The organism is Paenibacillus sp. FSL R7-0216, assembly GCF_037969915.1.
Lineage (GTDB): Bacteria > Bacillota > Bacilli > Paenibacillales > Paenibacillaceae > Fontibacillus > Fontibacillus rhizolycopersici.
The window spans coordinates 987,438-1,045,108 of record NZ_CP150222.1 but is presented as its reverse complement, the minus strand read 5'-3'; the positions used below and the strand labels follow the sequence as shown (position 1 = coordinate 1,045,108).

At 51.3% G+C, this 57,671-nt stretch carries 51 protein-coding genes (1 of these 51 only partly in view); 7 read left to right on the top strand and 44 right to left on the bottom strand.

Annotated elements, in window-relative coordinates:
• Positions 1 to 422 carry the 5' portion of an MDR family MFS transporter gene (locus MKZ15_RS04435; RefSeq protein WP_339820124.1) on the bottom strand. Its footprint begins 1,003 nt before the window's first position, so 422 of the gene's 1,425 nt are visible here — the first part of the coding sequence; the start codon lies at positions 420 to 422; its stop codon lies off the left edge, out of view.
• 108 nt (positions 423 to 530) lie between these two features.
• Between MKZ15_RS04435 and MKZ15_RS04430 the strand changes: the two genes are divergently transcribed.
• Positions 531 to 1,109 (top strand): TetR/AcrR family transcriptional regulator, encoded by a 579-nt coding sequence (locus MKZ15_RS04430; RefSeq protein ID WP_339820122.1) that lies wholly within the window; start codon positions 531 to 533, stop codon positions 1,107 to 1,109.
• An 82-nt stretch (positions 1,110 to 1,191) separates the two neighbouring features.
• On the opposite strand, the gene MKZ15_RS04425 is transcribed toward MKZ15_RS04430, so the two are convergent.
• The gene (locus MKZ15_RS04425) at positions 1,192 to 2,187 is read right to left on the bottom strand and encodes a tRNA-dihydrouridine synthase (protein WP_193415711.1); all 996 of its coding nucleotides are present in this window, start codon (positions 2,185 to 2,187) and stop codon (positions 1,192 to 1,194) included.
• A 163-nt stretch (positions 2,188 to 2,350) separates the two neighbouring features.
• Between MKZ15_RS04425 and MKZ15_RS04420 the strand changes: the two genes are divergently transcribed.
• Entirely contained in the window at positions 2,351 to 2,998 is a 648-nt protein-coding gene (locus MKZ15_RS04420) for a glycosyltransferase (protein WP_193415712.1), read from the top strand.
• 53 nt (positions 2,999 to 3,051) lie between these two features.
• Here MKZ15_RS04420 and MKZ15_RS04415 read toward each other — a convergent pair whose 3' ends face one another.
• The 3 genes from MKZ15_RS04415 to MKZ15_RS04405 all read right to left on the bottom strand — a co-directional run bounded on the left by MKZ15_RS04415 (position 3,052) and on the right by MKZ15_RS04405 (position 7,379).
• Entirely contained in the window at positions 3,052 to 5,664 is a 2,613-nt protein-coding gene (locus MKZ15_RS04415; protein WP_339820118.1) for an S-layer homology domain-containing protein, read from the bottom strand.
• A gap of 250 nt (positions 5,665 to 5,914) precedes the next feature.
• Positions 5,915 to 6,433 carry an effector binding domain-containing protein gene (locus tag MKZ15_RS04410; protein ID WP_213623844.1) on the bottom strand — a complete coding sequence of 173 codons (519 nt, stop codon included), beginning with the start codon at positions 6,431 to 6,433 and terminating at the stop codon, positions 5,915 to 5,917.
• Positions 6,434 to 6,632: 199 nt separating this feature from the next.
• A complete protein-coding gene (locus MKZ15_RS04405; RefSeq protein ID WP_339820115.1) occupies positions 6,633 to 7,379 on the bottom strand; it encodes a carbohydrate-binding protein in 747 nt (248 codons plus the stop codon).
• Between the two features lie 297 nt (positions 7,380 to 7,676).
• Between MKZ15_RS04405 and MKZ15_RS04400 the strand changes: the two genes are divergently transcribed.
• Positions 7,677 to 9,476, top strand: coding sequence for a chitobiase/beta-hexosaminidase C-terminal domain-containing protein (locus MKZ15_RS04400; RefSeq protein WP_339820113.1), 1,800 nt, complete (start codon positions 7,677 to 7,679; stop codon positions 9,474 to 9,476).
• Positions 9,477 to 9,591: 115 nt separating this feature from the next.
• On the opposite strand, the gene MKZ15_RS04395 is transcribed toward MKZ15_RS04400, so the two are convergent.
• The 7 genes from MKZ15_RS04395 to MKZ15_RS04365 form a co-directional block, all read right to left on the bottom strand.
• Positions 9,592 to 10,284 (bottom strand): response regulator transcription factor, encoded by a 693-nt coding sequence (locus MKZ15_RS04395; protein WP_155606577.1) that lies wholly within the window; start codon positions 10,282 to 10,284, stop codon positions 9,592 to 9,594.
• Between the two features lie 224 nt (positions 10,285 to 10,508).
• A complete protein-coding gene (locus MKZ15_RS04390) occupies positions 10,509 to 11,894 on the bottom strand; it encodes an S-layer homology domain-containing protein (protein WP_339820112.1) in 1,386 nt (461 codons plus the stop codon).
• Between the two features lie 18 nt (positions 11,895 to 11,912).
• Complete coding sequence (locus MKZ15_RS04385) at positions 11,913 to 12,992, bottom strand: fibronectin type III domain-containing protein (RefSeq protein ID WP_339820109.1); 1,080 nt, start codon at positions 12,990 to 12,992, stop codon at positions 11,913 to 11,915.
• Between the two features lie 112 nt (positions 12,993 to 13,104).
• Positions 13,105 to 14,088 carry an alpha/beta hydrolase gene (locus MKZ15_RS04380; protein ID WP_339820107.1) on the bottom strand — a complete coding sequence of 328 codons (984 nt, stop codon included), beginning with the start codon at positions 14,086 to 14,088 and terminating at the stop codon, positions 13,105 to 13,107.
• A gap of 196 nt (positions 14,089 to 14,284) precedes the next feature.
• The gene (locus MKZ15_RS04375) at positions 14,285 to 14,797 is read right to left on the bottom strand and encodes a hypothetical protein (protein ID WP_339820106.1); all 513 of its coding nucleotides are present in this window, start codon (positions 14,795 to 14,797) and stop codon (positions 14,285 to 14,287) included.
• A gap of 174 nt (positions 14,798 to 14,971) precedes the next feature.
• Complete coding sequence (locus tag MKZ15_RS04370; RefSeq protein ID WP_339820104.1) at positions 14,972 to 17,119, bottom strand: ATP-binding protein; 2,148 nt, start codon at positions 17,117 to 17,119, stop codon at positions 14,972 to 14,974.
• A gap of 115 nt (positions 17,120 to 17,234) precedes the next feature.
• Positions 17,235 to 20,306, bottom strand: coding sequence for an EAL domain-containing protein (locus MKZ15_RS04365; RefSeq protein WP_339820103.1), 3,072 nt, complete (start codon positions 20,304 to 20,306; stop codon positions 17,235 to 17,237).
• A gap of 344 nt (positions 20,307 to 20,650) precedes the next feature.
• Between MKZ15_RS04365 and MKZ15_RS04360 the strand changes: the two genes are divergently transcribed.
• A complete protein-coding gene (locus MKZ15_RS04360; RefSeq protein WP_155606583.1) occupies positions 20,651 to 21,007 on the top strand; it encodes a putative zinc-binding protein in 357 nt (118 codons plus the stop codon).
• Between the two features lie 61 nt (positions 21,008 to 21,068).
• Here the strand turns inward: MKZ15_RS04360 and MKZ15_RS04355 are convergent, their stop codons facing one another.
• The 6 genes from MKZ15_RS04355 to MKZ15_RS04330 form a co-directional block, all read right to left on the bottom strand.
• Positions 21,069 to 21,638, bottom strand: a complete 570-nt coding sequence (locus tag MKZ15_RS04355) for a hypothetical protein (protein WP_339820100.1) — start codon at positions 21,636 to 21,638, stop codon at positions 21,069 to 21,071.
• A gap of 370 nt (positions 21,639 to 22,008) precedes the next feature.
• On the bottom strand, positions 22,009 to 23,259 hold the full coding sequence (fliD, locus tag MKZ15_RS04350; RefSeq protein ID WP_339820097.1) for a flagellar filament capping protein FliD: 1,251 nt from the start codon (positions 23,257 to 23,259) through the stop codon (positions 22,009 to 22,011).
• A 768-nt stretch (positions 23,260 to 24,027) separates the two neighbouring features.
• The gene (gene rlmD, locus MKZ15_RS04345; RefSeq protein ID WP_339822284.1) at positions 24,028 to 25,443 is read right to left on the bottom strand and encodes a 23S rRNA (uracil(1939)-C(5))-methyltransferase RlmD; all 1,416 of its coding nucleotides are present in this window, start codon (positions 25,441 to 25,443) and stop codon (positions 24,028 to 24,030) included.
• 687 nt (positions 25,444 to 26,130) lie between these two features.
• A complete protein-coding gene (locus MKZ15_RS04340) occupies positions 26,131 to 27,021 on the bottom strand; it encodes a diacylglycerol kinase (protein WP_193415723.1) in 891 nt (296 codons plus the stop codon).
• Between the two features lie 28 nt (positions 27,022 to 27,049).
• On the bottom strand, positions 27,050 to 27,871 hold the full coding sequence (locus tag MKZ15_RS04335) for a CbiX/SirB N-terminal domain-containing protein (RefSeq protein ID WP_339822281.1): 822 nt from the start codon (positions 27,869 to 27,871) through the stop codon (positions 27,050 to 27,052).
• 31 nt (positions 27,872 to 27,902) lie between these two features.
• On the bottom strand, positions 27,903 to 28,193 hold the full coding sequence (locus MKZ15_RS04330) for a YerC/YecD family TrpR-related protein (RefSeq protein WP_059047100.1): 291 nt from the start codon (positions 28,191 to 28,193) through the stop codon (positions 27,903 to 27,905).
• 343 nt (positions 28,194 to 28,536) lie between these two features.
• Here MKZ15_RS04330 and MKZ15_RS04325 point away from each other — a divergent pair, with 343 nt between their 5' ends.
• Positions 28,537 to 29,040, top strand: coding sequence for a hypothetical protein (locus tag MKZ15_RS04325; protein WP_193415724.1), 504 nt, complete (start codon positions 28,537 to 28,539; stop codon positions 29,038 to 29,040).
• 43 nt (positions 29,041 to 29,083) lie between these two features.
• Here MKZ15_RS04325 and corA read toward each other — a convergent pair whose 3' ends face one another.
• The 4 genes from corA to MKZ15_RS04305 all read right to left on the bottom strand — a co-directional run bounded on the left by corA (position 29,084) and on the right by MKZ15_RS04305 (position 33,511).
• Positions 29,084 to 30,043 (bottom strand): magnesium/cobalt transporter CorA, encoded by a 960-nt coding sequence (gene corA, locus MKZ15_RS04320; RefSeq protein WP_193415725.1) that lies wholly within the window; start codon positions 30,041 to 30,043, stop codon positions 29,084 to 29,086.
• A 516-nt stretch (positions 30,044 to 30,559) separates the two neighbouring features.
• Entirely contained in the window at positions 30,560 to 31,549 is a 990-nt protein-coding gene (locus MKZ15_RS04315; RefSeq protein WP_155606668.1) for an inorganic phosphate transporter, read from the bottom strand.
• A gap of 80 nt (positions 31,550 to 31,629) precedes the next feature.
• A complete protein-coding gene (locus MKZ15_RS04310; RefSeq protein ID WP_155606669.1) occupies positions 31,630 to 32,244 on the bottom strand; it encodes a DUF47 family protein in 615 nt (204 codons plus the stop codon).
• A gap of 193 nt (positions 32,245 to 32,437) precedes the next feature.
• Positions 32,438 to 33,511 carry a DUF3048 domain-containing protein gene (locus MKZ15_RS04305; RefSeq protein ID WP_339820090.1) on the bottom strand — a complete coding sequence of 358 codons (1,074 nt, stop codon included), beginning with the start codon at positions 33,509 to 33,511 and terminating at the stop codon, positions 32,438 to 32,440.
• A gap of 227 nt (positions 33,512 to 33,738) precedes the next feature.
• On the opposite strand from MKZ15_RS04305, the gene MKZ15_RS04300 reads away from it, so the two are divergent.
• The gene (locus MKZ15_RS04300; RefSeq protein WP_155606671.1) at positions 33,739 to 34,221 is read left to right on the top strand and encodes a DoxX family protein; all 483 of its coding nucleotides are present in this window, start codon (positions 33,739 to 33,741) and stop codon (positions 34,219 to 34,221) included.
• Between the two features lie 101 nt (positions 34,222 to 34,322).
• Here MKZ15_RS04300 and MKZ15_RS04295 read toward each other — a convergent pair whose 3' ends face one another.
• The 3 genes from MKZ15_RS04295 to MKZ15_RS04285 form a co-directional block, all read right to left on the bottom strand.
• Positions 34,323 to 35,111 carry a class III extradiol ring-cleavage dioxygenase gene (locus MKZ15_RS04295; RefSeq protein ID WP_155606672.1) on the bottom strand — a complete coding sequence of 263 codons (789 nt, stop codon included), beginning with the start codon at positions 35,109 to 35,111 and terminating at the stop codon, positions 34,323 to 34,325.
• Positions 35,112 to 35,228: 117 nt separating this feature from the next.
• A complete protein-coding gene (locus MKZ15_RS04290) occupies positions 35,229 to 36,053 on the bottom strand; it encodes an alpha/beta fold hydrolase (RefSeq protein WP_193415730.1) in 825 nt (274 codons plus the stop codon).
• Between the two features lie 145 nt (positions 36,054 to 36,198).
• Entirely contained in the window at positions 36,199 to 36,420 is a 222-nt protein-coding gene (locus tag MKZ15_RS04285) for a hypothetical protein (RefSeq protein WP_193415731.1), read from the bottom strand.
• 251 nt (positions 36,421 to 36,671) lie between these two features.
• Between MKZ15_RS04285 and MKZ15_RS04280 the strand changes: the two genes are divergently transcribed.
• The gene (locus MKZ15_RS04280) at positions 36,672 to 37,394 is read left to right on the top strand and encodes a DUF1129 family protein (protein WP_339820085.1); all 723 of its coding nucleotides are present in this window, start codon (positions 36,672 to 36,674) and stop codon (positions 37,392 to 37,394) included.
• A gap of 74 nt (positions 37,395 to 37,468) precedes the next feature.
• Here MKZ15_RS04280 and MKZ15_RS04275 read toward each other — a convergent pair whose 3' ends face one another.
• The 19 genes from MKZ15_RS04275 to purE form a co-directional block, all read right to left on the bottom strand.
• Complete coding sequence (locus tag MKZ15_RS04275) at positions 37,469 to 38,215, bottom strand: hypothetical protein (protein ID WP_339820082.1); 747 nt, start codon at positions 38,213 to 38,215, stop codon at positions 37,469 to 37,471.
• Positions 38,212 to 38,910, bottom strand: coding sequence for an ABC transporter ATP-binding protein (locus MKZ15_RS04270; RefSeq protein WP_155606677.1), 699 nt, complete (start codon positions 38,908 to 38,910; stop codon positions 38,212 to 38,214). Before MKZ15_RS04270 ends, MKZ15_RS04275 begins: the two co-directional genes overlap by 4 nt.
• A gap of 18 nt (positions 38,911 to 38,928) precedes the next feature.
• Complete coding sequence (locus MKZ15_RS04265) at positions 38,929 to 39,303, bottom strand: GntR family transcriptional regulator (protein WP_193415733.1); 375 nt, start codon at positions 39,301 to 39,303, stop codon at positions 38,929 to 38,931.
• Positions 39,304 to 39,350: 47 nt separating this feature from the next.
• Positions 39,351 to 40,109: a DUF2705 family protein gene (locus MKZ15_RS04260; protein ID WP_339820078.1), complete on the bottom strand. Its 759-nt coding sequence runs from the start codon at positions 40,107 to 40,109 to the stop codon at positions 39,351 to 39,353.
• Positions 40,102 to 41,103: an ABC transporter ATP-binding protein gene (locus tag MKZ15_RS04255; protein WP_193415735.1), complete on the bottom strand. Its 1,002-nt coding sequence runs from the start codon at positions 41,101 to 41,103 to the stop codon at positions 40,102 to 40,104. The genes MKZ15_RS04260 and MKZ15_RS04255 overlap by 8 nt, the downstream gene beginning before the upstream one ends.
• Before the next feature lie 386 nt (positions 41,104 to 41,489).
• Entirely contained in the window at positions 41,490 to 42,752 is a 1,263-nt protein-coding gene (gene ilvA, locus MKZ15_RS04250) for a threonine ammonia-lyase IlvA (protein ID WP_339820076.1), read from the bottom strand.
• 138 nt (positions 42,753 to 42,890) lie between these two features.
• The gene (locus tag MKZ15_RS04245; RefSeq protein ID WP_155606681.1) at positions 42,891 to 43,124 is read right to left on the bottom strand and encodes a hypothetical protein; all 234 of its coding nucleotides are present in this window, start codon (positions 43,122 to 43,124) and stop codon (positions 42,891 to 42,893) included.
• Between the two features lie 115 nt (positions 43,125 to 43,239).
• On the bottom strand, positions 43,240 to 44,511 hold the full coding sequence (gene purD, locus MKZ15_RS04240) for a phosphoribosylamine--glycine ligase (protein ID WP_339820072.1): 1,272 nt from the start codon (positions 44,509 to 44,511) through the stop codon (positions 43,240 to 43,242).
• 313 nt (positions 44,512 to 44,824) lie between these two features.
• The gene (purH, locus tag MKZ15_RS04235; RefSeq protein ID WP_339820070.1) at positions 44,825 to 46,372 is read right to left on the bottom strand and encodes a bifunctional phosphoribosylaminoimidazolecarboxamide formyltransferase/IMP cyclohydrolase; all 1,548 of its coding nucleotides are present in this window, start codon (positions 46,370 to 46,372) and stop codon (positions 44,825 to 44,827) included.
• 131 nt (positions 46,373 to 46,503) lie between these two features.
• Entirely contained in the window at positions 46,504 to 47,121 is a 618-nt protein-coding gene (gene purN / locus MKZ15_RS04230) for a phosphoribosylglycinamide formyltransferase (RefSeq protein ID WP_193415741.1), read from the bottom strand.
• Entirely contained in the window at positions 47,121 to 48,164 is a 1,044-nt protein-coding gene (gene purM / locus MKZ15_RS04225) for a phosphoribosylformylglycinamidine cyclo-ligase (RefSeq protein WP_193415743.1), read from the bottom strand. The genes purN and purM overlap by 1 nt, the downstream gene beginning before the upstream one ends.
• 352 nt (positions 48,165 to 48,516) lie before the next feature.
• Entirely contained in the window at positions 48,517 to 49,998 is a 1,482-nt protein-coding gene (gene purF, locus MKZ15_RS04220) for an amidophosphoribosyltransferase (RefSeq protein ID WP_339820064.1), read from the bottom strand.
• Positions 49,983 to 52,226: a phosphoribosylformylglycinamidine synthase subunit PurL gene (purL, locus tag MKZ15_RS04215; protein ID WP_339820062.1), complete on the bottom strand. Its 2,244-nt coding sequence runs from the start codon at positions 52,224 to 52,226 to the stop codon at positions 49,983 to 49,985. Before purL ends, purF begins: the two co-directional genes overlap by 16 nt.
• Positions 52,204 to 52,893 (bottom strand): phosphoribosylformylglycinamidine synthase subunit PurQ, encoded by a 690-nt coding sequence (purQ, locus tag MKZ15_RS04210; RefSeq protein ID WP_339820059.1) that lies wholly within the window; start codon positions 52,891 to 52,893, stop codon positions 52,204 to 52,206. Before purQ ends, purL begins: the two co-directional genes overlap by 23 nt.
• 3 nt (positions 52,894 to 52,896) lie before the next feature.
• On the bottom strand, positions 52,897 to 53,142 hold the full coding sequence (purS, locus tag MKZ15_RS04205) for a phosphoribosylformylglycinamidine synthase subunit PurS (RefSeq protein WP_155606687.1): 246 nt from the start codon (positions 53,140 to 53,142) through the stop codon (positions 52,897 to 52,899).
• Positions 53,143 to 53,667: 525 nt separating this feature from the next.
• On the bottom strand, positions 53,668 to 54,567 hold the full coding sequence (locus MKZ15_RS04200) for a phosphoribosylaminoimidazolesuccinocarboxamide synthase (RefSeq protein ID WP_339820056.1): 900 nt from the start codon (positions 54,565 to 54,567) through the stop codon (positions 53,668 to 53,670).
• 35 nt (positions 54,568 to 54,602) lie between these two features.
• Entirely contained in the window at positions 54,603 to 55,898 is a 1,296-nt protein-coding gene (gene purB, locus MKZ15_RS04195) for an adenylosuccinate lyase (protein ID WP_155606689.1), read from the bottom strand.
• On the bottom strand, positions 55,895 to 57,115 hold the full coding sequence (gene purK, locus MKZ15_RS04190) for a 5-(carboxyamino)imidazole ribonucleotide synthase (RefSeq protein ID WP_339820054.1): 1,221 nt from the start codon (positions 57,113 to 57,115) through the stop codon (positions 55,895 to 55,897). The genes purB and purK overlap by 4 nt, the downstream gene beginning before the upstream one ends.
• The gene (gene purE / locus MKZ15_RS04185; RefSeq protein ID WP_155606690.1) at positions 57,112 to 57,609 is read right to left on the bottom strand and encodes a 5-(carboxyamino)imidazole ribonucleotide mutase; all 498 of its coding nucleotides are present in this window, start codon (positions 57,607 to 57,609) and stop codon (positions 57,112 to 57,114) included. The genes purK and purE overlap by 4 nt, the downstream gene beginning before the upstream one ends.
• Positions 57,610 to 57,671: the final 62 nt, after the last annotated feature.

Genomic DNA, 57,671 nt, shown 5'->3' with positions numbered 1-57,671 from the left:
AATTTCTCTCCACCCGCTGCGCGAACAATCATCGTCTGCATGATGGGCATCATCAGCCCCCCGCCCAAACCCTGAATCACGCGAAAGGCAATGAGACTTCCCACATTCCAGGACAAGCTGGATAATACTGAACCTGCCATAAATAAACTCAAAGCCAATAACCACATTGTCTTTCCACCATATCGTTCAACCGCCCAGCCGGAAATAGGGATAACCATCCCTATGGCAAGTAAATATGCCGTCATGACCCACTGAATCGTTGTAACGGAAGCGTGTAACGCAGTTCCAAGGGTATCGATGGCTACGTTCATTATGGTAGTATCGAATAAAGGGGCAAGCAGCCCTATCAGCAGAATCCATGCCACTTTCATCACGGCTGGGTCTATTTGGGGGTTAGCTGCAAGTTCGCTTGGTTTATCCATTTCATTCCACTCCTTAACCATATTAGAAACTTAACGTTTCTTATTTGAATTCATGATATAATAAACAAATAAGAAACGCAACGTATTTTATTGGAGGTTCGTTCGTTTATGAATAAGGTCAACGAAGGAGAAATATCGACGAGAAGAAGAGGAACAGAATTGGAGGCGGCCATTATTCAAGCCGCATGGGACGAGCTGATGGAAGTTGGTTTTCATAGCCTTACGATCGAAGGGGTTGCCGCCCGCGCTCAAACCAGTAAGCCCGTCATTTATCGACGTTGGCCAAATCGTGAGGAGCTTGTCCTGGCGGCCATCGTACACCATTTACCGGCTGTTTCGGAGGAACTCCCGGATACCGGAAATCTACGCAGCGATTTACTCCTCGTGCTAAATCAGTTGAATGACATGCTGCACCAAATTGGACCCAAAACCATTCATGGCCTTATGTCCGTCCTCTCAGACATCCCTTTCTCCGAAATTTTAAATGTTCGGAGAACTAACTCAATGACGACTCTTTTGAATCGAGCTGCTGAGAGAGGAGAAATCCATCCTGAGAAAATCACGCCGCGCATTACAAGGCTGCCGGTGGATCTTGTCCGTCATGAACTGCTCATCACCTCCGAACCCGTCTCCAGGGAAACCATTGAGGAAATCGTGGATGACATATTTTTGCCGTTATTGATGTGAATCATAAGTTCGGGTATAAAAAAAGCTGTTCACTTCGCCATTAATAGGCTTTAGTGAACAGCTGTTTAAGTTATAGCCATCGTTAAGTTGATTCTTGTCTTCCTGGCATCTCTTCCATCTGTTGAGCAAACTCGTCCAGAAGCGTACGTACTTCATCGGTAGACGTTGTGCTCATCAACAGATTTCTTAATTCACTTGCCCCCCGAAACCCTTTGACATAAATCTTAAAGAAACGATGAAGCGCCTTAAAGGGACGCACCTCCAGTTGTTCGGAGTACTGATCATGGAGATCCAGCTGTAGTCTTAACAGATCAAGATATTCCGTGCTGCTATGTTCTCTCGGCTCTTTTTCAAAGGCAAATGGATTCTTAAAAATACCTCGTCCGATCATGATTCCATCTACGCCATACTGTTCAGCCAGCTTCAGACCTGTTTGCCGATCCGGAATATCGCCGTTGATCGTAAGCAGGGTCTGCGGGGCCACCCGATCACGAAGCGCCTTAATCTCAGGGATCAGTTCCCAATGCGCATCGACTTGGCTCAGTTCCTCTCGTGTACGCAAATGGATCGAAAGATTCGCTATATCCTGCCTCAAAATATAGGTCAGCCAGTCCTCCCATTCATCCACTTGATTGAATCCAAGTCTCGTCTTGACGCTTACGGGCAATCCTCCTGCCTTTGCGGCTTGGATGATGTCTGCGGCAACCTCTGGACGAAGAATTAAGCCGCTCCCCTTCCCATTGGAGGCTACATTAGGAACGGGACAACCCATATTGATATCGATTCCCTGGAATCCTTGCTTCGCCATATCGATACTCATCTTTGCAAAATACTCCGGCTTATCGCCCCATATATGTGCCACCATAGGTTGTTCGTCCTCGGTAAAAAGCAAACGACCCCGTACGCTATGATTCCCCTCTGGGTGACAATAGCTTTCTGTATTGGCAAACTCCGTAAAGAAGACATCCGGTCTTCCCGCTTGACTTACGACATGACGAAACACGACATGCGTCACATCTTCCATCGGTGCAAGTATAAAAAAAGGTCGTGGTAAATCACGCCAAAAATGATTCGTCATCTTCTAACTCCAATCCTCTCCTTGTCCCTAATACTCTATTATAATGGCTCTCCCTCGCTTAAGCATCCCCAGTTTCCTCCAATCCAAATGCATGAATATGGAAATTGTGAATCATATTATGACAGACCGCGAAAATTCCTAACCACAGAGGAGCAAGATGAGGATGAAGAAATGGTTCCCGGCTTTACTGTTAACTTTGGGGCTCATATGCAGCATCGTGCAGCCCGTATCTGTAGATGCGAGGGCGATTCAAAAGGATCCCTCGACATGCCTTAGCCCCAAGATGGTGCAGTTGAAAACGGAGATGCAAAAAGTTTGGATCGACCATACGATTTGGACGCGAAGCTATATTGTCAGCGCCATGTCGGATCGTCCTGATCAGAAAGACGTGTTGGATCGGCTGTTGCGTAACCAGCAGGAAATCGGCGATGTAATCAAGCCGTATTATGGGGAAGCCGCCGGCAATCAGCTGGCTGAGCTGTTGAAAGAGCATATTCAGATCGCGGTCCAAATCGTAGCTGCTGCCAAAGCAGGCAATCAGGCGGACGTGAAGAAGTGGGATGCCGATTGGCATCGAAACGCGGACGTAATTGCCAAATTTCTAAGCAACGCCAATCCCAATTGGGCGTTTAAAACGATACAGGATATGATGTACACCCATCTGCAGTTGATTACCGAAATCGTCGTGAACTGCCTCAAAGGCGACTGGAAAGCAGATATCGCCGCGACCGACAAAAACGAGATTCACTTGATTCATTTAGCGGATATCTTGACAGAAGGCATCGTGAAGCAGTTCCCGGAAAAGTTCTAGGGGAAGACAACATGGAGAAGACACCCGGAGGGATTGCGGGTGTCTTCTGGCTTTTAATTCGTCATTCCCAAAGTTTGCAACATCCGAATGAGCACAACCGCCGTCTGAGCTCGCGTCGTTTCCGCCTTTGGACTAAACGAGCGGGGACCTGTACCGGTCATGATTTGCAGCTTGACCATCAAGCGAACGTCCTCCAGATGGGCTGCATCCATGCTTCCCAAATCCTCGTAGCCGTCCAGGTTAACAAATTCCTTGGTCAACGGCAACTTCTCAAACTCAACGACTTTTGCCAGCATGCTAGACATTTCCTCGCGAGTCAGAGGCTGGTCTGGCTTGAAGCTCTCGTCGTGAACAAAGTCTAATAGTCCAAGCTCCTTCGCTTTGATGATCTCTTCGAAGTACCAAGTGCCGGACTTCACATCGTCATAGGGCGATGTACTGCCGGAAGGTGCACCTTGTCCTAATGCACGAACCAGCATGGCGGCAAATTCCGCTCTTGTTACCGCTTTGTTGGGGTCATACTTGTCTCCGCCCATTCCGTCAACAAGCCCTTTTGCCGCAGCTAGCTCAACGAAGGTTTTCGCCCAATGCTTCTGCACATCGGCAAAGCTCGTCTTATTTTCCACTACAACATACATGCTGTTGGAATTCGAACTGATTAGTGTATACCATGTGCCTTCAATTTGTACTTTCTTTGCAGGGACAAATTCGAAGTGCTTCGTCGTTTCGTTGAAGCGGAATGCCCCCCATTGAACCGGCATGTCCACCATGTCTTTAGGCATGGGGATCACCCGTGTCAACGCCTTGGTGAACTTATCCGCGGTTCCAACCATTTGCCCCGTTTTTGTGTTCACAATATCGATGTGAAAATCGACCACCGTGCCCAACACTTTACCGTAAGGCAAACCGGTAGCAAGCGCTGATTGCATGTTCTTGTCGCCGGACTTGTCCGTCAGAGTGACCTTGAAGCTAATGTCCTCGGCTTGCAGGTTGTTCTTGGCCAATACTTCGGGTAGTTCTGGAATCAGGGAAGCCAGATTTACCGGCACTTGATAGCTGCCGTATGGCGTCTTACTCTCGAAGAAGAATGCCGCATTCTTTGTTTCCAAGCGCGTCAAAATGCTGGCCGGTATGATCAAGTAAGCTACGCCATCCTTTGGCGTCATTTGAAGCGTCACTGATGCCTTCGTGATGTCGATGGAAGCCGGGTCCAACGACACTCCGTTCTGATTGATCATTGGCAATTCAGGCGATGGCACCGTTGGTGTTGGTGACGGTGTTGGTGACGGTGTTGGCGTTGACGTAGGTGTTGAGTCGACCATGGTAATTGCGAGCGTATGTGTCGTCCCGCCGCTGAAAGTCAACGTTAAGTTCGTCGTTCCCATCGGCTGTGCCGCTAAATAAGACCTTTTGATCGTCACCACATTGCCCACGACGGTATAGTCTGTTCCTTCCGTCAGTATCACTGCACGGTTTGCAATGCGGGTCAGTGAGTTGCCGATTAGCGTCATGGTTGTCGTTACATCCTTATTCGCCACGGCTCCGGCGAATTTGTCGAAGCTTGCGCTGGTAGGATTTATGGATGGGACGCGTGTATCTTGAAGCGTTACCGTTCCAGACGATTGTGTCCCTTCTACGGCATTCCCTGCCTGGTCATAAAGGGATAGTCCATCTGCCGGCACGAGTTCTAGGGTCTCATTACCGTCAGGAATACCCGTTATATCAAGCATTACGCGAATGGAAGTCTCCCCGCCAATCAAATTTCCTCCATCCAATCTCTTAATAGAATCAATAGAGACCGCGGAGGCACCTCCTCCATTTCGGTGGAAGTTTATCCGAAAGTCGCTTGGAGTGACTGAGCCTGTACCGGTACTCTCCGTATAAATGCCTTTACTAAACGTCAGGTCCAAATAGGCATTGCCGGCTCCTAAAGTGTAGCCGGAGATCGTCGGGGCAATGGCATCGATCAACACACCCGATGTACTGCCCACACTGTTTAGCGTTCTGTCCGCATCATTGCCAACGGAATCCTTTATAGAACCGCCATCCAGCGACAAAGCTCCTATAGTAATCCCGTCTGCATCCGTTTGTCCTGCTTGGACCGTGTAGCTGAAGAGTAACTCAGTACTCCCCGTACCGCTTACATAGGAAGCTTTAACAGACGTTCCTCCAATAACCACCCCAATACTTGGAGTCCCCGTAACGGCTACCGACTCACTCATATGCACCGTAAAAGACAAGGTATGTCCTGCAGCATAGGTGCCATTCGCAGGAACAGACATACTCGTCACCGTTGGCTGAACTGTATCGACGATATAGTTGCCTGATTGGGCAGAATCAGTTCCCGTATGGTTAAGCGTGATGTTATTCGTGGGGGCGTAGGTATCATCATTTGGCGTTAAAGTTGCGTTATAGATGATATTGTTGCTCGTAAAGAGGTTATCCAGGGTGGCGTTTGGTGCCGACAGGTTGTAAAGTGAGACTCCGGTTACCGGTTCCGAGAACGTGATCGTCACCGTGGCAGTATCGCCACTCTTCAAACTGCTCTTAGAGAGCACAATCGTTGCCGTTGTGGAAGCGGCAAAGGCTCTGGAGGTTATGTACCCTGGTAACAACAACCCTAGGATCATAACTACGAATAAACATTTTCTCATTCTTCTGTACAAACCGGATGTCCCCTCTCTCAATCGGACAAAATTGGTATAAACTGTTCCTTGACATCGATCAATTCTATCATTTTAATTTCTAAATGTCGCGAATTTAAAGAAAATTTTATACGGGAGGATGATCCGTCAGTGACCGATCCCTTATCGAACATCGGCCTAACGTAAAAGAACCGCCCAAATGGGCGGTTCTGCTTTACAGTTACTTTGATTCTAATCTTAATCCGTCCACTGGACGCATTCTCTTGATGGGTTAAGCCATTTCTTTGCAAGGCAAATAATAGCCAAACGTAAAGAGGTTCATCCCATCCTCTTGGATATTGGCATACTTCTCGAAGGAATAATACTCCATGGAGATGCCGACGACGGAATAATCCGGCTCATACCCGTTGGCCCTCATGATCTTCTCCGTTTTCCCATGCGCACCTTTCTCCAGATGGGACGTCGTTCCTTGGATCCAGCCGATTCCCATCAGACAATCAGGGATGTCGCGGTAAGAAAATCCGTCCGGTACGGCAGCATTCGGCTTAGCTAATATCCCCGCGATATAGACAAACTCTTTGGTCTGGGGATCGTATTCCCCCATCCACCCGATCGTGTCTCCCTTAGGAGATAGGCGCTCAGGCAAACTTTGGAGCAGATCGTTGGTCCCGTCGTGCAAGATCTTTTCCCATAATTCCGGAACTGGGTTGTACTTGCCGACAACGACTTCTTTGCCGATAAACCGGACGGCTTTAAAAGGTTGAACTTCAAAATCCACTTTGATTCCCATAGCAACCTCCCACGGGTATATATGATGAGAAATCATAGATGAGAAAAGTCTCTACGGATAGGATAATCGATTTTCTCAACGAACGCTTGACTGCGGCTGATCTTTTTATGAGAGATTCGTGAATTATGGCGCCAAGGAGGATCAAAAACAAGATCCACCTGAACCTTACGGTCGGTGGACCTTGTTTATCATTCATGCTTTAGTTCCTGCCGCCATAACCTTTATACGTCACGTACACCGAATTTGCATATTGATCGGCCAGAATAGGACGGCCATAGGAATCTGTAGCCCCAGGATACCAGTAATCGCCTCCGTTATAGTGCAATAAGCCGTTATAGATGTTGCCGAATCTAACAATCTTCTCATTCAAAATCAATGCGCCCATATACACCTGATCCTGTTCACTGCTGTGATTATAGGCATGGCCAAATTTAGCACTAAATGGAGATAAATAAGCGTTACGCGTATTGGGTTCAACCTGCATCAATCCGTCGCCGGCTGAGGGGCTGCCCGGCAAACCTGCCCCAAAGCTGCTTTCCTTTTTAATCACAGCACTCAGCAATAAAGCAAAATCTCCGCCTTTACCATAGGCATTGTCTGCATTCATGACATAGGTCCATATGTGATTTGGAACTTCTGCAGGCTTTGTTACTGGTGATGGTGTTGGGTTTGGTGTTGGGGTTGGTGTAGTTCCACCGCCGCCACTTCTCCCCCATAAAGCAGGAACATTGGAGGGTTCCCAACCTACGAGGGATGTATGTGCCTGAATACAAGTATAAGTGCTTCCGTTATAGGTTACTGTATCGTTTACTGCATATGAAGTATTTGGAGCCCAAGCTCCTCTCGAGGCCGCACTAGCTGGTAAAACTGCTAAAAATGTGGATAGGAATACGGTTAAAACTACCAAAAGGGATACGGTTTTAAAAGAGACCTTCTTACGAGTCATTTTTATACCTCCTTTTATTTAGGATCTGTGGCTCACCCGGGAGACGAACCGCAGATGTGTAACCGCACTATCTTCTAAATATTTCATATGCTGACGAATTAATCTATATATTACATTTCTGATCATACAAAAATATGAAAATAACTCCAATGGTTCCCAGGTCCCGTTTTTCCCAATGTGCCTTGTCTGCAAGTGGATTTTAAAGTTTTCTTTAAGTTTCACAGATAGACTAAAGTACTATGATAAAATAACCGAAATAAGGATAATGACATTTATCACATAACAGGAGGGCATTTGATGAAGAAAAAAGTTGTCGGCATATTGATGACCATGCTGCTTTGCTTCATTTCCGCCGATTACTTGGCCAATCACGCAGCTGCTGCTACGAAGACTTCAGCCGATTTTACGGACTTGAAGGATCTGGACGCGGCAACGAAAGCCAAGTTCGATGAGATGATATCCGCGGGTATATTCGAAGGTGTGGCTGAAGGCACCTTCGGCCTCAAGGATGAAATGAACCGAGCGCAATTCGCTAAGGTTGCGGCGTTGATTTTTGATTTGAAGGCGGATTCAAACGCAAAGACATCTTCATTCAGTGACGTTAAAGTCGATGACCCTGCGAATGGATATGCCTTGCCATACATCGAAGCGGTAAAAGCCGCAGGGATCACGGATGGCTATGGGGATGGTATCTATGATCCTGCAGGTAAGGTAACCAAGGAGCAGTTGGCTACGTTTCTGATTCGCGGGCTGGGAAAGGACGCGGACGCCACGGCAACGCCAGGAGTGGATGATCCCACGGTTTCTGATTGGGCTAAGAAGTATGTTGCCTATGCGATCGAAAATAAATTGATGCCTACCCAAGACGACGGGACGTTCGGCGGGAAGACCACTGCAACACGCGGTCAGCTCGTTGAGGGCGCTTACGAAGCCAAGGAGAAATTTGAAGAACAGGTTGAAGCGAAGAAACAAGAGGAAGAACAAAAGAAGATCGAAGAAGAGAAGAAAAAGGAAGAAGAACTGAAGAAAGCGGAAGAAGAAAAGAAACAACAAGCAGGGCCATCTTCTTCTCCAGTTACACAGCCAGATTCGTCTTCATCCTCTCCAGCTCCGCAGCAGCCAGTACAGCCTACTGTTGCGACTCCAACGGCTACGCCTGCAAGTGACGCTGTGACATCGGGGACGCAAGTCACTTTAACTACGGTAACCGTATCTGCGGCGGTGTATTATACGACGGATGGAAGTGAACCGACAACGTCCAGCACGCTGTACACAGGACCGATCACCATAACGGGCAATACAACGATCAAAGCCATCGCCGTAAAGCCTGGATCGACGAATAGCTCAGTTGCTAGATTTGATTATACGGTCACAACGCCTATCGTTTTACCCGTCTCCATTCCTCCTTTAAAGGAAGGACAACTCTATAGTGGCAGCGTAGCGAAGCTGTCTGGAGGATCTGGAACCGTAACTTATGCAGTAACAAGTGGCGCACTGCCTGTGGGACTGACTTTGAATCCAAGTACGGGTGCAATTACCGGAACTCCAAGTGTGGCCGGTACGTATGATTTTACGATTAGTGCAACAGATTCGGCAACGCCGCTGGTACCCGAAACCATGCAATATACCGGTAATGTCACGCCTGCACTATCCAAAACGCCACTACAATTGATCAATGAAGCAGCGGAATCCGGGGATTGGACCGGCGTTGATGAGTCGACGTTTGCAGATGCAGGTGTTACGGGGGTCACATCTGAGAACCTATTCAGCGTCCAATACTACTTGGACCCTGCTGTAACAACACATTTACCACTTCCAAGAACATTGGCTGACATTCAAGCGATTGTTAACGAGACGATTAAAGAAATGATGGTAACTGCAATCTATGATTATTTGAATCCCCTCGGTGGAGGATCTCGCCCAACCGTAGAAGTATTCGCTAGCGCCGGCATCACCGGAGTGGATGCTTCAAATCTGGATGCAATCTTAGATGAACTTAGTTTGGCTTATCAGGAATCCAGAACCAATCCTATGGGAACGCCTATGTCTACGAAACAAGATATTCAAGACGTTGTGGACCTATTCCTAGCAATATAAGGATGAAGCAGAGCGTAATCATAGCAAGGAAACAATATACCCTAGAAAAATAGCGGCGTAAGGGAGATCATCCCTACGCCGCCTTTACTTACCAATCTTATCGCTAGGTTTGCTCTTACGTCCCGCCTCTGGCAACCAGCATATATCCGGTCCCCCGAACCGTAACAATTCGCTCCGCATGAGCAGGGTCAATCTCAATTTTTTTGCGTAAATTGCTGATGTGTACAGCGACCGTTCTCGTATCCTCCAGACTCTCCGTTCCCCAGACGAGCTGAAACAACGCATCGACACTGACGGCACGATTCACGTTTTGTGCCATAAAGGACAGCAGACTGAACTCCTTTTTCGATAAAAAGATGGTCTCACTCCCCATGATGACGGACTGTGCATAGAAGTCGAGCGTCAAACCCGGCAACTCCAGCAGTTGCTCCTTTCTACCCGTCGACACTCTGCGAAGATGAGCCTTGATCTTGGCCATGAGGACTCCAGGACTGAACGGTTTGGTCACATAATCGTCGCCGCCATCGGATAGTGCACTGATTTTCACCTCGTCTTCTTCATGACTGCTCAGAAACACAATCGGCGCATTGGTGTAACCCCGTACGTTCCTGCACCAATCAATGCCGTTTTCATTAGCCAGCAGTACATCCAGTACAATCAAATCTGGTTCGAACGACGTAAGCAGCATCCTAGCTTCTGCCCCGTTATGACAGTAGGTTGATATGAAGCCTTCTCGCTCGCAATAGGCCTGAACAATCTCGCAGATATGGGGGTCATCATCGACGATCATAATTTTGTACGTGTCCATCCCGTCGTCACCTTCCCTCTTCTCGAATGCAAGGGAGCAATAGAAACAGCATCCCGGTAATCTCTGCTTGGTATCTGGAGTCAAACCTATCTTATCATGGTAGGCCAACCCATTTGTGAAATATAAAGAAAACTTTAAGCCTGCGCTAAAAATGTTCGCCTCTAGGCACGCAAGTAACAAAATAGAGGGGCTTGCCGCCCCTCTTTACGATTTAGCCTTCATTTCTAGTTGATAAACTGTAAGGTTTGAAGCATCCGCTTCAGCATCACCACAGCTTCTGCGCGGCTTGCATTCTCTTTAGGCGAGAAGGTGGTAGCCGTTCTGCCGTTAATCACGCCTGCATCTACAGATTGAGCGATGGCATCTTTAGCCCAACTGCTGACGAGTGGACTGTCAGTAAATACGGGCAGGACCTTTGCATCGGCAGCTGGCTGTTGGCCTGCGAAGCTCATAGCATGAGCAATCATCACCGCCATTTCCTCACGGGTAATATTGGCGTTTGGTTTAAAGGTGCCATCTTCAAAACCATCAACAAATCCTGCTTTGGCTGCTGCATTGACCGCTCCTGCGAACCAATCTGAAGGTTTCACATCCGGGAATTTAGAAGTGTTGTCTTCCGAGATCCCCATTGCACGTACTAAGAGCGATGCAAATTCAGCGCGGGTAATTTGACTTTCCGGTGCAAAACGATCATCCGATACTCCTTCAACCACCAGTTTGGATGCAAGCAATTCTACATCTGCTTTGGCCCAGTGTCCGATCAAATCGTCGAAGGTTTTGGTATATTCAATAACGGCGTAAATACTGTTGCCATTACGCTTAAGCGTCGCTACAGTTTTCCCGTTATTCGTTTCAAAGGTAGCCGGAACGAACGAAAATGCACCCGTACCTGGATTGTATAGGACACCCGTTGCATTGTTTGAAGTTGGGGCTAAATGGATTGTTCTGGTTACATAGGTGTTTCCGAAATCACTTATCGATGTTGATTGGCCAGTTGTTGGTGATTCTACTGTTACATTAAAGTCCACCGGATCAGAAATCGGTTGTAGTCCGGATTGTTTCGCTGCCCTTTCAATTTCCGCAGCGGTCGCACCGGTAACTTTATCAATGGTAATATTGATATTAAGGTCTTCCGCTTCTGCTCCCATATTCTTCGCGATAGCCGGAATATCGAGAACTTCTGCAGGAAGATCGTAAGTCACGCTATCAGATTGTACAGAAATCACAGCGGATGGAACTTGGGCTTGGATACCGGCAACCACTGTGGCGTTAAGCTGAAAATTCGTTGACTCCGTGTTACCAGGTACTTGAATCACAACTTTCGGCGTGCCTGAAGCTGATTTCATCGCATCCATCGCTTTTTGCAAATCAACCGGATCAACGGTGATCTTCGAAACGGATTTACCGTCTGCGGTCTGCTCTATTGTAGAGGTAACCTTTAATATAACCGTACTGTTATTGTCATCAGTTCGCTTGGTTGAACCGTCTTCTACTCCTGGTGGTTTCGGGATTAGGACCGGACTGTTATTTTCACCGGATGGATTGGATGAATCGTCTTTTGATCCTGGCTGTGTGGGTCCAACAACGGTCGCAGCCGGCCTCGCGCTCACTTCGTTGGAATTGGCGCTTTACAATCCTGGATTCACCGCATTGACTACATAGTAGTAGGTCGTTCCGTTGGCTGCTGTTGTATCTGTGTAGGTCGTTGCTGCTATATTGGCTGCTATTGTAGTGTAAGAACCACCTAACGTTGTGCTGCGCTTCACGTTATAGGACCCCGCACCCGTTACTGAGTTCCATGCAAGACTCACTTTTGCATCACCTGCTGTTGCCGTCAAGCCTGTTGGTGCGGCAGGTGTCGCTGGAGCAGTGGTAAACGTATAGGTATATTCACTTGAAGATTCTATCGAGTTACTAGCAATCAATGAGAAGGTATAGCTTGTATTCGGGGATAGCCCTGTAAGCCCATAAGTAACAGCAGTCACACTCTGCTCAAAATCCTCACCGTCCGATAAGTGGTATTCCGTGGCAGTAGGAATTTCATTCCACACTAATGTTGCAGTCGTAGCTGTTACAGCCTCTGCTCTCAAGTTCACGACCGAAGCATCCGGCCAAGAACTTCCGGTTGTGAATTCGATTTCAGCCGCAGGCGAATTCTGGAGGAGATTGGATGCAACCACTTCAACGTTATAGGTAGTATTCGCTGTTAAATCATTCATCAAATAAGGACTGCTCTCTGCTCTTCCTGCATAAACGCCATCGACAGAAATATAATATTCTATTGCATATGGATGTCCTACCCAATGGATTTCTGCACTATTCGTTGTTACATTCAAGACCCTTAGATTAGCTGGAGGCGCTATAATTAAGGGTTCCGTGGTAAACTCATACTCTTCTAATTGGAAGGTCCCGCCATCCGCATCCTTGTAAAATAGAATCGCTGTTTGTGCCAGGTTAGGGTTCAAACCTGTCACATCATGACGGAACTTATTTGGCGTAAAGTCAAAGAGTGCCGTCCCGTTAAGTTGTAATGAATAACTTACTGCTCCATCAATGGGGTCCCATTCTAAAGTAGCTGTCGTATCCGTTATATGAATTGCTTCAAACCTGGGATCCTCACCCGTGGAGGCTGCGACATTCCTGTCACCTGACGAAAAAAACATACTAAACATCGTGAAAATGATAAGACTAGAAAATAATCTTTTCATGAAAATTCTCCCAACAATTATTTTCCTATATCTTAGCATAGTAGAATTGCCCATTTAGGAAACCTAAAGAAAACTTTAAGTTTGCTCTTGCAAGGTGCTTTGGCAACCAAGTTCAATGAACCGTTCCAGACATGGAGTCGCGGAACCCATTCACATATTTGCTCATTTCCTTATACTGCGTCCAATGTAAATAGTGCTCTCCTTCTAGAACTACGAGTTGATTCATATTTACATGTTGCAATTGGGTTTGATAGAAACTGATTTTTGATTTGCCAAATACATTGTCTTCCTTAGGAGTAAAGATCATAACAGGCAGATCCGACGGTAATGTCATATTCTTGGTTTTATCCACGTTATTCTTTAACTCGTTCATTTCGGCAACTACATTTTTGTTGTAGGTTTTCCAGGCAGAGATCGCCTTTGTTATTCTGAGGTTTTCTTCTGTATAAGTTCCCTTCTCTGCATGCGGCAGAACTTCATTGGGTTGGAAGTATACCATGAATCTTGCAATACCCGATGGCGCCAGATAGCTCATATAGTTAGGCATCGTAGGAAAAGCAGATTCACCGAAATACTCCATCATTTGAGGTAAGGTAGAATCTATGCCTATGATAGCTTTCACCTCATCAGGATACCGATTGGCATAATACATACTATAAATTCCGGAAATGGAATGAGGCATCAAGATATAAGGGCCTTTGATGTTGGATTGTTGCAATGCAGCCCTTGTTTCCTCTACGATGTTCTCCACCGTTCGCCCCCTGTTGGTTGTCTCGCTCCATCCATATCCGAACGCCTCTACGACGACCACCTTATTTGTCTTTGACAATTCATTAATCAAAGGCTCAAAATCCATTGCGGGTGCTGGAGTTCCAAGTCCGCTTAGTAAAACGATCGTATTTTCCCCTTCTCCCTTTGTATAAACATGCATTTGCTTACCCTCTACTTCAACGAATTCCCCTCTTGCCGGATATTTTTGTTGTTCATACTTCGTCATCACAAGATGGATCATGAACCAAACCACACATACGGTTACGATAGCGAAAAGAATATTCCTTACTACTTTCCAAAATTTAAACCTCTTTCTGTTTTTCATTGGTTTAACCTCTCCCTTCATCGTTAGTTAAATGATATCTAGTGGAACTTTCCTTTTTCTTAATCAATTCTTATAAAAAACTTACTTTTTAGGTAATCAAAAAGCGACGCAAGGAAGGTATCCCTACGCCGCTATGACTCACCAACCCTAACTCACAAGGACAAGTTCAGGCCTTTGATTCGCATTGTTAGTCGATTTAATCGTAATTTTCGCTGTGTCCATCGCCAGATGAATTGCCTTCAAAAATGAAGGAGACATACTCATTCTGTGCACGTTTCAATTGATCCTTCACATAATCAGTAACGACAAATTCCTTCCATTTCCCAGACTCAAAATGATTTTCTTCCTCACCTGTAAGGGGGATAGCGATCGAACCATCAGGAAATGCATCCGTATCATCCGTCCAATCAACCGTATCCGTACCATATAACTTAACAGATGGCGTATTCAATGTACCCGTTACATACACCCTTAAGGTTGCTCTTCGGATCTCCTTCACCTGAGGGGGCAATTCAAATCGGAGCGCCGTTCTTGACTTTCCATGAGGCAATGATCCGATATAATTTACAGATGTATTGCCCACTTGAATTCCACCTGCATAATTTGTGCCAAAGTCATCAAGCTTATCGAAGTCGGCACGGATCGTAACTTCCTTCGCAGAAGCATCTTTATCAGAGAAGGATAAAAGTCTAATCATCTTTATTAACATACCCGCCCCCCCGAAACCTACAAGACTCGTCAAAGATCTCCACTATACTATCACGGTAGACTTGCCGATTTGGGAAACTCAAAGAAATCTTTAAGTTTGTGCTTGCATCGCACCTCACTCATATGGGGGGCATCATCGAGTATCATCCTTTATTTGTACGTGTCCTTCCCGTCGTCACCTTCTGTCTTCTTGAATGCATGGAAGCGATACATAGAAGATCGACCCCGTTTCGCCGTCGCTCTCCGCTCGAACCGTCCCTCCGTGTGCTTGCACGATCTCCCTGCAAATCGCCAGCCCGAGCCCGCTTCCCTCTACTCCATTTTCCATGCCCGGTCGATCAACCCTGTAATTGCGATTGAAGATTTGCTCAAGCTGCTCTGGCGGGATACCCATTCCAGTGTCTTGCACACTAATGATTGCATAGCGGATCTCATTCACCTCTTTCACGGCTAGTGCAATACGTACCGCACCACCTCTAGAGGAGAACTTCATTGCGTTCGACACCAGATTGAACAATACCTGCTCCAGTCTTTGCGCATCAAGCTCTACAACAGAAGAGCCAGGTCCTTGGTCTTCCGCAACTCCGACATCCAGCATGAAATTAAGCCCCGCGTCACGCACAACTAGCTCATATTGTTCATAAAACCCACGCAAGAAGTGAACGATATGGACCGGCTCCATTCGGTACGAGACTTGTCCTGTCTCCAAATGCGATAAGAAGGACAACTCCTCGATCATGCGGTTAATCCTTATCGTGTTATCCCGGATATATTTCAAGTACTGTTCATCGCGTTCCGGCTTGACCCTATCCCGCACAGCTTCGACATACCCAAGCATGCTGGACAGCGGCAAACGCAGATCATGCGTAATATAGGCAAGGAGCTTTTTTCTCCCTTGCTCGGATAGAAGCAACTGGTCATACGATGAGCGGAGATCATCATGAGCTACGGATAAGGCTTGCGTACGCTCCTGCACGGTCTGTTCCAAATTCATATTCATTTCGGTCAACTTGTTGTTCGCGTCCTGTAATTGACGTGCAATCCTTTCTTCGTTAGTTGCCGCCCTCGTAAATCTGGAAGAAAGCAGAAACATCTGCGCGATCGTAAACACCAACAAACCCAGCGGAGAAGTGTTCCCGATGGGTGACCATTCATTGAAATATAGAAAATCATTGATGACCGTAACCAAAGCAACCATCGACACCAATAGGAAAAGTAGCGCTCCCTCCATACGCCGTACCGCCGATTGAACCAGCCCAACCATCAGATACACCATGTGCAGAACAACGACCACACCGATTACCGTTAATAATTTGGTATAAAAAAGTGCAGGGGATACCGCAACAACTAGACAGAGTGCACCCGTTACGATTTCCGAGCCAAGACGAAACCATCGCGACACGGAATTCGGAAAAATGCTATTCGAGTACTTGGTGATAATATACCCCCCGCTGCAAAGGGTCAGGTACTCTATCTTGAATTGAATTTCCCATGGAAACGCCGGCCACAATTGGGTAAGCAAGTGCTCGCCAACCAGCAAGGATCGGATGCCAAACAACAAGGTGAACAACCCAAAATACAAGGGAGCCCTGTCTTTGCGTCGTAGTACGAACAGTAGCAGGTGATAGATGCCAATCAACAGCAGGCTTGCGGTCACGAACATTTCACCCGCGATGTTCAGATGGGTCTTGACCGTTAGCACATCACTGCCGCCCAACTCGATAAACTTGGTGATGCCGCCTCGTTTATGATGAAAGTTGGATACTTGCATCACCAGTTCCACCGTGTCATTTTCGGGCTGGAAGAACACCAGCCGCGTTGCGAGTTGCGGTGTCACACTGCGCTTGTCCTGACCAACGACACCGACTTCGGCCAGCAGCTCGCCATTCACCCACAATTTATACGCATGAAAAATGGTCGGCAGCCGCAGAGCAAGCCGCTCGTTTCGATCCTGCTCGCTAAGCTGGATGACCAGCCGATAGGTTGCAAACCCTGTACCGTTCAGCTGCTGGTCATCTAGCCGATAGCCCAGCCAGGAGCTTGGGATATGGATCCAGCGGCCATGACTTCCGTCCCTGGCTAAGCGATTCTGTATGTCCTCAGGCGACAGCAACTCTTGCCAATAGAACTCCCACTCCCCATTTAACTTTTGCGGATTCTCACTGATGCGAACCTGCGTTAAATCTAGAATGCCTTCTTCACTTTGAAATTTTGGGGAATCCGGCGCAGGGATGACGGCATAACTTGCCACCAAACCAACAACAATGGCAGCAGCTACATAAAGCAAAATCTTTCGTGAACCGAATCGAAGAATACCCCTCATGACGAATCCGACCCCAATCTACAAAATGCGACATAAACATGCTAATTATTTAGATCATAACATCATTATAGGAAAATGTACCCTGCGAATATCTGCGGAGGATAAAATGGACGCATCACTGCGATCGGCTCACCAAAACCGCCTCGATTTCAGCTGTTGGCATCGGTTTAAAGAAATAATACCCCTGGATTTCGTCACAATCGTATTGATTGAAAAAATCAAATTGCGACTTGCTTTCGACGCCTTCGGCGATCACGCTCAGCTTCAAGTTTTTTGCGAGTTGAATGATCGTTTTTGCGATCGCTTCGTCTTCATTCCCTTGTAATATGCCGCGTACAAACTGCATGTCTATTTTGATCCGATCTACAGGCAATGTCTTCAATCGGCTCAAAGAGGAATAACCGGATCCAAAATCGTCGATGGAGAGGGTGACTCCGAGTTCCTTCAAACGATGAAGCACTTGAATAATCGCATCTTCCCCATCTGCTGCTGTACTTTCAGTGACTTCAAGCTCCAAGTACTTCGATTCCAGCCCCGTTTCACGAAGCGTTCTGTCTACAATACGATACAGATTCCGATCCTGGAATTGGACCATCGAGAGATTCACTGCCATACGGACAGGCGGCAACCCCATCTCCTGCCACACCTTGTTCTGCCGACATGCGGTCTCTAGAACCCACTGTCCAATCGGAATAATGAGCCCCGTTTTCTCTGCTAAAGGAATAAAGGTAGCTGGCGAAATCAACCCTAACTCTGGGTTATTCCAACGAACTAAAGCTTCAAGACCTACAATTTCTTGGGTTTGAACATTCACCTGAGGCTGATAGTAGAGAACAAATTCATTTCGATCCAAGGCCCTGTAAAGACTGTTTGTCAGCTGCGTTTTTTGCAGCACTTCCTCTTTCATGGCCGAAGAACATAAAGTAAATTGATTCTTCCCTCTTTCTTTCGAAGCGTACATTGCCAGATCGGCATTTCGAATCAACTCTTCTGTACTTTCGCCATCAGTAGGATATAATGCGATACCTGCACTAGCTGTAATGAAGAACTCCTGATCTTTGACGATCACAGGCTGAGAGATCGTCTTCATGATCGTATCCGTGATGGCAAGAATATCTTCTACTCGTTCCCTTTCGGCAAGTTGGATCAGGAATTCATCTCCGCCAAAACGCGATACCATGTCCTGCGGTCGCAAACATCCGGATAGCCGGTGGGTCACCTGTTTCAGCATCTCATCTCCGCCCAGATGGCCGATGGTATCGTTCACGGTTTTAAATGAATCCAAATCAATAAAAAGAACTCCCACGCGTTTACCGGTTTCATTCGCATGTTGAAGAGTCTGCTCCAACTGTTTCTTGAACAAAGTGTGATTGGGAAACCCGGTCAAGGCGTCATAATACGCCATGTGGCTTATTTCTTTTTCAGCTTCCACTTTGACCAGTGCGTCGGACAATATATTTGACAGTATTCTCAGCAATTCCTGATGGGTTCTCCCCCAGATTTTTGCCTCTTTAACCGATGCGAAGAACAACATACCTAGAATTTTGCCTTTATTGGTTACCGTCATGGACACCAACGATTTCAAATGATGAGCGTGGAACATCTCTTTTTCCGCACAAGCCTCTGATGGCAGCATGTCCCCATTCGTAACATTCACCACATTCGTCCTTAGCATCTCGTTCATCCACCAAGGAAAAGACTCGCCACGCAACTCGGGAATACGGTCTGCCGTGGATTCGATCCCTTCGCTGCACCATTCATGGATCTTCTGACCTTCAGATAAATGGATGAAATACGTCCGATCGACATGAAAAAACTTTCCGCTCAGCTCTAGCAGGTCGTCGATTTTCTCATCCAAATCCGATTCGGTGACCTTAACAAAATTACCCGAAAATCGAGAGACCATCTTCTGAAACCGGATCTGCTCTTCATTTTCTTCAAGCCGCTTGATATAGACTCGGTTGACGAAATAGGCTAACCAAAGTGTGATGCATAAGATGCCAATTCTCGTCAGATAATCCGAACCGTCAACCTGGACGAGGGACTTCGGAATTCTCACCCAAATATAGACTTGCATAACCAAGATCGAAATCCCGATCCAAAAAATCATCAAACGTTTGTTAAACAGCACCGAGAGCATGATCACAATAAATGGGGCAGCCCATACGGTAATACTGGCCGTCTCGATAAAGTTAACCGAGATTAGAAGGATGGACATGAGCATAATCAGAACAAAACTATACTCTTTAATGCCCTCGTGAATAGGTAGAGATTTAATGAGGATCAATACAGCTCCTACGGCGAACAGGAAACTACTGAATAATAATATCGTGTTGAGATGGGGAAGCTTCTGGTTGAAAAAATACTGTGACGCGAAATTCAACATGCCTCCAAGGATGCACACGAATGACATTATTTTGATAAATCGATTCATATTCACTTCGCTTAAGATTTTTCCGGGTTCAACCCGATCGCTTTTTTCTTGCCCCATAAGGCCATACCGTTGGATTGCATAGAAAATTGCTGTGGTCGGTAAAAGTACGATCACGGGTGCCAACTGAGGAATCGTATAAGAAGTATAGGTATTCACAATCATATCTGTCACCGTGCCCAAGATCATAGCGACGATATAGGAGGACATGAACAGATACGCCTGCTTTTTTTTCACCCGGTCTGTTGTCCGCTTCCCCCAATTCCAGAGTAGCAACAATCCCACCGTCGTATATAAAACATAGTACAGGTTAAAATACCAATCCCCCCAGCTGTTCGCTGAAACGTTCACCCAGCCTACTGGAGTCTGAACTAGGGTGTACTGTCCCTTAGCCGCATCACTCAAACCAAATGCCAAAACGTTCACCAACGCGGGCAGGTACAAGAGCACATACAGCCATTTTTTCTTCAGCAGGGCTTTCCTTTCCGTCACGATGAGATAAAAATTCAGGAGGATGCTATATACGGTTCCCCAACCGATGGATGCCAGCCTGCGCCAAAAGAGAGCGATCTCCGCATCCTGCGCTGAATTGGCGATGGAGAAACAAAATGCCCATACAGCAAGAGCTATACAGGCAACAAAATATAGGCGATTTAACATCCTCTTCGCGTTGAGAGAAATCGTATAAATCCCCATCATAAAATAAATAGCAAAAGCGATGAAAAAGATTAGCGAATAAACATAGGGTAATGACATGATGGATCCCTCCACAAATTCTGTCCGATGTAAGTCTGTCTAAGGGAAACCTACTAAAATGAATCTATACCTATATTTCGGCAAAAATATATATTCCGATTACATCGGTAGTTTGAATGATCCGTGTCCGCATAAAAAAACCTCCACCGCGTGATAGGTAGAGGTGATAGGATAGGCTTCGGCTCACGATCGAGCGTCGTGCGAGCCTTGAGACTCACGGCTTCAAATCCATTGTCAACAAGCGGCAACCGAAGATCCTCAATCCAATAGTGACCCGCCTCACTATTCAACCCGTCATCCCGGATTATACTGACAATTAATTTGTTGAATGGAGAGGGATACCCATGAATAAAAATGATCTGCCTCTAGTCTACTCCTGCTCCGGATGTTCCTCGGCTGCTCAAACCGCTAACCAAGTTGCGATTAAAATGGATCGGGAAATGATCGCCGAAATGTCCTGCATTGCTGGTGTCGGAGGTGACGTAAAGCCGCTAGTGAGAACAGCAAAGTCCGGACGTGACATCATTGCCATTGACGGTTGCCCGTTGGCCTGCTGCAAAAGCTGTTTAGCCAGGCATGACGTCCAACCCAAGCATCATTTTGATTTATCAAAATTCGATGTGCCCAAGCGTCTTGGAGAAGATCCCAATCCCCAGCATGTTCAGAATGCCTATCATCTGATTCTCGAACGGATCAAGTAACAACAAAAATCAAAATTGCTCGTCCTCTAGGCCATCTCTAGTCATTCGCGGGGATCAACCTTCACAAGGTATTGCGCCGCAATTCATAGAAATACTGGACAATCGGATGCTTTAACTTCATCTTCTCGGACATATTCAAGATCCGCTTCTTTCCAACTCTTTTGTCCACTAAAGCTAGAATATTCAATAAGATATCATTGCTCTCCAGACTCTCCTCTATAGGAGTAGTCAAAAATGTATTAGCCACAACGTTGAAATTCGATTTACTTAATGCAGCCTGTGCGGACAAAAGCTCTTTTGCATGTTCCGTACTTTTTTTGCTTCTGGCTATGACGATTAAGCGATCCTCCGGCACTTTCCCCTTGGTATCTTTTCTGACCGCTTCCATTTCGTCACTGCTTATAGGAACTTGGAATTCCGGATCATTCTTGATCTCCAGCTCGGTTTGATACCATCGGATCAAGTTCGTTTTATCTCTCATATTGAGTACGTTCTTTTTATTTACCGTGATATAACATGTACCTGATTTATCAGGTAAATAGCGGTAAGCGGGGGCTCGGTATTCGACCCTGCCAATTAACGCTGGACTGAGAAAACCCTCCAGTTGTTGCTTCAATTTACTCCAAGACATGATTTTCTAACTCCTCTGATTCTCTAAAGACGATTTTTGTTCCTCTTTATCTGTCGAAACACGAATATATATTGCGCATCTCATGAATTACGCAACCCCCTCACTATGAGATGTGTTGGCGTTGCTATCATTATACTGGAAATGCGAGAGTTGTTCTTGATCAAATTATTACAAGTGGTCCCCCTAAAAGGATCTATGTTGGGAACAAATACCCCCGAGCCATATCGTCCCTTCCCATTAAAAACAGAGAAAAGAGCCGAGGAAAAGCAGGAGTGAATCCCTGAGTTTTTCGCGACTCTTAGGTAGACTATTTAGGATTAATGTAAACTTGGCACACTCCGAATGCACCGTTGAGGTGGGCTGTATCGAGTTAATACAGCGTATTCACGAACCACCCGTTTTCCTGTGTTGGCACAGCCATTTGCATCGATGACTGGTACATCGCGAATTGCTGCATCTGGCGAGCCTTCGAGTTCAGCAAGCTGCTTGCCGGGACTTCATTGTATCTTTCCACTGCTGATGATAAACGGTCAGCTAGACCATAGTTGCCGCTAATCGCTTTCGTTGTTTGCTCGAAATTTGAGCTTAAGCTCTTCCTAAGCTGCTCTTCATCCAGTTTGATAGTACCATCACCGTTACGATGAATACCGATTCGCTCATAGGTAGATGAGCTGACTAACGATTCCATGCTTTTTCGGACAGACGAATTCATAACTCCACCGGCTTCTTTCAAACGCTCATGCATCGAATTGTAACTCGACACCAAATCTTTAACTTGCGCGATGATTTTGCCTTCGTCCGGTTTGATTTGAATGTTCACAGCTTCCATCGATGGAGCGATTAGTGTCGCCGTAGCTTTGCCCTTTTCCAGATCAATCGTGTTCGACTGCGAGGTTTGAGTAGCGCCGCCATTCACGCTGTAGGAAGCATTCGAAGCTAGTTGCGTAACATACTGAACGCCGGTTGTCGACATCGCGTTGCCGGTAACATCTTCAACCCTGAAAGCCTGATCTACTCCTGTCTTGTCGCTGCTTAACTCAAGCTTCTTATTGCCTGTTTTATCATCCGTTACAATATGGGCGGTTACACCCGTCTTCGCTGTATTGACCGCATCTTTCAGCTTGGTCAGTGCTTGATCGTTCGTATCGTTATCCGAGATGGCAGCCGATACCTTCGTTGTCTTGCCGCCTATCGTAATGTTGAACTGATTCATGCCCTTGCTTACAACGGAATGGTCTACTTTAGACAGAAATGTTCCACTGTTCGTTTGAGAAGTCGCGATCGCATTCACGTTAAGTTCATAAGTTTTGCTCGCAGCTCCGGCCAATGCAGTTGCGGTAACCTTCTTGCTATCTGATGATTCCGCCATCCTTGTTTGGAAAAGTGAATTTTCCTTCTGCATTAACTTTTGTGCCGATGCTTGCATATCCTGCGCAGATTTCATAAAATTCGCAATCCCGGTTGCCGCTGTCTTGATATATTGCTCATATGATTTGCTCTTCGAAACGAACTTCGAGAATAGCGATGGGTTCGCACCCAGACTATCGGAAGCTTGGAAACTCAAAGACGTCGTTCTGCTAACCGGATTCATCAAGTTATACGAGTTAATCGATAACGCCATCCATCTACCCCTCCATACTGTCGCAAAATATTAATGATCATCTCTGCTTCAACCTAAGTTGGCTATGGTTTCACCCCCGCAATTTACGAGGTGCGCAGCTTCTTGCCCTGCACGCATATACCATCCCCTTAACAGCCAGCGATTCTTCGTCAGAAGCCTGTAAATATTACCAGTAATATATCATAATAGATTGTTCCTTATATGGAACATAAAGAAAACTTTAAGTTCGAATTTATAAGTAAGGGCAATAACGAAACAAGCACGATTCCAGTAAACGAAGCCAGTTCGGCCGACTTTACTGTTATTATCTAAACCTAACACTTATTCTAAGACTCACAGCTAAACAGCCTGCTCCGATGGGAGCAGGCTGTTTAGCTAGCTTTGTACTGTTTAAGGTTGATGTACTTCATCGCAATCTCTATATCATAAATACCGGGGCTCCAAACTGGTCTGACATAAAGTTCACATCGATGTTTTCGTTACTGTCTGCAGCCACTTATAACCACCGAATTTCGTCTACGTTAGTTGGGGAGATGCCGGCATACTCTACGACGCTCCAGGAAATTGTTCCCGAACTTCATCACCGTCACCTTCTCTTAACAATAGGAGTTGTAACCAATATATGCCTTTTCTCATTAATAACAGGATCTTCACTAACCAAAGGGGTATTTTGATGGATCTGGTTTTTGCCAGTTCTCCATTCATCCCTTCCCCAACTCGTCTTTATTTGATTTTTAGCACAGGTTTATTATGAATATCAGGGGTTTATTAGAGTTCAACAAAATCCCTCACCAACAACGCCACACTCTCCACATGCACTGTATGCGGGAACATATCCACCGGAGTAACTTCTACCGTCCGATACCCGCCGTCCTCCAGGAGGCGCAGGTCGCGGGCCAGGGTCGCGGGATTGCACGACACGTACACGACCCGCTCAGGCTTCATTTCGAGGATGGTGTCCAGCAGGCGCGGGTCGCAGCCTTTGCGCGGCGGGTCGACGACGATGACGTCGGCTTCGATGCCCTGTTCTTTCCAGGCCGGGATGACGTCTTCCGAGGCCCCCACCTCAAAGGTGACGTGGCTCATGCCGTTCAGTTCGGCGTTGACGCGGGCGTCCTCGATCGCTTCTTTGACGATCTCCACACCATACACCCGTTTGGCATGCTGCGCCAGGAACAGGGAGATGGTGCCGATACCGCAGTAGGCATCAATGACCGTCTCTTGGCCGGATAGACCGGCGTATTCCACGGTTTTGCCATAGAGAACTTCCGTCTGGAGCGGGTTCACTTGGTAAAAAGAACGCGCCGAAATCGCAAATTTCACGTCGCCGATAGAATCAAAGATCACTTCGCGCCCCCATAGGACGCGAGTTACGTCGCCGAAGATGACATTCGTCTGCCGCGTATTGACGTTCTGGCAGATACTGACGACGGACGGCATCTCCTCACGGATCGCGGCGATCCACTCCTCTTCATGGGGGATCCGGTCGCCGTTCGTAACCAGCACCAGCATCATTTCGCCGGTGCGGAAGCCGACCTTCACCACGACATGACGAAGCAGGCCACGGCCCGTCTCTTCGTCGTAGGCGGTGATGCCGAGGCGGCGGCCGATCGCTTTGACGCGGCTAACGACGTCATCATTGCTCTCGTGCTGGATGAGGCATGTCTCCATGTCGACGATGCGATGGCTGCCGCGGGCATAGAAGCCGCCGACCAACGCGCCGTCGGTGATGCCGACGGGCACCTGCGCCTTGTTGCGGTAGCGCCAAGGCTCGGCCATGCCGAGCGTCGGCCGCACGACGACGGCATGGTCGCCGTCCGCAGGCGCGCCCTCCGCTACGCGCAGCTTGCCGATCCGCTCCAGCGCGTCGACGACGTGCTGCCGCTTCCACGCGAGCTGCGCATCGTAGCCGAAGTGCTGCAGCTGGCAGCCGCCGCACTTGTCGTAGATCGGACAAGGCGGAGTCACCCTGTCCGCACTTGCCTCAACCACATCCAGCAGTTTGGCGTAACCATACTGCTTTTTCGTCTTCAGCACCTTGACCCGGGCTTTCTCGCCCGGCAAGGCGCCAGCCACAAACAGCGTATAGCCCTCGGCCCGGCCGACGCCTTCGCCGTCGTGGTTCATCCCGATGATGTCAATCACGACTTCATCGTTTTTCGCTACGGGAAGGCCGGCGATCACCGCATCGGCCACTGCCGCACGCCCCCGCGATTTAAGACTGCCTCCGGCTTCGCCTCGCCCAGCGCGACCGCTTCGATCGCCACTAGCCAAGTTTTCTTTTCCTCGGGCTCCACCCATCCGACCGCCACCGGGACGACCGTTGTTACTCCGTTGCTTCTTCATCATGTTCTCCTTCTATGTTCAACTGAACCGGTTCCTCAAATTTGCTTCCATCCAACGTAGTCCTACCTATATACTTTAACCCCCGCCATCGAGGGAAGAACGCCTGTTCATCGTTCTTGTAGCTCCTATAGTTCCTGTAGCGCTCTGAAACTAACTAACTGTAAATCCTCCATCTAATTTACCCCGTTTGGCCCGATTTCGCAAAAATAACTGGAAATCCTACACTTCATTCGACGCATCCAACCCCTTCTCGCCTAAAACCCCGATATTAACTGTACGATTTCCATCTCATTCTCGCCCGGCTCGTCTTCTCCATAAAATAACTGTAGAATTTCCACTTCGTTTGTTTCGAACCCCCATGCGAGACTCCTTAGCTCATCCCATGGGATCCCATATAACTCGCCGTACAGAGTTCAGTTTACGTTATCCTTGGTCATTACCTTCGTGCACGTCCCACCCAAGCCAAATCCCCCGCCAACCCGGCGGGGGATCGTCTCAACCATCTTTAATCTTTAATCTCTTCCCTCATTCACCCTCAGCAAAAATCCGCAAATGCTGCGGCAAAATCTCGAACACGCCGGGCAATTCGCCGCCCAGCTCGCCGTCGAGATTGAGCAGTACGCGGCCGGGCGAGGTCACTTCCATGCGCCGCGTCTTGAAGTGGACGACGTGCGAGTCGCCCAAGTGATCGCCTCGTAGCGCCATCGTCACCAGGCGGATGAATTCCGCCAGATTGCACTTCTTGACGGCGATCACGTCGAACAGTCCGTCGTCGATGCGTGCACCCGGCGCAAGCTTCTCGAAGCCGCCCACCGAATTGCTGTTGGCGATCAGGAACAGCATGAACTCGCCTTCCATCGTCTCGTAGCCTTCCGCATCGATGATCAGCGTGGTTGGCGAGAGGCTGGCCATCTTCTCGATGCCCTTCATGTAGTAGGCCAGTTGCCCGATCATCGTCTTGAGCCGGCTAGGCACCTCGTAAGTCAGCTCAGTGAGCGAGCCGCCGCCGGCGATGTTGATGAAATGCCGGCCGTTCACCCGGCCGATGTCAATCGGTCTCGTTTGATTCTCGATGACCAAGTCGCAATAATCCTCCCAGCGCCGGGAGATTCCCATAGCGCGAGCGAAATCGTTCGTCGTGCCCAGCGGGAACACCCCTAGCGGCGGCAAGTTGCTCTTCCCGGCCATGCCGTTGACGACCTCATTCAGCGTCCCGTCGCCGCCGGCCGCGATAATGATGTCGTATCCGCGTTCCACCGCCAGAGCAGCTTCACGCGTCGCATCGCCTTCCCCGGTCGTCGCATGGCACGACGTTTCGATGCCGCCCTGGTCCAGTCGCTCCAGCACGTCCGGCAGAAGGCGCCGCATCTCTTCTCTTCCCGAGGTTGGATTATAAATCAACCTAGCTCTTTTCATTCTACAAACGCCACCTGACCTCAAAATGTCAACATGTCAATGATCCCATTATATTCAATATTTGCTGCGACATCCAGCGAGCCGCCAAAGGATGGGGCAACAAGGCATCCCCCGAATACCGATGCGGCAACCCCTCCAGCCGCGACGGGATCGTCACCTTCGTAAAATATCCGGCGCTTAAGAAGAGCGGCGCGATGATCACATCCATCCCCCGCTGCTCCGACCAATACTGCACCTTCGAACGGATGTTGTCCGGATTTAGCAGCGCGTAATCAGCCCCGCCCGCTAACCCGGCGAGTTCTCCGCATTGTGCTGCCAACGAAGCGATGCCGCGTTCCCACCGCTGTAAAAATCCTGGGTGCCCGCTGCCATGTCCTACGAGTAGCAGCACTTCGCGCTCCGGTTGCAACGACAGCCTCTTCACCTTGTCCCATACCATCTTGGCGACGAGCGGCCCCTCATCGATAGGATCGCCAAAAAACACCCGAGCGGAAACCCGAAAACGTTCCAGATCGGTTTCCTTCTCCGGCGTATCCTTCACGCCAAGCGCATAAGCAATCTCATCGATATGTGTGCTCCCAGAGGAAACGAACAAGGGAATGACGATCATGTCCGTCACTCCCTGAGATTCCAGCCGATCGATGCCATTCTGAATCAGGCGGCCTTCCACGGTTTCGAGAAAAGCGCAGGCCAGCGGAAGTCCGGCAGGCAAATCACCCGCCGCTTCCGATACTGCCGCCTCCACGAGGGCCACCCAATGCTCGTCCGGGGAACCGTGGCTGATCACCAGCACGCCCGGTTTCCGGGAGAGCTCCGCTTGAAGAGCCTCCCGGCCAGCATCCGGCACCATCGACCGTGCTTGTATTTCCTTGGTCATAGGCTTAACGCCCTAAACGATCCAGCGCCATTTTGTAGCCGTCGTTGCCGTAGTTCAGGCAGCGCTTCACCCGCGAAATCGTCGCCGTGCTCGCGCCGGTTTCCGCTTCAATCTGGTTGTATGTGTTGCCTTTGCCCAACATACGGGCCACTTCCAGACGTTGCGACAAAGACTGGATTTCATTTACGGTACACAGGTCATCAAAAAAAACGTAACATTCCTCGATGTCTTTTAACGTTAAGATGGCTTCGAATAATTGATCGATCGTTTTGTCGTTTAACTTCTTCAGTTGCACTGAATTATCATCCCCTACCGTTACTGTAACCACAACCTCATTGTACCCGAGTGGCGTACTCCTTTTCAAGCATTAACGGTTTCACGCATCACAGAAAGAACGCCCAAAATCCGCGAACGCCCACCAGAACCGGGACATTCGTCCATACGCAAGACCCGGCGGGCACATACAGTATAGTAATACAAACGCCTAGCTAGGGAAAATAACGCCGACTCCAATGAGCGGGTCCCCTGCGGCGTATACCGCTCCAAACCTAGGTCTTGTCTCGGATGGGCGGACAAGAAGGAAACGGGCCTTCATCGTCTGCCTGCCCGACAAAATATCCGAAAAGGAAAGTGATACCATGCCCCAAAACTATGATTCACGCCAAGGTCCGGTGCCCCCGTTCTATCCGTACACCCATTACTACCCGGGGGTGAATCCGTACGAAATCAAAGCGGAGGCTTCCTCGCTGGTCCCTTACTCCCCGCCGTCCCCCACACCAACCCAAGCGCCGGCCGCCGCAACGCCGAAATCCGGCGGCGGATTATCGCTGCCCAGTTTAGGTGACCTGAAAGGAATCGTCGACCGGATGGGCGGGATCGACGGCATCTTGGCCACGATGGGCCAAGTGCAAAAGGTGATGCAAACCGTGCAGCAGTTCGCCCCGATGGCGAAGTTGTTCACCGCTTTATTGCCCGGAGGCAAAGGCAAATCCGGTGGCGGTAGAACCGGCCGGATGGACGATTCCCGGCCACGCCGTAGCAAATCGACCCGCAAGAAGAGCGGAAGCCGTACCGGAACCAGCCGCAGCGGAAAACGCTCGTCGACCGGGAAATCCGGCAAATCGGGTAAGCGCCGCCGTTAACTCGGCGGCGGCTTTACTTTCAGCAACACGCTCGCGAGTCAACTTACTTAAACCAGCCCCGTTTACTAAACCAGAGAATCATCCAGCCGCCAAGCGCGGCCATCAGCCCGATGACGGCAAAGTACCCGTATTTCCACTGTAGCTCCGGCATATTAATGAAGTTCATCCCGTAAATGCCGGCGATCAGCGTCAGCGGCATAAAGACGGTGGTGATAACCGTTAACGTCTTCATGATGCCGTTCATCCGATTGGAATTCAGCGAAATATAGGAGTCGCGTAAATCCGCGGTCATTTCCCGATCAGCATCGATCATCTCCGACAATTTGAGCAGATGGTCGTAGATGTCCGCATAATAAGCCCGCGGCTCCTTGTCCCCTTGGACATGCTGCGAATTCAGGATGCGGTACATGAGGTCACGCATCGGCACGATCGTCCGGCGCAACTTGAGCAGCCGGCTGCGCAGGTCGAATACCTGGTTCATCAACTGCTCGACCGACTCGCTGCTGCCTTTACTCTCCAATTCATCAAGTTCATCTTCAATTGAATATACGCAAGGGAAATAATGGTCCACCAGACTGTCGATTACCATGTAGGCCGCTGAATATGGCCCGTGCACCCAGACCTTACGGTCATGAGCCCGTTTCAGCATACTGTTCCACGCTTCATCCATTTCGTCCAGCCGTCGCTGGTGAAACGAAACCAGACAGTCATCTCCGATAAACAGATCCACTTCTACGGTATCCAGCGTTTGTTCATCGATCGCATGCAGCACCAGAAATTGAAAATCTTCATAATAGTCCATTTTCGGCCGTTGCAGCACATGCAAGCAATCCTCGATCGCCAGCGGATGGAAATGAAAAAAACTCGCGAGTACCTCGGCTTCCTCCGACGTAGGAGCGTCCAAATCAACCCAGGTCCACACGAACTGCCCGTCTTTGATCCGCTCCAACGGAAGGTCCGTCAAAACCTGATGGTCCCGCGTCATCCCCATGACCCTGATCATAATACGCCGCCTCCTCAAAAAAAGCCAATCCTCGGCAGATTGGCTTTCGTCGTTATTCCTAAAATAGTGGCCCGGCTGAATTCAAGATTCGATGTCGAGTCCACTTCTTGTCCAGCTTCGTGATCAAAAGACGACTTTTTGAACTTCCTCTTAAATATAGGTTCAAAAATTCGGCTTTTCAGCACCAAGAAGGTTGGATGAAGCTAGGGCCTGAGTAGCGGAGCGTAGACAGATCTACGTGAGCAACGGAAGGCCCGGCTGAATTCAAGATTCGATGTCGAGTCCACTTCTTGTCCAACTTCGTGATCAAAAGACGACTTTTTGAACTTCCTCTTAAATATAGGTTCAAAAATTCGGCTTTTCAGCACCAAGAAGGTTGGATGAAGCTAGGGCCTGAGTAGCGGAGCGTAGACAGATCTACGTGAGCAACGGAAGGCCCGGCTGCATTCAAGATTCGATGTCGAGTCCACTTCTTGTCCAGCTTCGTGATCAAAAGACGACTTTTTGAACTTCCTCTTAGAAGAGCAGCTTGTAGATGGCTCCGGCCATGATAAACACGATCGGGATCGTAATCACCCAAGCGATGACGATACGTCCGGCCATCGACCAACGTACGGCGGAGAACCGTTTAGCCGAACCTACACCGAGGATCGCCGACGTAATCGCATGCGTCGTACTGACCGGTAAATGGAACAATGTCGCTCCAAAGATAACGGATGCGGCCGAAATATCCGCAGCGAAACCGTTGATCGGCTCGATTTTGAAAATTTTCGTCCCCATCGTTTTGATGATCTTCCAGCCGCCGATTGAGGTTCCCAGCGCCATCGCTGTTGCTGCGGCGAGCTTAACCCAAAGCGGCACTTCCATATGATCCTGGAAGTCGGCCGTCACCAAGGCGAATGTGATAATCCCCATGGCTTTCTGCGCATCGTTCGTACCATGCGTGAAGCTTTGCAGCGCAGCAGTCACAATCTGCAGCGAACGAAAGCCTTTATTTACGGTATGCGGGCTGCGTCTGGCAAAGATCCACTTTAAAACCAACATGACGATGTAACCAATGGCGAAAGCGATCAGCGGAGAGAAGACCAGACCTTCAACGATCGTCGTAAACCCACTCCAGTTGAGCTTGTCCGGTCCTGCGCCAACATACACGGCCCCAGCCAAGGAGCCGATCAGTGCATGGGAAGAAGACGACGGTATCCCAAACCACCACGTAATTAAGTTCCAAATGATTGCCGACAGCAAGGTAGCGATCAAGACTTCCAGACCGTTATCCAGCTTTGCTGGATCGGCCACGCTGCCCCCGATTGTTTTGGCGACGCCGGTAAACAAGATCGCGCCCAGAAAGTTCATCACGGCTGCCATCATAATCGCCGTCCGCGGCTTCAACGCGCGCGTTGAGACCGAGGTCGCGATCGCATTGGCCGTATCATGGAAGCCATTGATGAAGTCGAACCCCAGCGCCAGCACGATAACGATAAGAATAATCAGTAAACTCGTATCCATAGCTTTTTTGCACAGATGGTGTTCTCTATGTAAATCCGCGCAATTCTAACCTCCCGAATATCAAATATAGAGTGAAGTTCTTAAGAATTACGCATGATGATGGATTCCAGCATGTTGGCTACCTTTTCGCAGGCATCCGTTGTCGTTTCCAATCGTTCGTAGATCTCTTTCTTCTTGATTAGCTCGATCGGATCCGTCACCTTCATGAACAGTTCCTTGATGCAGATGCGCAGCAACTCATCGCCTTGATTCTCCAGATCGTTCAGACGGATCGTATATTCACGAATCGCAAGCAGCTTTTTCTGGGAAAGCAAATGGATCGCCTTTTGGATTTCATATGCCGAATTGCGCAGAATTTCCGCGAACCGGGCGATATATTCGTCAGGCTCGGTCAAATGATACATGAAGAATCGAGAAGTCGAAGCTTCCAACCCGTCAATCACATCGTCCAGCGCCGTGATTAGATGCATGATGTCGTCCCGTTCAATGGGGGTAATGAACGTTTTGTTCAATTCTACGATGATTCTATGGGTGTATTCATCGCATTTGGATTCGTATTCCTTCATCTTCTTGGCGAACGCTTCAACGTCCTTGAATTCCGCCACTTGCTGGGCAAAATAATCAGCCGAATGCACGATCGTATCCGCCATATCCTCTAACGTCTGGAAAAAGATATCTTTCTTCTTCACTCGCATCAGTATCCCCTTTTCTCTCCATAAGGTATTTCTTACGGTCGTTTTTACACAACCTTGAATATCTTATCACAACTGCTTAACAGATAGGAAATAATGTCGCAAACATTTCACGATCATGTGCTTATAATTCCCCTTATTCTGTCAGAGTTATCCTTCCATCGCCTTAAAAATACAAGATCTGCCTTTCCCGCCTTTACTCCGCCTTAACATGACTGGAGAAATCCGGGGTATTCGGTACGATGTGGATGAATGTCTTGCCCGGCACCATTGGCAGCTCCACGTTATCTTTGATGAAGCGGATGATGTCACCGTCCTTGCGGATCCATTCGGCCCGAGTCACTTTGCCTTGCTGGAACAACATCGCTTCACCGCCAAGCGACAGTCCGACATCCAACCGGCCAACGTCGTCCAATACCTGATGGTCCGCCCCCATGACAATCACGTTCGCGGCAGTTAATTGCGCTCCGCTCTCCAGATCGGTATGCGGCTCGCCATTGATGGACCGTTTATACTGCCCGGTCGCGGCATCGTATAAGTAACTTACCCGGTAATTGTCCAGTTGAAATTTAATCTCCACGTTGTTGGCCGTCTCCAGGGAAATCGGTTGTTCGTTCTCCTTATAAAAAGTGTACGCAGGTACTGCCGTCTCCTCCGTCGCATACCCGCGCTTGGCGGCACCTTCCAGGAGCTTCTCCACGTTGGAATACAAATTATGCGGCGCTTTCCGGGACTTGTCCCGCCAGAAGAAAGAGCCTGCATTCGTGATCTCGTCCAGATCCTCCTTGTGTTGCCTTTGCAGAATCGCATAGGCGTCATTGCTTGCTCCGGCATGCACCAGCACGCCGCGGTAGCTTTCGCCCAAATCGATCATATAAGGGCGGATGCTGCGGATCGGACCGATCTTGGCATTGTCCGGCTGACTGTGGAAGATCGATATCAGCCGCGTGACTCCGCCTTCGGCCAGCACCTCATAGACGACGTCTGCATCGATCAAGCCCGATTGCGGGCGGGCCGCCGGCGCATTGTTGATCATGATGGCGAGCGGTCTGCGAGTGAGCGGCTCCTCCAGCGGCAGCCCCGTCAGCGGGGCGGTATAAGCGGGAGTCGCCGGTTCGGACGGCGTGGTCTCCTCCGGAACCGCCGTTTGCGGCGGAGCAATACCGTCCGCAGGAGGGACCGTTTCACCGCTCTTCCCGCAGGCGGAGAGCAAAACGACGAGCAGCGATACAAGCAGCAGCCAACTTAACTTCGATGATTTCAAAGGCATATCCTCCGTCATAATTCCTGAGTTTTCTACATTATACGTTGAATCGCCGATCTGGGGGAAGCCAGAACCTCACTTCTTTCCATGACGAATCCGATATTGAATAAAATTTAAAATAATAATTGAATGTTTTAAATTTAGACCCTAATATGAATACTAAAGGATAGGAGAAAATTTCCACGAAAAAGAACGAACACTGTCACCGCCTATAGCGGAAAGGAGATGTAGATATGATCGTAAAATGGTTAAGGGAGAGTACGATTGCTTCTGTGCTGCTCTTGCTGGTAAGACTTTACGTAGGTTATGAATGGCTGACCTCGGGGTGGGGGAAAGTGACCGGCGGTTTTGATGCCGCTGGATTTCTGACGGGAGCCCTGGAGAAGAGCGGCGGCGAACACCCAGCCGTGTCGAGTTGGTGGGCTTCGTTCCTTGAACACTTTGCCGTACCGAACGTCGGCTTGTTTAATATCTTGGTACCTTATGGCGAGGTCCTCGTCGGACTTGGCCTCATCCTCGGCACCTTTACTTGGCTGGCTGCCTTCTTCGGCATGGTCATGAATTTTGCCTTTTTGTTCTCGGGCACGGTGAGCTCGAACCCGCTGCTGCTGCTGCTCCAAATCTTTATCGTCGTGGCCGGTTCGAATGCCGGGCGGATCGGTTTGGACTACTTCATCCAGCCTTACTTCCGTAAGAACTTCGGACGACGGCGTTGACCTCGCTCCAGCCAGAAAAAAGCGCAGACCCCAAACCTTGGGTTCTGCGCTTTATTTATTAGGACCGGTCTCTTCGTTAGCCGGAAGAAGTTTTCCATCCATTAACTGCCGCCGAACCTCCAGCAGTTTAAGCTAAGGCTGCCGTACTGATAATCCTGAAACAGCTTCACAGCCTGGCGCTCGTCGTCCGCAGCCCCCATGGCGTACAGCAACGGCGCAAAATGCTCTCGTCCGTAAGTCGGTATCGCCATTCGCACATGCGGAGCTTTGTGGTCATAATCAAACAACTGACGCAAGTCCCAGCTCTGAAGCTGCTGACCCACCCAATCGTCGAATTCAACCGCCCAGGCTTCCGGTTCCCGCGCTTCCCAATCCAGAAGGCGAAGATTGTGGACCAATCCGCCGCTGCCGATGACGAGAATGTTCTGATGCCGTAGCTCGGCCAGCATCTTGCCGATGGCATATTGTTCTTCAGGTTCGCGTTTGGCGTCCACGGATAGCGCTACTACCGGGATCTCAGCAGACGGAAACAACAGCTGCAAGACAACCCAGGCCCCATGGTCGAGTCCTCTACCCTCCGAAGGCTTATACGGCAAGTTGTGCGCTCGAAAGATCGCCTCAATTTCTTCACTCAGCTCGGGACTGCCCGGAGCCGGATATTCGATCGCATACATTTCTTCCGGAAAACCGTAGAAATCATGCATCGTCGTATGCCTCGTGTCGGTCGTGACCCCTTGTACTGGATCATCCCAGTGAGCTGAGAAAATCACAACGGCTTTGGGTAGCTCCAGCGTTTCTTGGCCCAACTGACGTAGAAATTCCGTATACGCGTTTTGCTCAATGGCCAAAGTAGGCGATCCGTGTGCAATAAACAATGCAGGCTGAGACATCAGCTCCCAAACCTCCCTACGCCAAAAAATGGTTACATCTTCATTGTATCCATCCCGGAAGGATTTTACCAGTTTTTGTGTATCCGAGTCGGGTGCATGCCTTCTCCCCCAGCTAACTTATATCATCCAATGCTGCCATTCGGTTTGCTTGGCTTCCAGACCACCGAGCCATTCCTTCGTCTTCCGGATCACTTGATGCTGGTGCTCGCCGGACGAGAACGTGTGATTGCCCTGAAAAATAATCTCTTTATCGCAGCGCCCCTCGGGCCGCATCCAGAACACCTTTTGATACAAGAAGGCGTAATCTGCCGGAATCGTATCATCCGAAGTCCCATGCACCACAAATACGTCGCCGTTGAATTTCACCGCTTCCTGGAACGGCTGAAACTCGCCAAGTGAATCGAAGAAATTTGGCGTCAACCCAAACCCCAAATAATCCGCGGCCCCGTGCTTCACCGCCCGGTCATACAGCTCGCGCCCGGTGATTTTAACGATATCGCTGAACGGATAGCCAACGGCCGACCATAGGACAAGGTTCTTCACGCGCCGGTCGCGGTTCGCGGTCAAGAGTGCGATCATCCCGCCGAGGCTATGCCCGATTAGCGTCACCCGCGTCGGATCGATATCGAAAGCCCCGAGACCATAGTCCAGTACCGTCCGGGTCTGGGCGATCATCGATTCGACGCCGTGCTCGCCGTAATTCCCGCTGCTCTCGCCGCAGCCGAGGTAATCGAAACGAAGCACAAGGAACCCGTCTGCCGCCAGTTCCCTTGCGGTCTTGACGAATAGACGATCGACGCCGATGCGACTGCCTACGAATCCGTGGCAGATGACGACTAGGGGAGCGCGGTTGCAGCGCCCCCCTTGTTTGTTCTCGGCCGGGTAATGTATGCTGGCCGCAAGCTGTTCTTCTCCATGATTGATGACGATCTGTCTTTCCATATCCCCGTCTCCTCCCCGTACTCCGGCAATGAATCGTATAGTTTAGTATTCCAGTAAAATCCGATAAGTTTAATGTGATTTAAGCTTATCTTATCATTACCGGAACCGGAGTGTCAATCGGATCGCCAACGGGATGCACTAATCCCTATTCATAAGATTGACGGAAATAAGAATGGGTCGTGACCCGGCCCTCCCAGTCTTTCATAAATTGGTGATTGCCCATATGACCTTCGTCGCAGGCCTCGTCATCTCCACACAACATGTCGCCATCCTCGGCGGTATCATTCGTCACGACTTCTTCCAGGCTGCCCCGGGAGTTGCTGTTCAGCAAATACCTCCGGGTCAGCTCCGATTCATATTTTCCCACTGGCTCTGCCTCCCGCAACTGATAAATGTACAGGCCGCTTCATGGCAACAGATCTCACCTTTTTCGCCGGCACCTGCCGTTGTACTTATGCTGTAGTTTTTGGAGGATCGGACGCTTTTTATTCCTTGTTCAAGGAATGTTCATAATCCATTAGTTCTGTTCCACTGCCGATTCAGCCCTGCCATGGTCCCTTGCGAATCGGACAAACTATGCAGTATACTACGGAAGAAACTGGGAGGAGAGATACTACCATGTATATCCACGAAATGATCGGCGAGACAAAACGGTTGCGGCAGCAAATGACGCCGGATAACGAAGCGTATTTCGGGGAGATGGTCTTGTACTTCCGTTCCGGCGCAAGCTCGCTTACTGAAGCCAAAGGGGAAGAGATCCTGCTGGACCTGGCCCGGCAAATCGTCAAGAACCAAGCCAAGGGAGTCTCGGCGACAGAACTTTTCGGAGCCGATCCGAAGGCGTATTGCGCGGAGATGGAAGAGGATGTGCAGAGACGGAAGCCCCGGACCCTGAAGGACAAAATCAAATATTATACGATGATTCCCTGGGTAGCCTTGACCTGGGTCTTCTTTATTTATATGATCACCGGGTTTTTCAGCAAATGGTTTGGCGGAGAACTGGAATATACGCAGATCAGCAGCTCCTCGCTGCTGATCATCGCCGGCTTGTCGATCGTACTCATCGAACTGGTCACCCGCTTCTTGGGCAACAGCTCCAAAGCTGCGGACGGCAAGGAGGAATCCGGAACACCGGGAGCTGGGCCTTCCTCCGGCCCCGGGGGGTTCAATCTCCGGGCATTCGGTACTTATATCGCGGTAGCCGCCGTGCTGATCATCGTTGGCACCTTGCTGAACCGGATCATGCCGGCCTTCACCGTATCCCCTTGGGATAGCCTGATCGTATTTGTAGTAGGATTGGCCGGGCAAATTTTCTTCTTCGGACGCCGCTCGAAGAGTTAATCCATTCAAAAAACCGCAGAGTCCGCCCCCTTAAAGGAAGGAAGGCGCGACCTCTGCGGTTTTTTCGTGAAATCTTAAATTTGGACCCGTTTACGGAGCAGATAAGAGATGACGTAAATCATCAGGCCAGCCAGAACAACCTCGAACAGGAGCGGACCCAGAGACATGAAGTTCAACGCTTCCGCGGTCTCTTCCGAGGTACCGATACGAATCGTTCCGTAGTTCAGCATCGTCGTATCATTCCCTCTAAAGAGCAGGCTTTCCAGCCAAGAGATCCCGTTTTGGATCAAGAAAAAGGAGATAATGCCGACCCATGTTCCAGCTTTGCCCTGAATGCTCACGCTGGCGCCAATCGTGATGGAGATAAAAATCGTTAGGATCAGCAGCGTATACACCCAGATGATACTTAAGACCATCAAGATCACGTCCTTCACGCCAACCAACTCGATGCTCACGAAATCGATGGGAACCTGAGCCAGCGAAAGATACAACGCCGCATGAGCCCCGATAATGACCACGATCATCAGCGCCACAAGCCAGCTGAACAGCAGCGAGGACAAGATCGTCCAGATGGGATGCAGCGGGAGCAACCGACGATGATACGCCTTAATGCTGCTTGCGAACGTTTTGCACGCCTGGACGATCATGATGATTGCGGCCGTAAGATAAAGCACGATGGTTAAGACGAAGATGGCTTCTGGATCCCAATGGCGAAGATTACCCGCAATCGATAGCAAGCCTTGCACGATCACCAAGACAGCGGCCAGCCCCAACAAGGTATTGGCATTTTGCTTGATATCGTACTTCAATAGTTTCATCATTCTGCAAACACCTCTCTGAACATGTCATCGACGCTTTTGCCATATTGGATCCGCAAGTTCTCCACTTCCTCCTGCATGACAACCTCGCCGCCCCGGATAAAAATCACCTCATCGAAAATCCGCTCGATATCCCGCACTAGGTGGGTGGAAATTACCAGGCTGCTCTCCTCATTATAGAACTCCACGATGGCGTCCAAAATTTTGGCCCTGGCCACCGGGTCCACCCCGCCGATCGGTTCGTCGAGCAAATACAGTTTCGCATTTCTCGACAACGTCAGCGTCAGTTGAAGCCGCTCGTTCATGCCCTTGGATAGGGCGTTGATCTTTTCCTTCTCATGCAAGTTCATGAAGTCCAGCATCATGCGAGCCTTCTGCTCATCGAAATCCGGGTAGAAATCCCGGTAAAATCCCACGGCGTCCCGTACTTTCATCCAGGATTCCGTTAGAGGGCGATCGGGCATAAATGACACCAGCGATTTGGTCGCTAACCCTACGGGGGTTCCGTCTACCGTGATTTTACCGCCAGAGGGGTGGATCAGGCCGGCGGCGATTTTCATCAACGTGCTTTTTCCGCTGCCGTTCGTGCCGAGCAGGCCGACGATCTTCCCTTTACCGATGCTGAAGGACACCCCGTGCAACGCTTTTTTGCTGCCGTACGATTTCGATACGCCTTGCACTTCCAATAATTGTTCCATTGCTGGTTGCCCTCCTCCCTAGTGTTGATCGTCCGATTTCATAGCGTCAGCGACCAGCGCTGCAATATCTTGATTGGTAAAACCCAGCTCCTGCATTCCCCCAATAAAACGGTCAAGCAGTTCCCCGGCCATTTCTTTTTTAATATTCATAATTTTCGATTCCTCACTTGTCACGTATCTTCCGAGTCCCCGTTTCGTTTCCACGACGGTTTCACGCTCCAATTCCTGAAAAGTCCGCTGCACGGTATTCGGGTTGATCTGCAGCTCAGCTGCAAGTTCGCGTACGGATGGGATTTTATCGCCGGCCTTCAATCTGCCGGTGACGATTTCTCTTTTTAAATAGTTCATAATTTGCAGATAGATCGGCAGATTATTGTCAAATTCGATGCTCACCTTTCATGGCTCCTTTCCGCCGGATGTCGCTAACGTGAATCATTCGGTCAAGCGACATCTCGTTTTTTAAACGTAACAAAGCTGACTGCGAGAAACAAGACTAAATAAGCGGCGATCACCACGGAGGAAAAGGTCAACGTCATGCCGGGCATCGGTGGATTCCCATTCGTGTAAACCGACAAATCGGCGTTAGCAAAGATCAAGTATTTTGCGAACTCATATCTCGAAAGCAAGACGACAACCAATTCCTCCAGGACAACGAGGAACATCCCGATGCCAATCGTCGCTCCCGATGAACGCGTTAAGATGCTGGCAAGGAAAGTGATCGTAACATAGACGAGCGTATAAATGACTTGATATAAGGCTCCACTTAGGACATCGTTCCAGCTGGTCTCCTGCGAACCGCCGAATCCGAAAACCAGCCCTCCGCCGAGCAGGGCTATCGCAAGCGTAAAGACGAAGATTGACAAAATAAACAACAGCACGGCTACGTATTTGGAGGCTAAAATCCGGCTGCGGCTTTGCGAGCGGATCAGCAGCAGCTTGATGGTTCCGAGACTGTGCTCCTTCGCCACGATGCCCGCCGTACAGATGATAACCAGCAAAGTAAGCATTTGACCTAAACCGTTTCTGGATATCGCCATCCCGGCAAATTCAAGGAACGACGGCAACTGATCCGAGTAATTGTACATCATATATAGCATCCCGGCGATAAACGCGGCAATTAGTACATAGGGGACTAGAAAGCTGCGTTTCTTGGACATCTTCAGCCATTCGTTAACGACAAGATTGGTAAAACTACGCAATTTGGTTTCCTCCCGTCCATTTCAGGAATTCATCTTCCAGCGACGCTTTGACTTCCTCGATCCGGTAAATCGCGATCCCTTCGCTGCCCAGCGCGCCAACTACGCGCGGAATGTAACTGTCGCGAACCGAGATCGTCACCTCTCCCCGTTCCGGAGATACTCCCATCATACGGATTTCTTCCATCCGAACGAGTCTAGCCTTCGCGGCTTCCGTATCGCCGACCCGGAACGTCACGTTCACCCGTTCCTCCGCCTTCTCCGCTGCTTCGCCGAGAGTACGTTCCGTCACGAGCTTCCCTTCCTGAATGACGACCACGCGGCTGCACATCAGCTCCATCTCCGCCAGCAAGTGGCTGGACACGAGGACGGCAATGCCCTCCTCGGAGGCGATGCGCTTGAGATAGTCACGCATTTCCCGGATCCCCGCGGGATCCAGTCCGTTCGTCGGCTCATCGAGAATCAGGATCGACGGACGATGCAGCAAGGCCTGCGCGATGCCGAGCCGTTGACGCATGCCTAGCGAGTAAGCCTTCACGCGTTTGTTCATCGCCTTCTCCAAGCCGACCAGTCGGGTAACCTCTTGAATCCGCTCTTCCGTGATCCCTTCGCTCATCCGCTGATATTGCTTCAGATTGTCGTACCCCGTCATATACGGGTAGAACTCCGGATTCTCAATGATCGCGCCAACGTGGGCGATCGCTTTGGCGAAATGCTGCCGGACGCTGACGCCCTTCACTTGGACATCGCCCTCCGTCATGCCGATCAGGCCGACGATCATGCGGATCGTTGTTGTTTTCCCGGCCCCGTTTGGTCCCAACAAACCCACGATTTCTCCCCGTCGAATATCAAAAGACAGCTTATCGACGATCGGTTTGCTGCCGATTCTTTTCGTAACCTGCTTTACTGATAACACGACCGGTTCCCGCCCCGGCAGGTTACCCGCCGCGTCTAAGCCAGGCACGGTGTTTTCCATATGCTGAAACTGCGCGTTCATTTGATTCACTCCTTCAATGTGTCGGTGTCATAGTTAAATAGTACACTAGTGTGTTGGTATTGTAAAGCCTAATTTCAAAAATATTCAGGGCGAGCCTCTGATTCGGCAATCTCCGTCAACGCTAACGGAACGTCGTGACGTTATTTTCAATTTCCCGCGTGGTTTCCCAAGCTAACGGAACGAGGTGACCTTATGGGGTACAAAACCGTCATAACCACCGCGATTCGAACCATATAACGCCTCTCAGTTCCGTTAGAAATTGGCGAGGGCTTTTTCCTCGCAAAATAAGGTCTCTACGTTCCGTTATACACGAAGCTGCACACCAAAAAAGCCCTCCTCGACTTCTGTCGAAGAGGGCTTCTCGCCATACTATTTTTTGCTAAAACTCAAATCAGCAAATTAAACAAATTCAAATCCCGGTTGAGCTCGGTATAGGCGATCCCTTTTGCGGTCATGCGGCCAACCAGCCCTTCGTAATCCGCTTTGTCGCTCAGCTCGATGCCCACCAAAGCGGGACCGTTCTCCTTATTATGCTTCTTGGTATACTCGAACCGCGCAATGTCGTCGTTGGGACCCAGCACCTCTTCAAGGAACTCGCGCAGCGCTCCGGCACGTTGCGGGAAGTTGATCAGGAAGTAGTGCTTCAACCCTTCGTAAATCAACGAACGTTCCTTCATCTCCTGCATCCGGTCGATGTCATTGTTACCTCCGCTGATCACGCAAACGACCGTCTTCCCACGAATCTGATCGCGGTACATATCCAGCGCGGATACCGGCAACGCCCCGGCCGGCTCCACGACGATGGCGCTGTCATTGTACAGCTCCAGAATCGTTGTACATGCTTTGCCCTCCGGTACTTGGACGATGTCATCCAGAATGTCCGCGCAAATTTCGTAATTCAAGTCGCCAACCCGTTTGACCGCGGCTCCGTCGACGAACTTATCGATCGATTCCAGCGTCACCACTTGCTTCTGCTTCAAAGCTTCCGTCATGGAAGCCGCACCGGACGGTTCAACCCCGATGACCTTCGTCTCCGGGCTAACCGTCTTGAAATACGTTCCTACACCGGATACCAACCCGCCGCCGCCAATGGTCACAAAGACGTAATCAGCCGGTGCCGTCAAACTTTCCATAATCTCCATACCAATCGTCCCGTTCCCCGCGACGATCTTCGGATCGTCAAACGGATGAATGAACGTCATGCCGCCTTCCCGGCAAGCTTTCATCGCCTCCGCATAGGCATCATCGTAAGTGTCGCCGATCAGAACGACCTCCACATGTTCCCCGCCAAATCTTTTGACTTGCTTGACCTTCTGGTTCGGCGTCGTGCTTGGCATATAGATCTTCCCTTGAATCCCTAGCGCGTTGCAAGAAAATGCCACGCCCTGCGCATGGTTACCGGCGCTCGCGCATACGATACCCTTCTCCAGATCCTCGGGCTGCAGGCTGCGAATCATGTTATACGCCCCACGGATTTTGAAGGAGCGAACAACCTGCAGATCCTCTCTTTTTAGATAAACGTTGCATTCGTATTTGGCTGATAAGGTCGCATCGAGCTGAAGCGGCGTCCGGATCACCACTTCCTTCAGTATGTGATGCGCTTTGACGATGTCTTCCATGCCTACCGTTTGTCGTTCCGCCTGATTCATCTATTTCTCCTCGCTTTAACTCAGTTCTCTCATTCTATTAAAGTTACACCTGAAACCGCCTCCGGTTCAAGTTATTTTGCACGGCGGCAGGCAAACGCCCCTCCAACGGGAAACATCCCGCTTTGGAAGGGCGCCTGGTTAACCTTCTTTTTTCGCTTTTTTGTGTAATAAGCGGTCATCGGTATGGCCTTTGGAGTTTTTCTCTTGGGAGAGCTCGCTCAGTTCCCATTCCATCGTGCCGTACACCGGGTCGGAAGGGAACTCCTCGCCCTTTTGCAAATATTCCTCGCGTCCCAGTTCGTCCCGGTATACGCCGTCGACTTCCACTTCTTCGCGTGAAACCGGTAGCATTTCCTTCATTTTGTCGCTCATGGTGATGCCGCCTCCCGATAGAGAATTGCGGGGAATCCGTTGAACTATCCCCAATATCCCTTAACATGCACGAATCGGAAGCGGATTATCCTTGTCTGGCACCCTAGCTAATGATCTAAACCAATGCCTTCGCAGCGATGTCCGTACGTTGATGCTTGCCTTCGAACGCGATAGATCCTGCCGCTTCGTACGCTTTGTCCCGGGCCTCAGCAATCGTCTTGCCGAGACCCACAACGCCAAGTACGCGCCCGCCGTTCGTGACCAGTTCGCCGCCCTTCCCCCTAGCCGTTCCGGCATGGAACACCAGCGCACCCGCAGCCCCCGCCTCGTCTAGACCCCGGATCGGCAAACCTTTCGGATACGAAGCCGGATAACCGCCGGAAGCCAACACGACGCAAACCGCCGCCTCGTCGCTCCATTCGATCTCCGCTTGATCCAACGTCCCGTTTACGGCTGCCAGAAAAATGTCGAGCAGATCGCTTTTCAACCGGGGCAAGACAACCTGGGTCTCCGGATCGCCAAAGCGAGCGTTAAACTCGATCGTCTTCGGTTTACCGTCCGGTGCGATCATTAAGCCGGCGAACAATACGCCGCGGAACGGCCGTCCTTCGGCAACCATTGCCTTGGCGGTCGGCCTGATGATCGTTTCGATCGCCTCTTCGATGATCGAATCCGCGATATGCGGCAGCGGGGAATAAGTACCCATGCCGCCGGTATTCGGACCTTTGTCGCCGTCATACACCTGCTTGTGATCCTGCGCCGCGGCCATGGGACGGACCGTTTCCCCATCGACAAACGACAGGATCGACATTTCCTGCCCTTCGAGGAATTCCTCGATCACGACCTGGCTGCCGGATTCGCCAAACACTTTGTCGATCATGATGCTCTTCAGCGCCGTTTCCGCTTCCTCGCGGGTAAAAGCGACCGTCACGCCTTTACCTGCCGCAAGCCCGTCGGCCTTGATGACGATCGGCACCGGGCGGCTTTGGAGATAAGCTAGAGCCTGCTCGTAATTGTCGAACTTCTCGTAGGCGGCGGTAGGGATGTTATATTTTTTCAGCAGATCCTTCATAAAAGTCTTGCTACCTTCGATATGCGCGGCATTTTTGCGCGGACCAAAGACCGGGATCTTCTTGGCCTCAAACACGTCCACAATCCCGTCCGCAAGCGGATCGTCCGGACCGACGACGACCAGGCCAATCCGCTTCTCTTCAGCAAAAGCGGCCAGCTTGTCGAATTCATTCACTTGAATCGGTACCAGCTCTGCCAGTTCCCCGATGCCCGCGTTTCCTGGGGCGCAATAAATCGTCCCGGCCTTCGGGCTTTTCGCCAAGCTCCAGCAAATCGCGTGCTCGCGCCCTCCGGCGCCAATCACCAAAATATCCATAGTCTCCTCCTAGATCAAACTTGGTAGAGCAACTTGATCGCGAAGTGGATTTCATCCACTTAATTGATTTTGCACTAACGTATCCACACCATTAAGTGGAAACCCTACATCTAAATTTAGCCAAAATAGAAATTGGGGCTGATTTTGCCCAAAATAAATGGAGGTTATCCAACTAAACAAGCAAAAACCGCTTGAGTTCGGCAAAATAGTTGGAGGTATTCCACTTAGTTCAAGCCAACCGGTCAAACGAACGACATACCACTACGTAAAACAAACGGCAGGCCGCCGCAGCGGTCTGCCGTCTGACTCCGGCTTAGTGTTTGAAATGGCGCACGCCGGTGAAGACCATCGCGATCCCGTATTCGTTCGCGACTTTAATCGACTCCTCATCCTTCACGGAGCCGCCCGGCTGGATGATCGCGGTAACTCCGGCCTTGGCGGCCGCCTCTACCGTGTCGCCCATCGGGAAGAAGGCATCCGAGGCTAGAACGCTGCCCTTCACCTTGTCGCCCGCTTGCTCGATCGCGATCTTGGCCGCACCCACGCGGTTCATCTGCCCCGCGCCGACGCCAACCGTCATATCGTCCTTTGCTAACACGATCGCATTAGACTTCACATGCTTAACGACTTTCCAGCCGAACAGCAGTTGCTTCAACTCCGCATCGGTAGGCTTACGGTCGGTCACGACCGTCAAGTCAGACTCCTTCAGCGAATGCACATCGCTTTCCTGTACGATCATGCCGCCATCGATCGAGGTGACAACGAACTGGCTGCTGCGGCTCGCGCCCAGCTCCAGGCCACCCAGCTTCAACAGGCGGATATTCTTCTTCTTCGTAAGGATCTCCAGCGCTTCATCCGTAAAGCCCGGCGCCAAAATAATCTCCAGGAAGATTTCCTTCAATAGCATCGCCGTATCAGCATCAATGATGCGATTGGCCGCAACAATTCCGCCGAAGATCGACACCGGATCGGCTTCGTACGCTTTTTGGTAGGCTTCGAGCACACTCGCGCCAACTCCGACGCCGCAAGGATTCATATGCTTGACGGCCACGACTGCCGGCTCCTCGAATTCCTTGACGATTTGCAGTGCCGCGTTAGCATCGTTGATGTTATTGTAGGAGAGCTCTTTCCCGTGCAGCTGCTCTGCTCCGGTCAAGGTGTCGGCCGCCGCCAGCGGTTTGCGGTAAAATGCCGCTTTTTGATGCGGATTCTCGCCATAACGCAGGTCTTGGATCTTTTCGTAGGTGACGGTATACCGTTCAGGCAACGGATCGCCATTTACCTTCGACAAATAGTCGGAAATCAGGGCATCATAAGCCGCCGTGTGGCGGAAAACTTTGGCCGCAAGCCGTTTGCGCGTCTCAAGCGTTGTATCGCCGCCCGCACGCACCTCATCCAACACCGTCCCATAGTCGGCGGCGTCGACAACAACGCTGACGAACGCATGGTTTTTCGCGGCAGAACGAAGCATCGTGGGTCCGCCGATGTCGATATTTTCGATCGCGTCTTCATAAGTGACGTCCGGCTTGGCGATGGTTTCCTGGAATGGATACAGGTTCACGACCACCAGGTCGATATAATCCAATCCCAACTCCTTCATCTGCGCTTGGTGTTCCTCGCTGTCGCGAACCGCCAGCAGCCCGCTATGAACCGCAGGATGCAGCGTTTTGACACGTCCGTCGAGGATTTCTGGGAACCCGGTTACGTCGGAGATGCCGATGACCGGCACTCCCTCTTTCGCCAGCAGGTTTTTCGTGCCCCCTGTCGAAATGATTTCCACACCTAGCTGCGACAGCTCGCGGCAAAAATCCACGATGCCCGTTTTATCCGACACGCTCACGAGCGCTCTTTTTATACTCACAATCGGCTCCTCCTTTATTTTGGCGAATCATGCCCCCGATATTTCTCGGGAAATATCGAAACCTCTCCACATGTTCCTTAAGCGATCCATTTCCTCCGAAAATCCTGCAATCAAGCGCGTTCAAAAGGTTTCTATTCCGACAGAATGGTGACTTTTCTGCCTTCCAACCGCACTTGGTTTGTAGCAAACCACGACACGACCTGCGGATATAAGCGTTGTTCCGCGTCATGGATTTTCGCTTCGAGCGAATCCAGCGTATCGTCTGGTGTAATATCCACCGCGGTTTGCGCAATCACCGCCCCGGTATCCATTCCGCCATCAACCAAATGCACCGTAACTCCTGTCACTTTCACGCCGTATTCCCAAGCCTGACCAATTGCGTCTTTCCCCGGAAAAGCAGGCAACAGAGACGGATGGATATTAATCATCCTGCCGGCATAAGGCTCTACCAACACAGAGGTAAGCAGCCGCATATAACCAGCCAGCACCACCAAATCGACGCCGCGCTTTTCCAGCTCGGCGGCGATTTCCGCTTCATAATCCTCGCGACGCGCGTACGACTTCGGGTTAAACAGATAGCATTCGACGCCAGCCCGGCGAGCCCGTTCGACGACGAAGGCTTGCGGCTTGTCGCAAACGAGCAGCACAATTTCGGCATCCAGATCCCCTGTCCGCGAAGCGTCCAGCAAGTTTTGAAAATTGCTGCCCTGCCCCGAGGCAAACACGGCGATCCGATACTTGGCGCCCATTAGACGTCCGCCCCCGCAAAAGTCACTACCCTTTGTCCCTCGGTCGCTTTACCGATGACGTAAGGCGTTTCGCCTGCTTGCTGTAGCGCTGCGATCGCTTGCTCCACCTGATCCTCAGCCACGACAATCACTAGCCCAATTCCCATGTTGAACGTCGTGAACATATCCCGAGGACTGACGTTCCCCTGCTTTTGCAGCAAGTCGAAAATCGGCAAAATCGGCCAAGACCCATAGGCGATCTCCACGTCTACCCCTTCCGGCAGCACGCGTGGGATGTTTTCGATGAATCCGCCACCTGTAATGTGAGCCATGCCCTTCACGTCCACCTGCTCTAGCAACGATAACACCGGCTTGACGTACAGCTTGGTTGGCGTCAGCAGCACATCGCCCAGCACCTCACCATCCAGTTCAGGGAGTTTGTCTGTCAATGCGTAGCCCGCTTCTTCCAGCAGGAGCTTTCGGACGAGCGAAAACCCGTTGCTATGCACGCCGCTGGACGCAAGTCCAATGACCGTGTCGCCGGGAGCGATGCGGCTGCCGTTCACGATTTTGCTCTTGTCGACGACGCCGACGGTAAAACCGGCAATGTCGTATTCGCCTTCGCTGTACATTCCCGGCATTTCGGCCGTCTCTCCGCCGATTAACGCGCAGCCCGATTGGCTGCAGCCTTCTGCGATACCCGCGACGATCGCCTCGATTTTCTCCGGTACGACCTTATCGCATGCCAGATAATCAAGGAAAAAGAGCGGTTCTGCCCCCTGCACCACGATATCGTTCACGCACATGGCCACCGCGTCGATGCCGATCGTATCGTGCTTATCCATGGCAAAGGCGATTTTCAACTTCGTGCCTACGCCATCCGTTCCCGAGACGAGCACCGGCTCCGCGTATTTGTCCTTATTCAGTCCGAACAAAGCGCCAAAGCCGCCCAAGTCGGTCATCACTTCCGGACGGAACGTCCGTTTGACGTGTTTTTTCATCCGCTCAACCGCTTCATTCCCGGCCGCGATATCAACGCCGGCTTTCTTGTATGCTTCAGACACGAGAGGGACCCACTCCTTTGGATTAGAGGTAGTTCAAAAAGTCATCTTTCGATCACGAAGTAAGTCAGTGAAGGTTATTCGGCGTCGAATCTTGAATTCAGCCGGGCCTTCCGTTGCTCACGTAGCCTCTGGCTACGCTGCGCTACTCAGCCCCTAGCTTCATCCAACCTTCTTGGTGCTCCAAACCTGACTTTTTGAACATGTATTAATCAAACAATTAATAACATGAACCGTGAGATATGCACGAAAAATCGAATACAATTCGTAGATTCAGTAAAATGCAACATCGAAACGCTCCATTGCCTTCAGCCGCAACCCACAAATAGCAGCACTCAGCATAGGCTTCCACCCACTAGCATGTGCAGCCAAACTTCTCTTCCCCGTCGAAATCCGTCCGGGTTGGATAATCGTTGTCAAAACAAGCCATGCAGAGGCCGCCTTTATAATCCTTGGCGTTCTCTCCACCTACCGCCTGGATCAGCCCCTGTGGGCTTAGAAACTCCAGCGAATCCGCATGGATCTCCCGGCAAATTTCTTCCACCGTTTTGTACGAGGCGATCAACTCGCCGCGGTCCGGCGTATCAATGCCGTAGAAGCATGGGTTCTTGAACGGTGGCGAGGTAATGCGAACATGCACCTCTGTCGCACCGGCTTCGCGCAGCAGATTAACGATCCGCCGCGAGGTCGTGCCTCGAACGATCGAGTCGTCGATCATCACCACGCGTTTGCCCTCCACGACACGGCGCACCGCGCTCAGCTTCATCTTCACGCCTTGCTCGCGCAGCTCCTGACTCGGCTGGATGAACGTACGACCGGTATATTTATTTTTGATCAGGCCCAGCTCGTAAGGGATGCCGGTCTGCTCCGCATAGCCGATGGCAGCGGAAATGCTGGAGTCCGGAACGCCGGTCACGACATCCGCGTCGACGAACGACTCCTGCGCCATCACCTGCCCCATCCGCTTGCGGCTGGCATGCAGGTTCGAGCCGTTCATGTCGCTGTCCGGACGCGCGAAGTAAATGTACTCCATCGCGCAAAGCGCCTTGCGGGCCGGCTCGGCGTAACGCTCCTCGCGAAGGCCGTCCCGGTCCAGCACCAGCATTTCGCCCGGCTGGATTTCGCGAAGCGTCTCCGCGCCGACGACCTCGAACGCGCACGTCTCGGACGAGAACAGGTACGCATCGCCGAGCCGTCCCATGACAAGCGGACGCAAGCCGTTCGGATCGCTGGCGGCGATCAGCTTATCGTTGGTCAGCAGCAGGAAGGCGAAGCCTCCAACCAGTTGACCCAACGCGTCCTTCGCCGCTTCGACGAAATCCTTCGGCGAGCGGGCGATCAAGTGCGCGATCACTTCCGTATCGCTTGTCGTTTGGAAGATCGAGCCGCTTTGTTCGAGCTGGCGGCGGATTTTCGGCGCATTCACGATATTGCCGTTGGTTGCTACCGCCAAATCGCCGTCGCGGTATTTGAAAATCAGCGGCTGCGCGTTCGTCAACTTGCTGTCCCCGCTCGTCGAATAGCGGACATGGCCGATCGAACGGTCGCCTCGCAACGAGGACAACTTATCGCGGTCGAACACTTCCTTAACGAGTCCCATGCTACGGTGATAATTGAAATCCGCCCCGTCGGTCGTGCAAATTCCCGCGCTTTCCTCACCCCGATGCTGCAACGCGTGCAGTCCGTAGTAGGACAGGGAAGCCGCTTCGGCATGGCCGAATACGCCAAACACGCCGCATTCCTCGCGCAACGTATCGAACGGATCCGTGTGCCCTGCCCCTTCGTTATAGTAGTCTCCGGTCCAAAGTCTCTGCGCTGGCATCATTGCATAAGACATGGAATGACATCCTCCCAGACGCGTTTCAACTGCTCCACCGGTTTGCTCAGAACCTCCGTCCCATTGACGGACACGCTCAGTTCCGAACCTTCCACGACCCCGATCCGCGCTGTAGGCACGCCGCGTTTCGCGAGCAGCTTCTCCAGCGGCTCCGCCTTCTCCGGCGAAGCTGACAGCAGAATCCGCGACTGCGATTCGCTGAACAACGCAAAATCGGAACGCAGCTCGCTCGCGACGTCAACCTTGGCGCCGATTCCGCCGCTCATGCACGATTCAGCCAAGGCAACGGCGAGGCCGCCTTCGGACAAGTCGTGAGCCGAACGCACGAGCCCGCCTTGGATCGCCGCAAGCACTGCGCCAAGCAGTTTTTTCTCCACATCCAAATCCAGTTGCGGCGGTCGTCCTTCCACGACACCATGCACGATGGCTTGCAGCTCGCTGCCGCCCAGCTCCGCTTTCGTCTCGCCCAAGAGGAACACGACATCCCCAGCCGCTTTGAATCCTTGCGTCGTAATATGATCCGTATCATGCACCAGGCCGACCATCCCCACGACCGGCGTCGGGTAAATCGCGCCTTTGGCGTTCTCGTTGTACAAGCTGACGTTCCCGCCGATGACCGGCGTATCGAGCACGCGGCAAGCTTCCGCCATTCCGTCAACCGACCGTTCCATCTGCCAGAAAATATCCGGCTTCTCCGGGCTGCCGAAATTCAGGTTGTCGGTAATCGCCAGCGGCTCCGCCCCGGAGCAGACGATGTTGCGCGCAGCTTCGCTGACCGCGATCCGCCCGCCAACTTCCGGATCCAAGTACACGAACCGTCCGTTGCAGTCGGTCGTCATAGCCAGCGCCTTACGCGTGCCATGAACCGTCACCACCGCAGCATCCGAACCCGGACGAACAGCCGTACTCGTACGCACCATATAATCGTATTGGTTGTATACCCACGCTTTGCTCGCGACGGAAGGCGATGCCAGCACTTGCTCCAGCGCCGCTCCCAAATCGCGCACCTCTTCGTAGCGGGTTGTATCTACCGATGCGTTTTGTTCATAATAAGCCGGCACTTCCGACGGCTTGTTGTAGATCGGACATTCATCCACGAGCGCCGTAACCGGCATGTCGCCAACCAAATCTCCGTGATGGAACAGCTTCAGACGTCCATCGTCCGTGACTTTGCCGACTTTTGCACAGATGACTCCCCAACGCTCAAAAATCTCCCGCGCCTGCGCCTCATCCTTCGGCTCAACGACGAACAACATCCGCTCCTGCGATTCCGATAACATCATTTCGTAGGCAGTCATGCCTTGCTCACGCTGCGGGACCTGATCGAGATACAGTTCGAGACCATTCCCGGCTTTGCTGGCCATTTCCGCGCTGGAACAGGTCAACCCCGCCGCACCCATGTCCTGGATGCCCAGTACGATGCCCGTGTCTATCAATTCGAGGCAAGCTTCCATCACGAGCTTCTCCATGAATGGATCGCCGACCTGCACCGCCGTCCGCTTCGCTTCGGATTCCTCCGTCAACTCCTCCGAGGCGAACGTAGCGCCATGAATGCCATCGCGGCCGGTTGGAGGACCCACGTAAAACACCGGGTTACCTACGCCCTTAGCGACACCGCGCTGGATTTTGTCATGATCAATCAGTCCCACGCACATTGCGTTGACCAGCGGATTGCCGTCATAGCTCTCATCAAACACGACTTCTCCGCCGACCGTCGGAATCCCGATGCAGTTCCCGTACCCCGCGATCCCGGACACCACATGCTCAAACAAATACTTCACCCGGTCGCTTTCCAGCTTGCCGAATCGGAGTGAGTTCAGCAGGGCAATCGGTCTGGATCCCATGGAAAAAATATCGCGAATAATCCCGCCCACGCCCGTCGCCGCGCCTTGGTACGGCTCCACCGCCGAGGGGTGATTATGGCTTTCGATCTTGAATACAACCGCTTGGTTGTCGCCGATATCGACGATCCCAGCGCCTTCGCCCGGCCCCATCAGCACGCGTGGACCGCTGGTGGGAAACCGCCGCAGCAGCGGCTTCGAATTTTTGTAGGCACAGTGTTCGGACCACATGACGCTAAACACACCGATTTCCGTATAATTCGGCTTGCGCCCGAGGAACCCGCAAATCAGTTCGTATTCGCTGTCGGAAACGCCCATCTGTTTGTAAATTTTCTGCTCCGCAATTTGTTCTGCATTTGGTTCCTTAGCGGACACTTGCTGACTCATGCCGATCCCTCCAAGCTTTCAAAATGGATGTAAACATCTTCTTGCCGTCCTCAGAACCAAGCAAGGAGCTTACCGCCCGCTCCGGATGCGGCATCATGCCGACGACGTTTCCGCGTTCGTTGGAGATGCCGGCGATATCGTCCACCGAGCCGTTCGGATTTTGAACGTATCGGAAAATAATCTGATTGTTCCGTTCCAACTGCTCTAGCGTTGCTTCATCGCAATAATAGTTGCCTTCGCCGTGCGCGATCGGAATCGTGATCACATCGCCCGGTGCATACAGCGAAGTAAACGGATTATCGTTGTTCTCCACGCGCAGCTCCGTGTCATGACAACGGAATTTCAAAGACTCATTGCGGCGCAACGTACCCGGAAGCAGACCGGCTTCCGTCAGGATCTGGAATCCGTTGCAGATGCCCAGCACATATTTACCTTCCTCCGCGGCCTTGGCCACTTCCGCCATCACCGGCGCAAAGCGGGAAATCGCCCCGCACCGCAAATAGTCGCCGTAAGAGAACCCGCCGGGTACCAGAATGCAGTCGTAAGCGGACAAATCGGTGGCTGTGTGCCACACATAGTCGACCGGTTCACCCAGCGACTCTTCCACCGCTTTGTAACAGTCGATATCACAGTTGGAACCGGGGAATACGAGTACCGCGAATTTCATGGTTTAGGCCTCCAATTCGAAGCGGTAATCTTCTACCACCGTATTGGCCAACAGCTTCTCACACATCGCTTTGACTCGGGCTTCCGCCTCGAAGCGATCGTTCGTGTCGAGCGTCAGCTCCATATATTTACCGATGCGGACACTGTCCACCTCTCTGAACCCCATGGAATGGAGCGCTCCCTGAACGGCTACCCCCTGTGGGTCAAGTACGCTTTGCTTGATCGTGACATAAACGCTCGCTTTCATCATGTTCCTCGTGTTCCTCCTAAGTTTGGACTTGTACGGCACGGCCGCTTGGTTCTGGATGGTTCTCATCATTGCGTATGGATCTGCAAGGATACTTGCTTGCTTGCTTACTTACTTACTTACTTACTTACCTGCTTGCTTACTTAGCTTTCAACTCGCCGGTTTTCTTGCTTGCTCTCTTTCTTGCTTGCTTGATCGCCTGTCTTCTTGCTCCCTGGCTCCTGCCCTTCCTGAACAAAAGGGATAATCCTCAAAAGGCTGCTAAAGGAGACCTTGGGGCACTGGGCGCGTTGGCAAACGGCCTCTTTCCCAGCCCTCGAACTCCTAACGGACCGTAGCGACGTTATTCGCTCATTTCCCGGTATTTCCCGGGCTAACGGACTCCACAGACGTTATTTTGCCTAGATCAACTCCATATCAGACTGTCAGGCCCAAATAGGGTCTCCTCGGTCCGTTACGTGAGCCAAACCCGGGTACCTAGCCTAATAAAGGCCGTGGGGTCCGTTAGCGCGAGGCGGCAACCTGCGCCTACGCCAACTCCGCTCCGGTCAGTCGTTGGTAGATCTCGCGGTAGCGCCGCGTCGTTTCTTCGACGACATGCGCCGGGAGCGGGTCCGGCTCGCTGTTCTTATCCCAGTCCGAACCGGCCAGATAAGCCCGCACCGGCTCTTTATCCATGCTGTCGATCTCGATGTCCAGCGCGTAGTTCTCTTTGGCCCAAAACCGCGAAGCGTCCGGCGTAAACATCTCGTCGATCAAAATCAGTTTGTCGTCCACCAGTCCGAATTCCAGCTTGCAGTCGGCGAGGAGAATCCCGCGTTCCTCGCAGTAGTCACGGGCGAAGGCGTACATCTCCAGGCTGCGGTCCCGCAACTGCTCGGCCAGATCGCGGCCGATTTTGTCCGCCATCTCGGCAAACGAGATGTCCTCGTCGTGGCCGACGTCGTTCTTGGCCGCCGGGGTGAAGATCGGCGCCGCCAGCTTTGCGTTCTTGCGCAGCCCTTCCGGCAACTGAATGCCGTTAATCGCACCGGTCTGCTCATACTGCCGCCAGCCTCCGCCGGTCACGTAACCGCGTACCACGCATTCGATGTCGATACGCTCCGCCTTGCGGGTCACCATGATCCGGTTCCGCAGTACCTCGCGATGCTCCGCCGGAATCACGTCCCCGAGCCGGTCAACGTCCGTATGAATCACGTGGTTATCCAGCACATGCCGCGTCTTGTCGAACCAAAACGCGCTCAGCCGGTTCAGCACGTTCCCCTTGTCCGGCACCGCCGGTGCCAGAATGTAGTCAAACGCGGAGATGCGGTCGGTGACCACGATCAAGAAAAACTCGCCAAGATCGTACAACTCCCGGACCTTACCTTTGTACAGCAACGGGGCATTCACCAAATCCGCCGCCGTGGAAATTGCCGGTACCGCCATGAAAGTTCTCCTCCCCTATCCCAAACTCTATTCGATTAAATCAAGCCCAGCTTCCGGAAAATTGTATCCACATGCTTCAAATGCCAAGACGGATCAAACGCATCGTCGATCTCTTCCTTGCTCAAGACCGCGGTAATTTCCGGCGTCTCCTCGATAATGTCGCGGAACTGGCGTTGCGTTTCCCACGCTTGCATTGCCCGCGGCTGCACCGTATCGTACGCTTGCTCGCGACTGAAACCTTTGTCGATGAGTTTTGTCAACACGCGACCGGAGAACGGTACGCCGTACGTGCGGCCCATGTTGCGCTTCATATTTTCCGGGAATACCGTCAGGTTCTTCACGATATTGCCGAAACGGTTCAGCATATAGTTGAGCAGCATCGTGGCGTCTGGCAGAATCACCCGTTCCACCGAGGAGTGGGAGATGTCGCGTTCATGCCACAGCGTGACATTTTCGTAAGCCGAAATCATATGCCCGCGGATCACGCGGGATAAGCCGGAGATGTTCTCGCAGCCGATCGGGTTGCGCTTGTGCGGCATCGCCGACGAACCTTTTTGCCCTTTGGCGAAGGCTTCCTCTACCTCACGGAACTCGCTCTTTTGCAGGGCGCGAATTTCGGTAGCGAACTTGTCGAGCGACGTTGCGACCAAAGCCAATGTCGACATGTACTCGGCATGACGATCGCGCTGCAGCGTTTGCGTCGAAATCGGCGCGGGGCTCGTGCCCAGTTTACGGCAAACGAATTCTTCCACAAATGGATCGATGTTCGCGTAAGTGCCGACTGCGCCGGAGATTTTACCGAACTGGACATTGTCTGCTGCCCGGCGGAAACGCTCCAGATTCCGCTTCATTTCCTCGTGCCAGAGCGCCATCTTCAGGCCGAAGGTCGTCGGTTCAGCATGCACGCCGTGCGTGCGGCCCATCATCGGGGTATCTTTATAGGCCAAGGCCTTATCCTTCAAAATCTCGATGAAATTCACGATATCCCGTTCCAAAATTTCATTTGCCTGCTTCAGTAAATACCCCAGCGCCGTGTCCACCACGTCCGTGGAAGTCAGGCCGTAGTGCACCCATTTGCGCTCGGAGCCCAGGCTTTCCGATACGGCACGGGTAAACGCGATGACGTCATGGCGAGTTTCCTGCTCGATTTCATAGATCCGATCGATATCGAATGAAGCCTTCTCGCGCAGCGTCGCTGCGTCTTCCTTCGGGATCACGCCGAGCTCAGCCCAAGCTTCACAGGCGCAGAGCTCCACTTCCAACCAGGCCTTGAATTTGTTCTCCTCCGTCCAGATCGCTCTCATTTCCGGTCTGCTGTAGCGTTCGATCATTTACGTTCATTCCTCCAAATGTTGGTTTGCTCTATCCAACGAAGCCCGTCCTCTACGTCGCGGCAGATCAGGTTGATATGCCCCATTTTCCGTTTCGGAGCGGCTCCGTGCTTTCCATATAAGTGTACTTTGGGGATCGCCGGGAATCCAGTTGACCCCTCGTCCTCGCCATCGCCATACCAAGTGCCGGTCACGACCGCCTTGCGGACGTCCTCCAAATGCTCGCCCAACACGTTGACCATCACGACGGGCGTCAGCAGTTCCACGGGACCCAGCGGCAAATTGCAGATCGCCCGCACATGCTGCTCAAATTGCGAAGTCGTGCAGGCCTCCATTGTGTAATGGCCGGAATTATGTGGTCTCGGCGCCAGTTCATTGACGAACAGCTCGCCATCCGCGGTCAGGAACATCTCCACCGCCAGCAGGCCAACCGCTTCCAAGCCTTCGGCGATCCGGGCCGCCAATCGTTCGGCCTCTCGCTGCACCTGCTCCTCCACGCGGGCCGGCACGATCGACACATGCAAAATATTATCGACATGGATATTTTCCGCTACCGGGAACGTTTGAATCTCCCCGCGCGGACTGCGCGCCGCGATGACGGACAGCTCCTTGACGAACGGGACGAATTGCTCCAACACAAGCGCCGTCCCGGCCCGACTTAACTCGGCGTAAGCCGCTGTAATCTCGTCTTCGCTGCGGATCACCCATTGGCCTTTGCCGTCATAGCCGCCGGTGGCCGTCTTCAGCACGGCCGGGAGGCCCAGCCGGGCCACGGCCGCACGCAGTTCCTCCTCGCTGCCGATCTCCGCGTACGGCGCTACCTTGACGCCCGCCGCTTCGATGGCTCGCTTCTCGCGCAGCCGATGCTGCGTGGTGTACAGCAGTCGGCTGCCTTGAGGCACGTACGACGATTCCTCCAACAGCGCGGCGACGCCCGCATCCACGTTTTCGAATTCGTACGTGATCACATCGGCCCGCGCCGCCAATTCACGCGCGGCCGCCTGGTCGTCGTAGCGGGCCACGATCTGCCCCGCAACTTGTCCGCAAGGCGCATCCGGCGTCGGGTCCATCGCCACGAACCGGTACCCGAGGTTGCTCCCCGCCAGCGCCATCATCCGCCCAAGTTGCCCGCCGCCAAGCACCCCGATCGTTGCGCCCGGCTCGATGACCGGAGCACCTTGAACACCGCTCATTTTGCCCGACGGTCTGCCGCTCATTCAGCCGCTCCTAACTCCGAGCCGCTTTCCAGCACCTCGGCTTGAATCCGGTCGCGACGCTCCTGCACCCGGCGCATCACCTCGGGGTCGAACGCGCCCAGCATTTGCGCCGCGAGCAATCCGGCGTTGATCGCCCCGGCTTTGCCGATCGCCACCGTCGCTACCGGAATACCGCCCGGCATTTGCACGATCGACAACAGCGAGTCGAGGCCGTTCAGCGCGGCCGATTTCACTGGCACGCCGATGACCGGCAGCGTCGTCTTGGCCGCCACCATGCCCGGCAGATGAGCCGCGCCGCCTGCTCCCGCGATGATGACCTTCAGCCCGCGACCCGCAGCCTGCTCCGCGAATTCGAACATCAAATCCGGGGTGCGGTGCGCGGATACGACATTTTTTTCATAAGGAATCTGCAGTTCTTCCAAAACGGAACAGGCATGGGACATCGTTTCCCAGTCCGACTTGCTGCCCATGATGACGGCGACTTGTGCTGTCATGCTTCAACCCACTTTCTTTAGTAGAAGTCAAAAACTCTGCCTACGATTTATAGATGGCCGAA

Coding starts and splice junctions, on each gene's coding strand:
- MKZ15_RS04360 (WP_155606583.1), top strand. CDS start 20,651: ATGAATAAAAATGATCTGCCTCTAGTCTACTCCTGCTCCGGATGTTCC.
- MKZ15_RS04310 (WP_155606669.1), bottom strand. CDS start 32,244: ATGCGAGTGAAGAAGAAAGATATCTTTTTCCAGACGTTAGAGGATATG.
- MKZ15_RS04270 (WP_155606677.1), bottom strand. CDS start 38,910: ATGGAACAATTATTGGAAGTGCAAGGCGTATCGAAATCGTACGGCAGC.
- MKZ15_RS04280 (WP_339820085.1), top strand. CDS start 36,672: ATGTATATCCACGAAATGATCGGCGAGACAAAACGGTTGCGGCAGCAA.
- MKZ15_RS04395 (WP_155606577.1), bottom strand. CDS start 10,284: ATGGACACGTACAAAATTATGATCGTCGATGATGACCCCCATATCTGC.
- corA (WP_193415725.1), bottom strand. CDS start 30,043: ATGATCAGGGTCATGGGGATGACGCGGGACCATCAGGTTTTGACGGAC.
- MKZ15_RS04245 (WP_155606681.1), bottom strand. CDS start 43,124: ATGAGCGACAAAATGAAGGAAATGCTACCGGTTTCACGCGAAGAAGTG.
- MKZ15_RS04290 (WP_193415730.1), bottom strand. CDS start 36,053: ATGGAAAGACAGATCGTCATCAATCATGGAGAAGAACAGCTTGCGGCC.
- MKZ15_RS04315 (WP_155606668.1), bottom strand. CDS start 31,549: ATGGATACGAGTTTACTGATTATTCTTATCGTTATCGTGCTGGCGCTG.
- MKZ15_RS04375 (WP_339820106.1), bottom strand. CDS start 14,797: ATGTTAATAAAGATGATTAGACTTTTATCCTTCTCTGATAAAGATGCT.
- purS (WP_155606687.1), bottom strand. CDS start 53,142: ATGATGAAAGCGAGCGTTTATGTCACGATCAAGCAAAGCGTACTTGAC.
- MKZ15_RS04200 (WP_339820056.1), bottom strand. CDS start 54,567: ATGGCGGTACCGGCAATTTCCACGGCGGCGGATTTGGTGAATGCCCCG.
- MKZ15_RS04370 (WP_339820104.1), bottom strand. CDS start 17,119: ATGAGGGGTATTCTTCGATTCGGTTCACGAAAGATTTTGCTTTATGTA.
- purN (WP_193415741.1), bottom strand. CDS start 47,121: ATGGGCGCCAAGTATCGGATCGCCGTGTTTGCCTCGGGGCAGGGCAGC.
- MKZ15_RS04405 (WP_339820115.1), bottom strand. CDS start 7,379: ATGACTCGTAAGAAGGTCTCTTTTAAAACCGTATCCCTTTTGGTAGTT.
- MKZ15_RS04255 (WP_193415735.1), bottom strand. CDS start 41,103: ATGAACGCGCAGTTTCAGCATATGGAAAACACCGTGCCTGGCTTAGAC.
- purL (WP_339820062.1), bottom strand. CDS start 52,226: ATGAGTCAGCAAGTGTCCGCTAAGGAACCAAATGCAGAACAAATTGCG.
- ilvA (WP_339820076.1), bottom strand. CDS start 42,752: ATGAATCAGGCGGAACGACAAACGGTAGGCATGGAAGACATCGTCAAA.
- purD (WP_339820072.1), bottom strand. CDS start 44,511: ATGGATATTTTGGTGATTGGCGCCGGAGGGCGCGAGCACGCGATTTGC.
- MKZ15_RS04325 (WP_193415724.1), top strand. CDS start 28,537: ATGCCCCAAAACTATGATTCACGCCAAGGTCCGGTGCCCCCGTTCTAT.
- purQ (WP_339820059.1), bottom strand. CDS start 52,893: ATGAAATTCGCGGTACTCGTATTCCCCGGTTCCAACTGTGATATCGAC.
- MKZ15_RS04340 (WP_193415723.1), bottom strand. CDS start 27,021: ATGAAAAGAGCTAGGTTGATTTATAATCCAACCTCGGGAAGAGAAGAG.
- MKZ15_RS04425 (WP_193415711.1), bottom strand. CDS start 2,187: ATGACGAATCATTTTTGGCGTGATTTACCACGACCTTTTTTTATACTT.
- purF (WP_339820064.1), bottom strand. CDS start 49,998: ATGTCTTATGCAATGATGCCAGCGCAGAGACTTTGGACCGGAGACTAC.
- MKZ15_RS04400 (WP_339820113.1), top strand. CDS start 7,677: ATGAAGAAAAAAGTTGTCGGCATATTGATGACCATGCTGCTTTGCTTC.
- MKZ15_RS04420 (WP_193415712.1), top strand. CDS start 2,351: ATGAAGAAATGGTTCCCGGCTTTACTGTTAACTTTGGGGCTCATATGC.
- MKZ15_RS04385 (WP_339820109.1), bottom strand. CDS start 12,992: ATGAAAAGATTATTTTCTAGTCTTATCATTTTCACGATGTTTAGTATG.
- MKZ15_RS04305 (WP_339820090.1), bottom strand. CDS start 33,511: ATGCCTTTGAAATCATCGAAGTTAAGTTGGCTGCTGCTTGTATCGCTG.
- MKZ15_RS04410 (WP_213623844.1), bottom strand. CDS start 6,433: ATGGGAATCAAAGTGGATTTTGAAGTTCAACCTTTTAAAGCCGTCCGG.
- purB (WP_155606689.1), bottom strand. CDS start 55,898: ATGATCGAACGCTACAGCAGACCGGAAATGAGAGCGATCTGGACGGAG.
- MKZ15_RS04355 (WP_339820100.1), bottom strand. CDS start 21,638: ATGTCTTGGAGTAAATTGAAGCAACAACTGGAGGGTTTTCTCAGTCCA.
- MKZ15_RS04295 (WP_155606672.1), bottom strand. CDS start 35,111: ATGTCTCAGCCTGCATTGTTTATTGCACACGGATCGCCTACTTTGGCC.
- purE (WP_155606690.1), bottom strand. CDS start 57,609: ATGACAGCACAAGTCGCCGTCATCATGGGCAGCAAGTCGGACTGGGAA.
- fliD (WP_339820097.1), bottom strand. CDS start 23,259: ATGGCGTTATCGATTAACTCGTATAACTTGATGAATCCGGTTAGCAGA.
- purK (WP_339820054.1), bottom strand. CDS start 57,115: ATGAGCGGCAGACCGTCGGGCAAAATGAGCGGTGTTCAAGGTGCTCCG.
- MKZ15_RS04335 (WP_339822281.1), bottom strand. CDS start 27,871: ATGGTGCCGGATGCTGGCCGGGAGGCTCTTCAAGCGGAGCTCTCCCGG.
- MKZ15_RS04275 (WP_339820082.1), bottom strand. CDS start 38,215: ATGATGAAACTATTGAAGTACGATATCAAGCAAAATGCCAATACCTTG.
- MKZ15_RS04430 (WP_339820122.1), top strand. CDS start 531: ATGAATAAGGTCAACGAAGGAGAAATATCGACGAGAAGAAGAGGAACA.
- MKZ15_RS04380 (WP_339820107.1), bottom strand. CDS start 14,088: ATGAAAAACAGAAAGAGGTTTAAATTTTGGAAAGTAGTAAGGAATATT.
- MKZ15_RS04300 (WP_155606671.1), top strand. CDS start 33,739: ATGATCGTAAAATGGTTAAGGGAGAGTACGATTGCTTCTGTGCTGCTC.
- MKZ15_RS04365 (WP_339820103.1), bottom strand. CDS start 20,306: ATGTCATTACCCTATGTTTATTCGCTAATCTTTTTCATCGCTTTTGCT.